The sequence below is a fragment of the Pseudomonas sp. TNT2022 ID642 genome, from assembly GCF_028656995.1.
Classification (GTDB): domain Bacteria; phylum Pseudomonadota; class Gammaproteobacteria; order Pseudomonadales; family Pseudomonadaceae; genus Aquipseudomonas.
In genome coordinates this window covers 57,551-115,221 of the sequence record NZ_JAMDGW010000004.1, presented here as the reverse complement: position 1 = coordinate 115,221, position 57,671 = coordinate 57,551, and the positions used below count along the sequence as shown (strand labels likewise).

At 60.2% G+C, this 57,671-nt stretch carries 49 protein-coding genes and 1 tRNA gene (2 of these 50 running past the window's edge); 39 read left to right on the top strand and 11 right to left on the bottom strand.

Translation table 11 applies throughout. From position 1 onward, the window contains the following. Both M5G26_RS04545 and M5G26_RS04540 read right to left on the bottom strand, forming a co-directional pair. Nucleotides 1-269, bottom strand: partial view of a DUF6916 family protein gene (locus tag M5G26_RS04545; protein WP_273914556.1) — the 5' portion only. The gene continues 43 nt to the left of window position 1, outside the view; 269 of the gene's 312 nt are visible here — the first part of the coding sequence; the start codon lies at nucleotides 267-269; its stop codon lies beyond the left edge, outside the window. 54 nt (nucleotides 270-323) lie between these two features. Next, nucleotides 324-911 carry a phage tail protein gene (locus M5G26_RS04540; protein ID WP_038367359.1) on the bottom strand — a complete coding sequence of 196 codons (588 nt, stop codon included), beginning with the start codon at nucleotides 909-911 and terminating at the stop codon, nucleotides 324-326. Nucleotides 912-1,149: 238 nt separating this feature from the next. Here M5G26_RS04540 and M5G26_RS04535 point away from each other — a divergent pair, with 238 nt between their 5' ends. From M5G26_RS04535 to M5G26_RS04505, 7 genes are all read left to right on the top strand, one after another. Further along, on the top strand, nucleotides 1,150-2,730 hold the full coding sequence (locus tag M5G26_RS04535) for a glycosyltransferase family 39 protein (protein WP_273914555.1): 1,581 nt from the start codon (nucleotides 1,150-1,152) through the stop codon (nucleotides 2,728-2,730). 150 nt (nucleotides 2,731-2,880) lie between these two features. Next, a complete protein-coding gene (locus tag M5G26_RS04530; protein WP_141126862.1) occupies nucleotides 2,881-3,726 on the top strand; it encodes a sulfotransferase family protein in 846 nt (281 codons plus the stop codon). Between the two features lie 56 nt (nucleotides 3,727-3,782). Next, nucleotides 3,783-11,114, top strand: a complete 7,332-nt coding sequence (locus tag M5G26_RS04525) for an Ig-like domain-containing protein (RefSeq protein WP_273914554.1) — start codon at nucleotides 3,783-3,785, stop codon at nucleotides 11,112-11,114. 46 nt (nucleotides 11,115-11,160) lie between these two features. Further along, nucleotides 11,161-12,678 (top strand): TolC family protein, encoded by a 1,518-nt coding sequence (locus M5G26_RS04520; RefSeq protein ID WP_273914553.1) that lies wholly within the window; start codon nucleotides 11,161-11,163, stop codon nucleotides 12,676-12,678. Further along, nucleotides 12,662-13,267 (top strand): adenylyl-sulfate kinase, encoded by a 606-nt coding sequence (cysC, locus tag M5G26_RS04515; RefSeq protein ID WP_273914552.1) that lies wholly within the window; start codon nucleotides 12,662-12,664, stop codon nucleotides 13,265-13,267. The genes M5G26_RS04520 and cysC overlap by 17 nt, the downstream gene beginning before the upstream one ends. Then, entirely contained in the window at nucleotides 13,264-14,049 is a 786-nt protein-coding gene (locus M5G26_RS04510; RefSeq protein ID WP_273914571.1) for an aspartyl/asparaginyl beta-hydroxylase domain-containing protein, read from the top strand. Before cysC ends, M5G26_RS04510 begins: the two co-directional genes overlap by 4 nt. After that, entirely contained in the window at nucleotides 14,037-15,020 is a 984-nt protein-coding gene (locus tag M5G26_RS04505) for a sulfotransferase family protein (RefSeq protein ID WP_273914551.1), read from the top strand. Before M5G26_RS04510 ends, M5G26_RS04505 begins: the two co-directional genes overlap by 13 nt. Before the next feature lie 40 nt (nucleotides 15,021-15,060). Here M5G26_RS04505 and M5G26_RS04500 read toward each other — a convergent pair whose 3' ends face one another. Continuing rightward, entirely contained in the window at nucleotides 15,061-15,819 is a 759-nt protein-coding gene (locus M5G26_RS04500; protein ID WP_007917711.1) for a slipin family protein, read from the bottom strand. Nucleotides 15,820-15,821: 2 nt separating this feature from the next. Beyond that, on the bottom strand, nucleotides 15,822-16,352 hold the full coding sequence (locus M5G26_RS04495) for an NfeD family protein (RefSeq protein ID WP_273914550.1): 531 nt from the start codon (nucleotides 16,350-16,352) through the stop codon (nucleotides 15,822-15,824). A 175-nt stretch (nucleotides 16,353-16,527) separates the two neighbouring features. Between M5G26_RS04495 and M5G26_RS04490 the strand changes: the two genes are divergently transcribed. The 15 genes from M5G26_RS04490 (at nucleotide 16,528) to pgaD (ending at nucleotide 34,085) form a co-directional block, all read left to right on the top strand. After that, a complete protein-coding gene (locus M5G26_RS04490) occupies nucleotides 16,528-16,989 on the top strand; it encodes an aminoacyl-tRNA deacylase (protein WP_093440296.1) in 462 nt (153 codons plus the stop codon). Nucleotides 16,990-17,103: 114 nt separating this feature from the next. Further along, nucleotides 17,104-17,349, top strand: a complete 246-nt coding sequence (locus tag M5G26_RS04485) for a DUF2789 domain-containing protein (RefSeq protein WP_273914549.1) — start codon at nucleotides 17,104-17,106, stop codon at nucleotides 17,347-17,349. 86 nt (nucleotides 17,350-17,435) lie between these two features. Next, nucleotides 17,436-18,926, top strand: a complete 1,491-nt coding sequence (locus M5G26_RS04480; RefSeq protein ID WP_273914548.1) for a Fic family protein — start codon at nucleotides 17,436-17,438, stop codon at nucleotides 18,924-18,926. 117 nt (nucleotides 18,927-19,043) lie between these two features. Further along, complete coding sequence (locus M5G26_RS04475) at nucleotides 19,044-19,472, top strand: MarR family winged helix-turn-helix transcriptional regulator (protein ID WP_038367319.1); 429 nt, start codon at nucleotides 19,044-19,046, stop codon at nucleotides 19,470-19,472. Next, a complete protein-coding gene (locus tag M5G26_RS04470) occupies nucleotides 19,469-21,532 on the top strand; it encodes an FUSC family protein (protein ID WP_273914547.1) in 2,064 nt (687 codons plus the stop codon). Before M5G26_RS04475 ends, M5G26_RS04470 begins: the two co-directional genes overlap by 4 nt. Next, nucleotides 21,529-21,738, top strand: a complete 210-nt coding sequence (locus M5G26_RS04465; protein WP_007917703.1) for a DUF1656 domain-containing protein — start codon at nucleotides 21,529-21,531, stop codon at nucleotides 21,736-21,738. The genes M5G26_RS04470 and M5G26_RS04465 overlap by 4 nt, the downstream gene beginning before the upstream one ends. Then, complete coding sequence (locus tag M5G26_RS04460; protein WP_273914545.1) at nucleotides 21,735-22,637, top strand: efflux RND transporter periplasmic adaptor subunit; 903 nt, start codon at nucleotides 21,735-21,737, stop codon at nucleotides 22,635-22,637. Before M5G26_RS04465 ends, M5G26_RS04460 begins: the two co-directional genes overlap by 4 nt. Next, the gene (locus tag M5G26_RS04455; RefSeq protein ID WP_273914544.1) at nucleotides 22,634-24,076 is read left to right on the top strand and encodes an efflux transporter outer membrane subunit; all 1,443 of its coding nucleotides are present in this window, start codon (nucleotides 22,634-22,636) and stop codon (nucleotides 24,074-24,076) included. The genes M5G26_RS04460 and M5G26_RS04455 overlap by 4 nt, the downstream gene beginning before the upstream one ends. A 93-nt stretch (nucleotides 24,077-24,169) precedes the next feature. Beyond that, nucleotides 24,170-24,805, top strand: coding sequence for an NADH:ubiquinone oxidoreductase subunit N (locus tag M5G26_RS04450; protein ID WP_273914542.1), 636 nt, complete (start codon nucleotides 24,170-24,172; stop codon nucleotides 24,803-24,805). 228 nt (nucleotides 24,806-25,033) lie between these two features. After that, on the top strand, nucleotides 25,034-25,717 hold the full coding sequence (locus M5G26_RS04445) for a hypothetical protein (protein ID WP_273914541.1): 684 nt from the start codon (nucleotides 25,034-25,036) through the stop codon (nucleotides 25,715-25,717). 235 nt (nucleotides 25,718-25,952) lie between these two features. Beyond that, entirely contained in the window at nucleotides 25,953-27,458 is a 1,506-nt protein-coding gene (locus tag M5G26_RS04440; protein ID WP_038367300.1) for a YdgA family protein, read from the top strand. Nucleotides 27,459-27,707: 249 nt separating this feature from the next. Next, complete coding sequence (pgaA, locus tag M5G26_RS04435) at nucleotides 27,708-30,188, top strand: poly-beta-1,6 N-acetyl-D-glucosamine export porin PgaA (RefSeq protein ID WP_273914540.1); 2,481 nt, start codon at nucleotides 27,708-27,710, stop codon at nucleotides 30,186-30,188. Nucleotides 30,189-30,200: 12 nt separating this feature from the next. After that, a complete protein-coding gene (gene pgaB, locus M5G26_RS04430; protein WP_273914539.1) occupies nucleotides 30,201-32,198 on the top strand; it encodes a poly-beta-1,6-N-acetyl-D-glucosamine N-deacetylase PgaB in 1,998 nt (665 codons plus the stop codon). 1 nt (nucleotide 32,199) lies between these two features. Further along, nucleotides 32,200-33,555 carry a poly-beta-1,6-N-acetyl-D-glucosamine synthase gene (pgaC, locus tag M5G26_RS04425; RefSeq protein ID WP_007917696.1) on the top strand — a complete coding sequence of 452 codons (1,356 nt, stop codon included), beginning with the start codon at nucleotides 32,200-32,202 and terminating at the stop codon, nucleotides 33,553-33,555. Then, a complete protein-coding gene (pgaD, locus tag M5G26_RS04420) occupies nucleotides 33,552-34,085 on the top strand; it encodes a poly-beta-1,6-N-acetyl-D-glucosamine biosynthesis protein PgaD (RefSeq protein ID WP_134176155.1) in 534 nt (177 codons plus the stop codon). The genes pgaC and pgaD overlap by 4 nt, the downstream gene beginning before the upstream one ends. 96 nt (nucleotides 34,086-34,181) lie before the next feature. Here the strand turns inward: pgaD and M5G26_RS04415 are convergent, their stop codons facing one another. Further along, nucleotides 34,182-35,705, bottom strand: a complete 1,524-nt coding sequence (locus M5G26_RS04415; protein WP_273914538.1) for an FAD-dependent oxidoreductase — start codon at nucleotides 35,703-35,705, stop codon at nucleotides 34,182-34,184. Nucleotides 35,706-35,844: 139 nt separating this feature from the next. Between M5G26_RS04415 and M5G26_RS04410 the strand changes: the two genes are divergently transcribed. The 5 genes from M5G26_RS04410 (at nucleotide 35,845) to M5G26_RS04390 (ending at nucleotide 39,664) form a co-directional block, all read left to right on the top strand. Further along, nucleotides 35,845-36,405, top strand: coding sequence for a YbhB/YbcL family Raf kinase inhibitor-like protein (locus M5G26_RS04410; RefSeq protein WP_102899649.1), 561 nt, complete (start codon nucleotides 35,845-35,847; stop codon nucleotides 36,403-36,405). 87 nt (nucleotides 36,406-36,492) lie between these two features. Next, nucleotides 36,493-38,172 (top strand): vWA domain-containing protein, encoded by a 1,680-nt coding sequence (locus tag M5G26_RS04405; RefSeq protein WP_273914537.1) that lies wholly within the window; start codon nucleotides 36,493-36,495, stop codon nucleotides 38,170-38,172. 30 nt (nucleotides 38,173-38,202) lie between these two features. Beyond that, complete coding sequence (locus M5G26_RS04400; RefSeq protein WP_273914570.1) at nucleotides 38,203-38,784, top strand: RNA polymerase sigma factor; 582 nt, start codon at nucleotides 38,203-38,205, stop codon at nucleotides 38,782-38,784. Next, a complete protein-coding gene (locus M5G26_RS04395; protein WP_273914536.1) occupies nucleotides 38,781-39,377 on the top strand; it encodes a hypothetical protein in 597 nt (198 codons plus the stop codon). Before M5G26_RS04400 ends, M5G26_RS04395 begins: the two co-directional genes overlap by 4 nt. Before the next feature lie 20 nt (nucleotides 39,378-39,397). Next, nucleotides 39,398-39,664: a hypothetical protein gene (locus tag M5G26_RS04390; protein WP_273914535.1), complete on the top strand. Its 267-nt coding sequence runs from the start codon at nucleotides 39,398-39,400 to the stop codon at nucleotides 39,662-39,664. A gap of 70 nt (nucleotides 39,665-39,734) precedes the next feature. Here the strand turns inward: M5G26_RS04390 and M5G26_RS04385 are convergent. Further along, nucleotides 39,735-39,811: transfer RNA gene (locus M5G26_RS04385), tRNA-Arg, on the bottom strand. 442 nt (nucleotides 39,812-40,253) lie between these two features. Here M5G26_RS04385 and gabD point away from each other — a divergent pair. From gabD to M5G26_RS04370, 3 genes are all read left to right on the top strand, one after another. Further along, on the top strand, nucleotides 40,254-41,696 hold the full coding sequence (gene gabD, locus M5G26_RS04380) for an NADP-dependent succinate-semialdehyde dehydrogenase (RefSeq protein ID WP_093440380.1): 1,443 nt from the start codon (nucleotides 40,254-40,256) through the stop codon (nucleotides 41,694-41,696). Nucleotides 41,697-41,881: 185 nt separating this feature from the next. Further along, nucleotides 41,882-43,159, top strand: coding sequence for a 4-aminobutyrate--2-oxoglutarate transaminase (gene gabT / locus M5G26_RS04375; RefSeq protein WP_007917687.1), 1,278 nt, complete (start codon nucleotides 41,882-41,884; stop codon nucleotides 43,157-43,159). Between the two features lie 134 nt (nucleotides 43,160-43,293). Further along, nucleotides 43,294-44,505, top strand: coding sequence for a response regulator (locus M5G26_RS04370; protein WP_273914534.1), 1,212 nt, complete (start codon nucleotides 43,294-43,296; stop codon nucleotides 44,503-44,505). 142 nt (nucleotides 44,506-44,647) lie between these two features. Here the strand turns inward: M5G26_RS04370 and M5G26_RS04365 are convergent, their stop codons facing one another. Then, nucleotides 44,648-45,637: a GGDEF domain-containing protein gene (locus M5G26_RS04365; RefSeq protein WP_134176161.1), complete on the bottom strand. Its 990-nt coding sequence runs from the start codon at nucleotides 45,635-45,637 to the stop codon at nucleotides 44,648-44,650. Nucleotides 45,638-45,855: 218 nt separating this feature from the next. After that, nucleotides 45,856-47,040, bottom strand: coding sequence for a delta-9 fatty acid desaturase DesA (desA, locus tag M5G26_RS04360; RefSeq protein WP_034151820.1), 1,185 nt, complete (start codon nucleotides 47,038-47,040; stop codon nucleotides 45,856-45,858). 146 nt (nucleotides 47,041-47,186) lie between these two features. Here desA and dibA point away from each other — a divergent pair, with 146 nt between their 5' ends. The 6 genes from dibA (at nucleotide 47,187) to M5G26_RS04330 (ending at nucleotide 53,456) form a co-directional block, all read left to right on the top strand. Further along, on the top strand, nucleotides 47,187-49,106 hold the full coding sequence (gene dibA, locus M5G26_RS04355; RefSeq protein WP_273914533.1) for a phosphodiesterase DibA: 1,920 nt from the start codon (nucleotides 47,187-47,189) through the stop codon (nucleotides 49,104-49,106). A gap of 239 nt (nucleotides 49,107-49,345) precedes the next feature. Then, a complete protein-coding gene (gene oscA, locus M5G26_RS04350; RefSeq protein WP_007917682.1) occupies nucleotides 49,346-49,528 on the top strand; it encodes a sulfur starvation response protein OscA in 183 nt (60 codons plus the stop codon). 146 nt (nucleotides 49,529-49,674) lie between these two features. Further along, on the top strand, nucleotides 49,675-50,688 hold the full coding sequence (locus tag M5G26_RS04345; RefSeq protein WP_038367242.1) for a sulfate ABC transporter substrate-binding protein: 1,014 nt from the start codon (nucleotides 49,675-49,677) through the stop codon (nucleotides 50,686-50,688). A 70-nt stretch (nucleotides 50,689-50,758) separates the two neighbouring features. Further along, nucleotides 50,759-51,577: a sulfate ABC transporter permease subunit CysT gene (gene cysT, locus M5G26_RS04340; protein WP_038367238.1), complete on the top strand. Its 819-nt coding sequence runs from the start codon at nucleotides 50,759-50,761 to the stop codon at nucleotides 51,575-51,577. A gap of 13 nt (nucleotides 51,578-51,590) precedes the next feature. After that, nucleotides 51,591-52,463, top strand: coding sequence for a sulfate ABC transporter permease subunit CysW (gene cysW / locus M5G26_RS04335; RefSeq protein ID WP_038367233.1), 873 nt, complete (start codon nucleotides 51,591-51,593; stop codon nucleotides 52,461-52,463). Nucleotides 52,464-52,466: 3 nt separating this feature from the next. Beyond that, on the top strand, nucleotides 52,467-53,456 hold the full coding sequence (locus tag M5G26_RS04330; RefSeq protein WP_007963490.1) for a sulfate/molybdate ABC transporter ATP-binding protein: 990 nt from the start codon (nucleotides 52,467-52,469) through the stop codon (nucleotides 53,454-53,456). A gap of 113 nt (nucleotides 53,457-53,569) precedes the next feature. Here the strand turns inward: M5G26_RS04330 and M5G26_RS04325 are convergent, their stop codons facing one another. Then, nucleotides 53,570-54,097: an Mpo1 family 2-hydroxy fatty acid dioxygenase gene (locus M5G26_RS04325; RefSeq protein WP_150692866.1), complete on the bottom strand. Its 528-nt coding sequence runs from the start codon at nucleotides 54,095-54,097 to the stop codon at nucleotides 53,570-53,572. Between the two features lie 84 nt (nucleotides 54,098-54,181). On the opposite strand from M5G26_RS04325, the gene M5G26_RS04320 reads away from it, so the two are divergent. After that, nucleotides 54,182-54,859: a Crp/Fnr family transcriptional regulator gene (locus M5G26_RS04320; protein WP_273914532.1), complete on the top strand. Its 678-nt coding sequence runs from the start codon at nucleotides 54,182-54,184 to the stop codon at nucleotides 54,857-54,859. Between the two features lie 256 nt (nucleotides 54,860-55,115). On the opposite strand, the gene uraH is transcribed toward M5G26_RS04320, so the two are convergent. Both uraH and M5G26_RS04310 read right to left on the bottom strand, forming a co-directional pair. After that, nucleotides 55,116-55,526, bottom strand: coding sequence for a hydroxyisourate hydrolase (gene uraH, locus M5G26_RS04315; protein WP_038367220.1), 411 nt, complete (start codon nucleotides 55,524-55,526; stop codon nucleotides 55,116-55,118). A 12-nt stretch (nucleotides 55,527-55,538) separates the two neighbouring features. Next, nucleotides 55,539-56,024 (bottom strand): GlcG/HbpS family heme-binding protein, encoded by a 486-nt coding sequence (locus M5G26_RS04310; RefSeq protein WP_273914531.1) that lies wholly within the window; start codon nucleotides 56,022-56,024, stop codon nucleotides 55,539-55,541. Between the two features lie 136 nt (nucleotides 56,025-56,160). Between M5G26_RS04310 and M5G26_RS04305 the strand changes: the two genes are divergently transcribed. Both M5G26_RS04305 and M5G26_RS04300 read left to right on the top strand, forming a co-directional pair. Beyond that, entirely contained in the window at nucleotides 56,161-56,841 is a 681-nt protein-coding gene (locus M5G26_RS04305; protein WP_038367211.1) for a heavy metal response regulator transcription factor, read from the top strand. Further along, nucleotides 56,831-57,671 carry the 5' portion of a heavy metal sensor histidine kinase gene (locus M5G26_RS04300; RefSeq protein ID WP_273914530.1) on the top strand. Its footprint extends 545 nt past the window's final position, so 841 of the gene's 1,386 nt are visible here — the first part of the coding sequence; its start codon is at nucleotides 56,831-56,833; its stop codon lies off the right edge, out of view. Before M5G26_RS04305 ends, M5G26_RS04300 begins: the two co-directional genes overlap by 11 nt.

Genomic DNA, 57,671 nt, shown 5'->3' with positions numbered 1-57,671 from the left:
CCCATCGGTGGTACCCGCGACACGAAGATGCCGTCCACTCGCCCCAGTTCAGGCAACTCCAGTGCACATAAACCATCGACGAATTCAGTCGCTTCCAGGCTGCTCAATTCGACGCTGAATGGCATGCGCTCGCTGTAACGCATTTGCGCCAGCGGTTTCTCTGCGAGTTCGCCGATATGGATTTGCAATGCGCTGCCATCGGGCAGATACAGGGTGCCGATCCGCCCGAGAAGGGCCTGGAAATGTTGGCTTTGAACCGATTGCAGCATGGTCTCGCTCCGGCAAAGTGGGGAGCCGGGGGAGGGGGATCCCCCGGTGGTCGATCAGTTACGCGAAGGGAAAATGCCGTTCAGCGCGATGCTGAAGTTGAGCACCAGATACGGGTTCATGATGGGCAGCGGCAAGCCGTTGCCGGTTGGCGAGATCGTGCCGCTGATAGTGGTGGCCGCGCCTTTGAGCGGAACGGGTGATGCGCCCTGAGCATCGGAAAAGATATTCGCCAGACCTGGTCCGGTCCCCGAAGCACCAATGTAGGCGTTGGTCGCGGTCGGCGCGCCCGCCGGATTGCTGGCCGGGTTGGCCAGTTGCACGGTGGTGGTGGCGGTGAGGCCGGCGAGGGTGTGGGTGTGATTCGGCAGGTTGTTGAGGGTGGCGGTGACTTGTTCGGCGCCGGAGATTTCTCCCATGACTCTCGGCGTCAGGCCCCCGCCATTGCCTTGGCAGATCGGCATGCGGCTCTGCAGGTTGGGCAGGCCGAAATTGACGGTGCCGTTGCCGCCGTAGGTGGTGCCCAGCAATGCAAACAGCGCCTGGTTCTGGTTGATGCCGATGATCTGACCGTTGCACAAGGCCCAGCCGCTGGGCGCGTAGTTGAAGGCAAACGTCAGAACAGTGCCCATGTAAACGTCCATAAAGTCCTTATCCTTCTGATTGGTTGTCGGCGGGCCGCTAGTGGGATCAGGCTGATGCTATTGCCTTGGCACTCCGTGGCCAGGTCACGCCACGCCAGAGCGTAGACCCGGATTGGCAAGGTTGCCGGATGTCGTGAAGTCGCAAATCGGCATCGACGGTTCTCCTGCGCCTGACCTAGAGTGACTGGCAGGTTCTGGCTCATACAGGCGTGGTGTCGTGGCACGGCAAGAGGAAGCGATGGCGGTCAACAGAGTGACACCGGTGGGCGACACACAGGATCCGCATGCGACACCGGGGTCGTGGTTTGCCCGCTTGCGCTTGATCCGCTGGGCCAGGGAACACTGGCTGCTGCCGATCCTGCTGTTGGCCGCCGCTGTGCGTTTTTACGATCTGACCGCTGCGGCGATTTGGGGTGATGAAGGTTCCAGCCTGTTGCTGGCGCGCTATTCGTTGGCCGATATCTGGCGCCACGCCGCATTCGATGTGCACCCGCCGCTGTACTTCATGCTGCTGCATGGCTGGATCGAACTGTTCGGCGACGGCATTTTTGCCATCCGCTGTCTCAGCGCTCTGACCGGTATTGCCGCGGTCGGAATGGGCATCTGGCTGGTGGATCGCCTGGCCACGCGCCGCGCGGCGATCCTCGCCGGGCTGCTGTTGGCGCTGTTGCCGACGGCGGTGCGCTACAGCCAGGAAGTGCGCATGTATTCGCTGCTCGGCCTGTTGTTGATCGCCGCGACGCTGGCGCTGGTCTACTGGATCCGCCGGCCGCAGCGTCATCGCTATCTGGTGATTTATGCGCTGTTGATGACGGCGGCGCTCTACACACATTACTTCGCGGTGCTGGCGGCGCTGTGTCACTGGATTTATCTGACGGTGATCCGGTTTCAGCGCGGCTATCGCTTGCGACATATCCAGCGCCCGGTCTGGTGGCTGGCGAATCTGGGCATCGCGGCGCTGTACTTGCCGTGGCTACCCAACTTGCTCGATCTGACGCAGCACATGGAGCAGCTCAAGGTCGGTGGCGATGTCGGCTGGGAGGACCCGGTGACGCTGGCGTCGTTGCCGTCGATGATCTGGACATGGTTGATCCAGGATGACGGCGAACACTTGCCGTTGCTGGTGTTCGGCGCATTGCCGCTGGCGTTGCTGCTGCTGGCGGCGGTGGCGGTCATTCGTGATCGCAGCGTGTCGCGCGGCAGCGTCCTGCTGGCGTTGTACACCGGCTTACCGCTGTTGCTGGTGTTTGCAGTGTCGTTCATCACACCGGTATTCATCGAGCGCTATCTGACCGCTTATGCCCTGGGTTTGCCGCTGCTGACAGCACTGGCCATCGACCGTTTGTACAGTCGCGTGCGGGTCTTCGCGTTAGCGGTGCTGGTGTCGTTGCTCGGGGTGGAAATGGTTGGCCTGAAAAACAATGCCACGGTCGACAGCAACGATCAGTTCGATCGCGTGGTGAACTACGTCAATCAGCATTTCCAGCCTGGTGATCGCATCATCACCAGCGACATGCTCTGGTACTTGAGTTACGTCTACTACGATCGCACCGGCGCACAGGTGCGGCTGTACACGCCGCCCGCTGCGGACGGCCGTTCGACGCGGCCGAATCAATATGGTTTCGGGACGCTGGTCAGTCCCGATGTCTACCTCGACAGCCTTGCCGACCTTTCCGGCAATGCCCGCATATGGCTGGTCGGTACTCAGGATGACCCGGCAGAGTTTGCACCGTTGCCCGCCACTTGGCAGATCAGTGCGCAAGTCCATGCGGGTGGGGCGCAAGCGCGGTTGATCACGCCGCAATCTGCAGCCAAATAGGTGCGGGTCAGACTAAAACGTTTCACCTTCTAATTCGCGATTAAAAATTAACTGATTAGTTCTTTTTGCTCTTGGTTGATATCAAAACACTACTAGTCGCAGGGTGGTTGTTGGACTACGCTCTGTCAGACAAAGGGACTTTAAATCAGGGTGAAGGGATTGCAGCAGTTCCACTTTATCTCCGGCTTGCCGCGCTCAGGCTCCACCCTGCTTTCTGCGATTCTTCTGCAGAACCCGCGCTTTCACGCCGGCATGACCAGCCCGGTCGGATCGCTGTTCTCAAGTGTCCTCGAGCAATGCAGCGCCGGCAGCGAGTACGGTGCGGTGATCGACACCGACATGCGCCGTCGCCTGTTGCGCGGTCTGTTCGACTCCTACTATGCCGACAAGGCCGACAAACCGGTGGTGTTCGATACCAACCGGCAGTGGAGCTCGCGTCTGCCGGCACTCAACGACCTGTTTCCTCACGCCAAAGTCATCGCCTGCGTGCGCAACGTCGCCTGGGTGATGGACAGTCTCGAACGGCTGTACCGCGCCAATCCCTTTGAAAACACCAAACTGTTTGGCGATGCCGTGGAGCGCAACACGGTGTACAGCCGTTGCGAAACCCTGGCTCAGCGCAATCGCTTGGTGGGTTTTGCCTGGGCGGCGCTCAAGGAAGCCTATTACGGCGAACACGCGGACTCACTGCTGATCATCGATTACGACTTGTTGACCCAGGCGCCGGAGCGCGTGTTGCGGCTGGTCTACGAGTTCATTGGCGAGCCCTGGTTCGAGCACGATTTCGAACATCTGGCCTATGACGCGCCGGAGTTCGACCAAGGCCTTGGCCTGGCTGGCCTGCACAAGGTCAAACCGAAAGTGGCCTTGCAGTCACGGCGCACCATTCTGCCGCCCGACCTGTTCAAGCAATACGCTGATTTGTCCTTTTGGCTCGATGGCTCAGCCAGCGCCGCCAATGTCATTCGTATGAAGTCCGACGCCGCGATCAGTTGATCGCGGCGTTTTTCATTGATGCCTTACGTACCTTCGTTCGAGTTCGGGTGAGCAACATGTGGTGGAGCATTTTTGGCGGTGCAAAAGTCAGGTCTCGGGCAACCGCAGGTCAGCGTTCGCTGGCCTCGCCGATGATCATGTCGCTGGAGCCGCGCATGCTGTTCGACGGCGCGGTGGCCGCCACCGTGGCCGATACCGCTGCGCAAGCCGACAGCCATGCACCCACCGCTGCCGATGCGGCCAAGGCGCCGGCAGCCGATCATCCCGTAGCGAGCAAAGACACCCACGGCCAGGCTGATGCCACGCCGGCGGCCAGCCCGGTCGCGGTGCCCGGACAGAGTGTGGTGTTCGTCGATTCGCGGGTGAAGGACGCCGACAGCCTGCTGCAAGGCATTGCTCCCGGCACGCAAGTGGTGAAACTCGACGCCAGCAAGGATGGTTTGCAACAGATCGCCGACTTCCTTGATCAGCATCACGGCGTCAGCTCGGTGCAGATCATTGCCCACGGCAATGCCGGTGATTTGTGGCTGGGCAACAGTTATCTCTCGGCAGACAACGTCGCCCAGCGCAGCGCGGTTCTCGCGGAAATCGGCAAGGACATGAACGCCGGTGGCGACATCCTGATTTACGGCTGCTACACCGCTGAAGGTGATCGTGGCTTGAGTTTTGTCGACTCGCTGGCGCAACTGACCGGACGTGATGTAGCGGCTTCGAACAACCGCACAGGCGTAGGTGGCGACTGGGATCTGGAGATCGCCACCGGCACCATCGAAAGCGCCAACGTGCTCTCGAGCAAAGCCATGAGCGAGTACCAGTGGGGCCTGGCCACCTGGACGGCGACCAACAACCTCAACTCGGGTGTCGGCTCGCTGCGCGCGGCGCTGGCTTCGGCGCAGAACGGCGACATTGTCACGTTCAGTTCGGGCATGACCGTTCAGCTCACTTCGGAGCTGCTGATCAACAAGAACATCACCGTCGATGGCGACCTGAACAACGACGGCGTGGCCGACGTGACCCTCGATGGCCAATACAAAACCCGCGTGGTGGAAGTCACCTCCGGCAGCACCGTGACCCTCGACGGCCTGGTAATCACCAAAGGCCTGGTCGCCGGCAACGGCGGTAACGGCGGCTCGGCGGCGGCGGGCGCCATGGGCGGCGGCATTTTCAACGCCGGCATTCTGACCCTGAACAACGTCACTGTGACCGCGAACGCCGCTTCCGGCGGTGGCGGTGGCGGGGGTGTGACCGGCGGTTATGTCGGTGGTGGCGGTGGCGGTGGCGCGGGCATCGGTGGCCAGACCGGTGGTCATGGCGGTTCTTCCGGCCCGGCCACCGGCACTTATGCCGGGGGCGCAGGCAGTGCCAATGCCGGCGGTTATGGTGGTGGTTACAGCCCGACCGACATGGGCGGCCGGGGCGGTACCAGTACCGGTGGTGTGGGCGGCAATGGTGGCAGCGCCGGTGCCGGTTATAGTCATGGTGGCAATGGTGGTTCGGCGAGCAACGGCAGCCTGTCGATTGGCGGCGGCGGTGGCGGTTCCGGTTGGGACAAAGTCGGCGGTGTTGGCGGCAATGCGGCGGGCGGTATCTACAACGCTTCGAGCGGCACCCTGAAAGTCATCGGCACCTCGGTCATCAGCAACAACATTGCTGCCGGTGGCGGCGGTGGTGGTGGCGGTGGGGTCGGCAGCAACGGTGCCGATGGCGGTGCCGGCGGTCGCGGCGTCGGGGCGATCTGGAACAACGGCGGCGTGGTGCTGATCACCGCGAGCAACTTTGCCGCGATCAGCGGCAACGGCGCCGCCAGCGGTGGCGGTGGGCTTTCCAACGGTGGTTCGACCGGCACGACGCCGAGCGCACTGGTGGGGATCTACAACAACGGCGGTACGCTCAACACCGCTTACGTGGAACCACCCACCGCCACCGTCGTGGTCGCCGATACCGCGCTGAGAATCGGCGAAACCTCGCTGGTGACCATCACCTTCAGTCGTGCGGTCAGCGGTTTCACCAACGCCGACCTGACCATTGCCAACGGCACGCTGACCAGTGTTTCCAGCGCCGACGGCGGCATTACCTGGACGGCGACCTTCACGCCGACCAACAACATCACCGACACCACTAACCTCATCATTCTCGACAACACCGGGGTGGCGGCAGTGTCCGACAGCGTGGCCGGTGTTGGCACCACCAACTCGAACAATTACGCGATCGATACTCAGCGCCCGACCGCGACCATCGTCATGGCCGACACCGCGCTGAAAATTGGCGATACATCTCTGGTGACCATCACCTTCAGCGAAGCGGTATCCGGTTTCACCAACGCCGACCTGACGATTGCCAATGGCACGCTGACCAACGTGTCCAGTGCTGACGGCGGCATCACCTGGACGGCGACCTTTACGCCGACCAGCAGCATCAACGATGCCACCAGCCTGATTACCCTGGACAACACAGGCGTGGCGGATCTGGCCGGCAACGCCGGCAGCGGCACCACCGATTCGGCCAATTATGTGGTCGACACCGTGCGACCGACAGCGACCATTGTCGTTGCCGACACCAATCTGGCGGCAGGCGAAACCTCTGTGGTGACCATCACCTTCAGCGAAGCGGTGAGCGGCTTCACCGCCGCCGACCTGACGGTGGCCAACGGCACCTTGACCGGACTGAGCAGCAGCGACGGCGGCATCACCTGGACCGCCACGCTGACGCCAACCACGAGCGTCACCGACACCACCAACCTGATCACTCTGGACAATACCGGGGTCAATGACCTGTCCGGCAACGCCGGCACTGGCAGCACCAACTCCAACAACTACGCGATCGACACCGTACGACCGACGGCAACCATCGTGGTCGCCGACACTGCGCTTAAAATCGGCGAAACCTCGCTGGTCACCATCACTTTCAACGAGGCCGTCAGCGGCTTCACCAACGCCGATCTGAGCATTGCCAACGGTACGCTGAGCGCAGTCAGCAGCGCTGATGGCGGCATCACCTGGACGGCGACTTTCACGCCGACCAGCAGCATCACCGACGCCACCAACCTGATCACCCTGAATAACAGCGGGGTCGCGGATCTGGCGGGCAACGCCGGCACTGGCACCACCGACTCGAACAATTACGCGATCGACACCGTGCGGCCGACCGCCACCGTAGTGTTCGCGCAAAACACCTTGAAGATCGGCGATACCTCGCTGGTGACCATCACCTTCAGCGAAGCGGTGAGCGGTTTCACCAACGCCGACCTGACCATCGCCAACGGCACCCTGACGGCGGTCAGCAGTGCGGACGGCGGGATTACCTGGACGGCGACGTTTACGCCGAGCGCGAACATCACCGATGCCACCAATCTGGTGACGCTGGACAACACCGGCGTGGCCGACCTGGCTGGCAACGCTGGCAGCGGCACCACCGATTCGAACAACTACAGCATCGACACCCAGCGTCCGACCGCGACCATCGTCATGGCCGATCCTGCCCTTAGCGCCGGTGAAACTTCGCTGGTGACCATCACCTTCAGCGAAGCGATCAGCGGTTTCACCAACGCCGACCTGACCGTCCCCAACGGCACGCTCACGGCAGTCAGCAGCGCGGATGGCGGCATCACCTGGACGGCGACGTTCACGCCGACCGTGGGGATCAACGACACCAGCAACATCATCACCCTTGCCAACACCGGTATCGCTGACCTGGCCGGGAACGCTGGCACGGGCACGACCAACTCGGGCAACTTCACCATCAACACTGTGGCACCGACCGCGACCATCGTCGTCGCTGACAACAGCCTGACGATTGGTGAAACGTCGCTGGTGACCATCACCTTCAGCGAAGCCGTTACCGGTTTCAACAATGCCGACCTGACGATTGCCAACGGTACGCTGACCAATGTCTCCAGTGCCGACGGCGGCATCACCTGGACGGCGACTTTCACCCCGACCAGCAACATCACTGACGCGAGCAACCTGGTCACCCTCGACAACAGTGGTGTGCAAAACGCTTCCGGCAACGCGGGCAATGGCACCACCAACTCCAACAACTACGCCATCGACACCCAACGCCCAACGGCAACCATTGCACTTGCCGATTCAGCGCTGGGCGTCGGCCAGACCACCACCGTGACCATCACTTTCAGCGAGGCGGTGAGCGGTTTGACTCTGGCCGATCTGACCGTGGCCAACGGCACGCTCTCCGGATTGAGCACATCGGACAACATCACCTATACGGCGACGTTTACGCCGTCGACGGGCATCACCGACACCAGCAACATCATCACCCTGGACAACACCGGCATCACTGACGTGGCGGGCAACTCCGGCAGCGGCACCAGCGACTCGGGCAACTACGTGATCGACAGCCAGCGCCCGACTGCAACCATCGTGATCGCCGACCCGACTCTGAGCGCCGGTGAAACCTCGTTGGTGACGATCACCTTCTCCGAGGCCGTGACGGGGTTCACCAACGCAGATCTGACCATTCCCAACGGCACAATGACCGCTGTCAGCAGCAGCGACGGCGGCATCACCTGGACAGCGACGTTCACGCCGACCGTGGGGGTCAACGACACCAGCAATATCATCACCCTGGCCAACACCGGGATCGCTGACCTGGCCGGCAACGCCGGCACGGGCACGACCAACTCGGGCAACTTCACCATCAACACCGTGGCACCGACCGCCACCATCGTCGTCGCGGACAACAGCCTGACCATCGGCGAAACGTCGCTGGTGACCATCACCTTCAGCGAAGCCGTGAGCGGTTTCAACAACGCCGACCTGACGATTGCCAACGGCACGCTCAGCGCAGTGAGCAGCAGCGATGGCGGTATCACCTGGACGGCGACCTTCACGCCAACCAGCAACATCACCGACGCCTCCAACCTGATCAGCCTCGACAACAGCGGCGTGCAAAACGCCTCCGGCAACGCGGGCAATGGCACCACCAATTCCAATAACTACGCCATCGATACCCAGCGCCCCACCGCAACCATTGCCCTTGCCGATTCGGCATTGGGCGTCGGCCAGACCACCACTGTGACTATCACTTTCAGCGAGGCGGTGAGCGGTTTGACTCTGGCCGATCTGACCGTGGCCAACGGCACGCTCTCCGGATTGAGCACGTCGGACAACATCACCTACACGGCGACGTTTACGCCGTCGGCGGGCATCACCGACACCAGCAACATCATCACCCTGGACAACACCGGCATCACTGACGTGGCGGGCAACTCCGGCAGCGGCACCACCGACTCGGGCAACTACGTGATCGATAGCCAGCGCCCGACCGCCACGATTGTCATCAGTGACACTGATCTGCGTCCCGGCGAAACCGCCCTCGTCACAATCACCTTCAGCGAGGCGGTCACGGGCTTCGACAATTCCGACCTGAGCGTTGCCAACGGCACGCTGAGCAACGTCTCGTCGAGCGACGGCGGCATCACCTGGACCGCCACGTTTACCCCGACCATTGGCCTCAGCGATGCCACCAACCTGATCGTGCTGAACAACGCAGGCCTCAGCGATCTGGCGGGCAATGCCGGCATTGGCATCACCAACTCGGCCAACTACGCGGTGCAGACCGAAGTGCCGACGGCGACCATCGTCGTTGCGGACACCTCGCTCAAGGCCGGCGAAAGCTCGACGGTGACCATCACCTTCAGTGAAGCGGTCAGCGGCTTCAGCAACGCTGACCTGAGCATCGCTAACGGCACCTTGAGCAATGTGGCCTCTAGTGACGGCGGCATTACCTGGACGGCGACGTTCACGCCGACCGCCAACATCACCGACACCAGCAACCTGATCACCCTCGACAACAGTGGCGTGACCAACGCTTCCGGCAACAGTGGCGTCGGCACCACCGATTCGAACAATTTCGCCATCGACACGGCGTTGCCGACCGCAACCATCGTGGTCGCCGACAATCGCCTGGGCATCGGTGAAACCACCACGGTCACCATCACTTTCAGTGAAGCAGTCAGCGGTTTTGACCTGTCGGACATCAGTGTCGCCAACGGCACATTGGCGAACCTGACCAGCAGCGATGGCGGCGTCACCTGGACCGCCACGCTGACGCCAACCGCCAACGTCAACGATGCGACCAACCTGATCATCGTCGACACCGCCGGCGTGCAGGATCTGGCCGGCAACCTTGGCGCCAGCATCGCCATCTCCAACAATTACGCGCTGGATGCGACCCGGCCAACCGTGGACATCGTGGTTGCCAATCCACATCTGGGCATCGGCCAGACCACCACGGTGACCTTCACTTTCAGCGAGGCGGTGAGCAATTTCGATTTGTCCGATCTGAGTGTGACCAACGGTGATCTGAGCAACCTGAGCAGCAGCGATGGCGGCAAGACCTGGACCGCGACGTTCACGCCGACGGCCAATGTCAGCGATCCGAGCAACTTCATCGCGCTGGACGCCAGCAACGTCACGGACCTGGCCGGTAACGTCGGCAGCACGGTGGCGGTGTCGAACAACTACGCACTCGACAGCGAACGGCCAACGGCGACGGTGGTGATTGCCAATCCGAATCTCGGTCTCGGACAGACCTCGCAGGTGACCATCACCTTCAATGAGGCGGTCAGCGGTTTTGATCTGGCGGACATCAATGTCGGCAACGGTACTTTGTCCAACTTGAGCAGCAGCGACGGCGGCAAAACCTGGACCGCGACCCTGACGCCGAATGCCAACGTCAACAGCGCCAGCAATGCCATCAGCGTCAACAGCGCCGGGGTCAGTGATCTGTCCGGCAACAGTGGCAGCGGCATCAGCAGCTCGAACAATTATGCGATCAACACTGTGCCGCCAGTCGTTCCACCAACGCCGCCCACTACGCCAACCAGTGTGGTTATTCCCGATCCACTGATTCGCAGCAGCGACCCGGTGGTACCTCCACCGCCACCAAGCTTGCCGCTGCAACCGATCATCTTCACCGCGCCGTCCGGCGACCTCGGCTCCCCGCTGACCTTCGCGCCGCTGTTCGAGCAACGGGTGATCGGCAATGGCATCCGTCCGCTGGGCGATATTTTCATCAATCACGGTGCCCTCAGCCGCAGTTACATCGCGCAAGTGTTCAGCAGCAGCGACAGCGGCGCTGATGGATCCGGTCACGGCTTCCTCGGTTTTGGCGGGGGTGACGGCGGCGTGTTCGGCAGCAGCACACTGGCGAGCCTGTTCAATCAGGACAGTGCCGCCGAGCGCGATTCATTGAATGCGTTCGGCAGTCAGTCACTCAAGGCGGGTGATGTTTCGCAAGGCCTGCGTGGCGTATTCGGCGCGCCGACGCTGGGCCAGCAACTGCAACAACTCAAAGACAACGAACAGCACCGGGTCGACAACCTGGCGGCAGCACTGCAACAGGTCGGCATCAGCGAAATATCGGCCTGAACCAACCATTACTCAACACTGTGCGGGACCTAGGGGCGATCCAGGGATGAAGAGAAGTCAGAAGTTGTTCGGCGCCAGCCTGCTGGCGCTGGCGATCAGCGGATGTGCAGTGACCAGTGAACCGATTGAGCGCAGCGTCAGTGAACAGCGTGCCAAAAGCGATCTGCAAGGCATGTACAAGGATCAGGAACCGCTGCGCGGTCCGTTGACCCTGCACCAGGCCATGGCCCGCGCCGTGAAGTACAACCTCGAAGGCCGCTTGAAGATAATGGAGGAGGCGCTGGCCAAGCGGCAGCTCGACCTAGCCAGTTTCGACATGCTGCCGCGCATGGCGCTGGACGCCGGCTATGTCGGGCGCAACAACGTCAACGCCTCCAGCAGCCAGAGCGTACGCACCGGCACCCAGTCTCTGGAACCGTCGACCTCGCAGGATCGTGACCGCGAAGTCGCCGACCTGACCATGGTCTGGAACGTCCTCGACTTCGGCGTCAGCTATATCAGCGCCAAGCAGCAGGGCGATCAGCGCCTGATCGTCCAGGAACGGCGCCGCAAGGTGATCAACACCATCGTTCAGGACGTACGCTCGGCCTATTGGCGAGCGATGGCCGCCGAACGTCTGCTCAAGCAGATCGACAGCCTGATGGCGCGGGTACAGACCGCCCGCGACAACAGCCAGACCCTGAGCGATCAACGCATTGGCGATCCGGTGCAATCGCTCGGTTACCAGCGCTCGTTGATCGAAGCGACCCGCCAACTGGAAGAGCAGCGTCGCGCCTTGTCACTGGCGAAAACCGAACTGGCGACGTTGATCAACTTGCCGCTGGGCACCCCTTTAACCTTGGCCACCGATGACGGTTATCAGATTCCCCAACTCAAGGTCGATCTGGCCAAACTCGAACAGGAAGCCCTGACCAGCCGCCCGGAACTGCGCGAGCAGGATTACCAGACGCGCATCAGCGCCGCCGAAACCCGCAAGGCCATGTTGCGCTTGCTGCCAGGCCTTGAGTTTTCTGCTGGCGGCCACTACGACAGCAACTCCTTCCTCGTCGAACAGGGCTGGGCCGACTATGGCGTGAAAGTCACCTGGAACCTGTTCAACGTGATCTCCGCTCCGGCGGCGATCAACGTCGCCAAGGCCGGCGAAGAAGTGGCCACTGCACGCCGTCAGGCGATGTCGATCGCAGTGCTCGCGCAGTTGTATGTGGCGAATGCCAACTATCAAGAAGCCATGCGTCAGTTCAAGACCAACCAACAACTGTCGGACATCGACGGGCAAATCGTCGGTCAATTGCGCAACCGCCATCAGGCAGCCGGGATTGGTGAGCTGGAGCTTATTCAAGGCGAGCTGAACAACCTGCAAGCAGACTTGCGCCGCGATCTGTCGTACGCCGATCTGCGCAATGCCTACGGCCAGATCTTCGCCAGCGCCGGCCTCGATCCGTTGCCGGATCAGGTGCAGTCGACCGAAGTGCAGTCGATCGCCACCGCGCTGGCCAACCGTGAATCGGCATGGGCGGCGGGGGACATTTCGGTGCCGGTGGTGGCGCATGCCCCAGCGCAGTGATGTGCTGGCGCCCAGCGCCAGCATCAGCCGCACGCAACGCGAGGCCCGCAATGGTCATCGGGGTGCGGCGATCCTCCTGACCGGTTTGCCGGCGGCAGGCAAGTCGACATTGGCGCAAGCGCTGCAGGCCACGCTGTTCGGGGATGGTTGGCAAAGTGTGGTGCTCGATGGCGACAGTTTGCGTACCGGACTCAACCGGGATTTGGGCTTTAGCGATGCCGATCGCCAGGAAAACATTCGCCGCGCCAGCGAACTCGCGGCGCTGCTGGTGGACAACGGGCAAATCGTGATTCTGGCGATGATTGCGCCGTTGGCCGAGCTGCGTGAGGTGTTTGCGCAACGCTTGGGGGACGACTATCGCGAAGTCTGGTGCAACGCGTCACTGGCGGTGTGCGAGCAGCGTGATCCGAAAGGGCATTACGCCCGCGCCCGACGCGGCGACCTGCCCGGGTTTACCGGCGTTTCCGCGCCCTACGAGCCGCCGGCGCAACCGTCGCTGGTGCTCGACACCGGTGCGCAAACGGTCGAAGCCTGCCTTGATCGATTGCTGACCTGGCTCGGCGAGTGCGCGGTGTTGCCCAGGACATGAGCCGGCCGGCGTTCTCGCGTTTACCGGTAACGGTGGATTTGCCGCGGTTGCTGCAAGCGCTGGCGGCGATTGCCGACGACGTCTGGCGCAGTCACTTCAACACCGAGTATTTCTCGGGTGACTGGAGTGGCGTCGCGCTGATTTCGGCAGCCGATGCGTTGACCGAACTGTCGCCCGGTCGCGGTGAGCCGTTGCTACGCGAACCGTGGTTGCGTGATGAGCGCTGGCGCCACGGCTTGCGCAATCTGTCGCTGAATATCGTCAGCGCTCGACTGCTGCGCCTGGGCCCTGGCGCGCGCGTTCACGAACATCGCGATTACGATCTGAATGGCCCGGACGCCGATCGCCGTTTGCACATTCCGTTGCTCAGTCCGCCCAATGTCGACTTCTGGCTCGACGGCCAACGCGTGCCGATGGCCGCAGGGGAATGCTGGTTTCTCGATCTCGCCCGTCCGCACCGAGTGGATAACCGCGATACCTCTGCGCGTATTCATCTGGTTATCGATTGCAAACCCGATGCCTGGCTTGAGCAGATGATCGTCGAAGGATTGCCCGACACACCAGCGCCGGGTTTGGCCGATACCGACTTGCAGCGCTTTCAAAGGCTGGTGACTGAGGATGACTCGCTGTCATTGGCCTTGCGCACGCTGCATGACCCTGAGGTGTTTATCGCCCGAACGCTGGAACTCGCGGCGGAACGCGGCTTGGTATTTTCTCGCGAAGAACTGCGTACCGCGATGCGCAATGGTCGGCGGCAATGGAACGAACAATGGAGCGGTTGAGTTTCGACGGTTGGCTGCCCATTCGTGTCTGGCCGGTCGACGGGCAGTGGCGGGTGGATTGGTGCTGGTTCGGTGAGACACCGCTGCATCAGCCGTTTTTCCGTGAGGCGGTGGACGATGCACTGCGGCTGCCCTTCAATCAGGCGTTTCGACGGCAGACGCCGCTGTCGGCGCTGACCGAATGGCAAGCGCAAAGCCCCGGCCTCGCACCAAGCGCTTTTATTCTGCACGCCTCGCGCTGTGGCTCGACGTTGATCAGTCAGATGCTCGCGCAGCTTGACGATCACATCGTGGTGTCCGAACCGCCACCGCTGGACGCACTGTTGCGCAACGAGTTGCCTGCCATCGAACGCCGGGCGGTGATCACTGGATTGCTCTCGGCTTATGGTCAGCGCCGGCGCGGTATTGAACAGCGTTTAGTGGTCAAACTCGATGCCTGGAACATCGGTGAGTGGCCGCTGTTGCAGACGTGTTTCCCGGACACGCCGTGGCTGTTTCTCTATCGTGATCCGCTAGAAATTGCCGTGTCTCACTTGCGTCGGCCGGGTATGCACATGGTGCCGGGAATGCTCGGTGATTGCGTGTTGGAGGATGGTTTGCCGTTTGAAGGACGTGAAGATTTTATCGCGCGGCGTTTGGGGCGCTTGCTTGAGGCGGGGTGGCTGCATTGCCGTGGTTCCGGCGGTTTGGCGGTGAATTACAGCGAGTTGCCCGATGCGATGGCTGGGCGCTTGGCGCGGTTCTTTCGATTGAATGATGTGCAGACTCAGCAGGTGTTTGCCGCTGCCGCGCAGCATGCGAAACAGCCTTCGCAAGTGTTTTTTGCCGATGGTGAAGACAAACGCCGCGAGGCTTCGGCGCTGTTGCAGGAACGTGTGCGCACTTTTGCGCTAGCACCATTTGAAGCCCTGGAAGAATTGCGCGGCATTCAAAAGATCGCAGCCTTCGGCAGCTCCTACATTGAAATGTGATCCCCTGTAGGAGCTGCCGCAGGCTGCGATCTTTTGCTCTTCAGGACTTGCCGGACAAATCCGCCATGCCCTTGAGCAATTCAATCGGCAACGGAAAGACAATCGTCGAACTCTTGTCCCCGGCAATCGAACTCAAGGTCTGCATATAGCGCAACTGCATTGCCCCGGGCTGGCGACCGAGCATTTCCGCTGCTTGCATGAGTTTTTCCGAGGCCTGCAATTCGCCTTCGGCGTGAATCACTTTGGCGCGCCGCTCGCGTTCGGCTTCTGCCTGTTTGGCGATGGCGCGCACCATCGACTCGTTGAGGTCGACGTGCTTGATCTCGACGTTGGCGACCTTGATGCCCCAGGCATCGGTTTGAGCATCGAGCACCTGCTGAATGTCGATGTTCAACTGCTCGCGCTCGGCCAGCAGCTCATCCAGTTCATGCTTGCCGAGCACCGCGCGCAGGGTGGTTTGCGCCAGTTGGCTGGTGGCAGAAAGATAATCCTCAACCTGAATAATCGCTTTCTGTGGGTCGAGCACGCGGAAATACAGCACGGCGTTGACCTTGACCGAGACGTTGTCGCGGGTGATCACGTCCTGCGGCGGCACGTCGAGCACCACCGTGCGCAGATCGACCCGGACCATTTGCTGGACCACCGGAATCAGCAGGATCAGACCGGGGCCTTTGACCTGCCAAAAGCGTCCGAGCTGGAACACCACGCCGCGTTCGTACTCGCGCAGGATGCGAAACGTCGAGCCGGCCAAGGCAATGACCAGTAACAGCAGCGCAACAAAACCGATTTGCAGACCCATGATCACTCTCCGAGCGGTGCCGCGTCAGTCGCGGCCACTTGCAGCAACAATCCCTTGCGCCCCACCACGCGCACCGATTGCCCGGTTTGCAGCGGGGTGGCGCTGAGCACTTGCCAGCGCTCACCTTGCAGTTGCACCCAACCATTGCGGGCATCGCCCGGTTGCACTGTGGTGATCGCGGTCACGCTGCCGAGCAGGCCAGCGTCGCCACTGACGTCGTGGCGCGGGCGGGTTTTCAGGGCGCGGATCAGCAGTCCGATCAACAGCAGGGCGCTGATCAGACCGAGGCCGATCATCATCGGCACCGGCAGTTCGGCGTTGCCGAGGATCAGCGCGCCGATGACGAACATGATGATGCCGCCCAGCCCGATCACTCCGTAATTGGGCAGCGCCGCTTCGGCGATCAGAAAGACGATGCCCAAGGTAATCAGCCACAAACCGGCCGGACTCATCGGCGGCAACGGGGTGTCGGCAGCCAGGGCTGAACCGCTGATCAGCAGGAGCAAGGCAAGCGCACAACATCGGCTGTTCACGTGACCCTCCGCGAGCGTCATGGGCTGGTTCTTTCAGTCTAGTTGAGGGTTGTCCTGTATGAATTTTGATCAATGTGCAGATATGTCCGGTGAGCGGATTTCCCTGCGCCAGACACCCGCCGAACTAGACTCAAAGACACGGCAACCACCGTTCAGCGCAACACCGAGGTGCATCATGCGTATGGCAAGAAAGGTGCAGAGCAGCCTGAACCGGGCGCACTGCGAATACGACATCGTCGCCCATCGACACTCGTCCAGCAGCCTGGAAACCGCACGGGTCGCCGGGGTGCCCGCCGAGCGCGTGGCCAAATCGATCATCCTCGACGACCACCACGGGCATTACCTGATGGCCGTGCTGCCGGCCAGTCGTCATCTGGACCTGAGCAAGGTACGCACCAGCGGCGAATGGCAACTGACCCGCGAAAGCAATCTGGCGCACATCTTCGATGACTGTGAGCGCGGCGCGGTGCCGCCGCTGGGTGATTCCTACGGGCTGGACATGGTCATCGACCCGTTGCTGACGCGGCAGAAGGATATTTATCTGGAGGCGGGCAACCACAACTATCTGCTGCACATGAGCATGCCGGAGTTTCTGAAAATGGTGCCGCATGCCGAGGTGCGGGAGTTGAGTGATTAGGTTTTGTGGTGCCGGCACTGACGCCTTCGCGAGCAGGTTGATCGCATTCCCCTGTGGGAGCGAGCCTGCTCGCGAATAATCTTCCACACACCCCGTTTTTGAAGGAACTCAGTAATGGAGCAACCAACCCACACTCTCCCATCCCTGTTCAAACAACTCGGCCTGGACAACGACCCGACCAGCATCGACAAATTCATCGCCACCCATTCCCCGCTCAAACCCGACCTGCGTTTGGCTGATGCGTTTTTCTGGACGAAGAGCCAAGCGGAGTTTTTACGGGACGAGATTCTGGATGACGCCGACTGGGCGGAGGTGGTGGATCAGTTGGATGTGTTGTTGCGAAAGGGCAGAAGTGTGTAAAAAAAATTGTAGGAAAAGGCTGAAATGTAAAAAAAACATGCGCGATGTAAAAAAAACTGGTCTTTAATCGTCGCAGTGAATTTTTTATGTGGACGATGACGATGCCAACTGTTGGATATGCCCACCTGCGTGATGCGCTGAAGCTTAATGCATTTGCCCCCAAGCGCATTGCGATGATCAAACCGGTTACCCGGATTACCTTGATCGGTGAGTGTCTAGCGGTTCCAAACGGCGTCGCGCCGGCACAGGGTTCGACACTTGAGCACATCTTGTTTGCTCTGAAGCATGAGGGAATAAACCTGTGCATTCTTGCTCAGGCGCTTGAAACCGTTGAAGCGGACGAGTTGCTAGGTGAGTTGAGCCGATCACCTAACGGGGTATTTATCCGCAAGGCCTGTTTTCTTTGGGAAAGTTTCACGGGCAAACAGCTGGAATATTCTGTACCGGTTCGGGGCAACGTTGTCGCTTTGTTTGATCCCAAGCGTTATGTCACCGGGCCTGCAATTCGAAATAGTCGTTGGCGGGTAGATTTTAACGGGTTGGGGTCAATGCGTTATTGCGCCACAGTCGAGCGTACGACGGAGCTGCAGGCGCTGCTTGATCTGGACATCCTTGGTCGAGCCCAGGCTTTTATGGCGACGTTGCCGCCGGAAATGATGGATCGGGCAATCAATTGGGCCTATCTGCATGAGACCCGCGATTCTTTCGCCATTGAGAAAGAAGAGCCCAACGAAGAAAAGTCGCGCCGTTTTGTTCGGCTTCTCCGCCAAGCCCATGAGCGAACAGAGTTGAGCGAAGACTATTTGGTCGAGTTGCAGAACAGTACGGTTTCCAATCCTTTCGATAAAGCTGTGCTTTTCCGTCATGAACAGAACCATTTACACAACGGCTTGAGAGGCGCAGCTGGCGTCAGCTATGTCCCGCCTCCACCGCAATTGTGCAGGGAGTTGATGGACGAGTTGATGAGTTTTGCCAATCACTCAGCCAAGCAGGTTGATCCGTTGATAGCTGCAGCGGTTGTGGCTTTCGGGTTTGTCTTTCTTCACCCGTTCATGGATGGCAATGGTCGACTTTCACGTTTCCTGATTCACCAGACGCTTTGCCACTCTGGCGCTCTAAAAAATGGTTTGTTGTTACCGGTTTCCGTAGCGATGAAACACGAAGAGTCTGGCTATCTCGAAGCGTTAAAGGAGTTCTCGAAACCAGCAAGAGAGTTCTGGAATGTCACTTGGCTGGACGCTGATCAGATGGCTTTCGATTTTATTGGGCACGACTCAATCTATCGATTCTGGGACGGTACTCAATGTGCAGAATTTACCTTGCAGATGGCCTTGCGAGCATTGGAAGTGGAGCTGCGCGAGGAGACCGAGTTTCTTGAAAAATACGACTACGTCATCAAAGAGGTGAATGAGCGTTTTGACGTACGGGGGAGCGACCTCTCGAAACTGGTAATGATGTGTCTGGACAACGGTGACAAAGTTTCAAAGCATCGACGTAAGCAGTTCCAGTTCAGCGTGCCGGAGGAGGTTTTCGATTTCATTGAGCAGATAGCGGGTGATTTCGATTCGGTAGGCTAACCCTGAACAGGCAATTTGTTTCAAAACTTGACTGAAATTCCCCTCCAATGCGATATTGATAGTTAGCAAACTAACAGTGTGCATTTCCCCTTGCCGAACGATCTCGACGCTCTCCAGATGAACATCAGCAGTGCCATGGTGGTGGCCGCCAGGCATTGGCGGAAGATCTGCCAGACCACGCTGGTCAACTATGGAATCTCCGAAGCCTGCGCCGTGCCGCTGTTGATGATCGGCCGTTTGGGCGAGGGCGTGCGCCAGGTGCAGGTGGCGCAGGCGGCCGGGATGGAGAGTCCGTCGCTGGTGCGTCTGCTCGATCAGTTGTGTCATTCCGGCTACGTCTGCCGCACCGAAGATGCCCAGGATCGCCGCGCCAAATGCCTGAGCCTGACCGACACCGGTCGTGAACTGGTGCAAGCGGTGGAGATCGAACTGGTGCGCTTGCGTCACGAGGTGCTCGAAGGCATCGAGCAAAGCGATCTGGAAGCTACGCTTCGGGTACTCAGAGCTTTTGAGGCGGCCAACCCGCCATGGGTGGTTAATTCTTGAACGGTTTTTTCTCCGGCATTCCGCCGGCCCGCGACTGGTTCTATGGGGTCCGTACGTTTGCAGCGTCGATGATCGCGCTGTACATCGCCTTGCTCATGCAAATGCCGCGTCCGTATTGGGCAATGGCCACGGTGTATATCGTCTCAAGCCCGTTTCTCGGGCCGACCAGTTCCAAGGCCTTATACCGCGCCATCGGGACTTTTCTCGGAGCCGCTGCGGCGGTTTTTTTCGTGCCGATGTTCGTGCAGAGCCCTTACGTGCTGGTGGTAGTCATCGCGCTGTGGACGGGCATTTTGTTGTTCCTGTCCCTGCAACTGCGCACGGCCAACAACTATGCATTGATGCTCGCCGGTTACACCCTGCCGCTGATTGCCTTGCCGGTGGTGGATAACCCGCTGGCGGTGTGGGACGTGGCGGAGGCGCGCACCGAAGAGATTTTCCTCGGCATCGCCGTTGCCGCCGTGGTCGGCGCGATGTTCTGGCCGCGCCGTCTGGCGCCCGTATTCAACGACGCGGTGAGCAAGTGGTTCGCCGATGCAACGACCTATAGCCTGAAATTCCTCAGCCGCGACGTACAGCCCGAAGAAGTCACCGCCCTGCGCATGGCCATGGTTGCCAACTTCAACAGTCTCGAATTGATGATCGGCCAGTTGCCCCACGAAGGCGCACTACCGCAAACCGTGCGCAACACCAAAGAACTGCGCGGGCGAATGATTCATCTATTACCGGTGATCGATGCGCTGGAAGATTCGCTCTATGCCCTCGAACGGCGCACGCCGGAACTGGTGGAAAAGTTCGCACCGCTGCTGGCCGCAACCCGCGAATGGCTCGCTCATCAGGACGCCGATCTCGAGCGCTGGCAAGCGCTGAAAGATCAGCTCGAAGCCCTGCAACCGAGTGCCGAAGCACTGCAAGACCGCAAACAACTGCTGTTCTCCAACTCGATTTATCGCCTCGGCGAATTCATCGATTTATGGCAGGACTGCCGCAGTCTGCAGGACGCGATTCTCTGCGAGCGCCAGGACAGCTGGCGCGCGGTCTACCGTCACTGGCGCCTCGGTCGTCTGACGCCGTTCATTGATCGTGGGCTGATGCTCTACTCGGCGGCCTCGACCGTTCTGGCGATCATTACCGCCTCGGTGCTGTGGATTCTGCTCGGCTGGCCGGACGGCGGCAGCGCGGTGATTCTCGCCGCGGTGGCCTGTAGCTTTTTCGCCTCGATGGACGATCCGGCACCGCAGATTTACCGGTTCTTTTTCTGGACCGGCATGTCGGTATTGTTCGCCAGCCTTTATCTGTTTCTGATTCTGCCCAACCTGCATGACTTCCCGATGCTGGTGCTGGCGTTTTCCATCCCGTTCATCTGCGTCGGCACCCTGACGGTACAGCCGCGGTTCTTCCTCGGCATGCTGCTGACGCTGGTTAACACTTCCTCATTCATCAGTATTCAGGGGGCTTACGACGCGGACTTTTTTGCCTTCGTGAACTCCAACCTGGCGGGTCCGTTAGGGCTGTTGTTCGCGTTTATCTGGACGCTGGTCGCACGCCCGTTCGGCGCCGAACTGGCGGCCAAACGCCTGACCCGCTTCAGTTGGAAAGACATCGTCCACATGACCGAACCGGCCAACCTTGCCGAACACCGCAAATTGGGCGTGCAGTTGCTCGATCGACTGATGCAGCACTTGCCGCGTCTGGCCCTCACCGGCCAGGACACCGGCATTGCCATGCGCGAAGTGCGGGTGGGCCTGAACCTGCTCGATTTGCTCGCCTACACCCCACGGGTGACCGGCGCGCCGAACGCGCTGTTGCAGCAAGTGGTCAGCGAGGTCGGCGAGTATTTCCGCGCCTGCCTCAAGGCCGGCGAACGCTTGCCGGCGCCAGCGCCGTTGTTGATGACCCTCGATCGCACTCGTCGCGCACTCAATGGCCACGGCGACGATGAAACCCGTCTGAACCTGTTGCACGCCTTGAGCGGTTTGCGTCTGGCTTTGTTGCCCGGCGTCGAATTCGTCTCCAGTGCCGACTCCGAAGAACCGCTGCCCGATGGAGCGCCCCTATGATCGGTGATCTGGACATCAGCGGCATTTTCCTGCCGACCCTGCTGGTGTTGATGGGCATCACTTATGTGCTGTTTTTGCTGGTGCATGCCGTGCTTACGCGCGTGCACTTTTACCGTCTGGTCTGGCACCGGGCATTGTTCAACGTGGCCCTCTACGCGGTACTGCTGTACGGCGTGGACTCACTCAGTCGATACCTGATGACATGAAAAAACCGTTTTTGACCATCGGTCGCGTGGTACTGACCCTGCTGATCGTGACTTTTGCCGTTGTCCTCGTCTGGCGCATGGTGATGTATTACATGTTTGCGCCATGGACCCGTGACGGCCACATTCGCGCTGACATCATCCAGATTGCTCCGGACGTGTCCGGACTGATTCAACAGGTTGAAGTGAAAGACAACCAGTTGATCAAGCGCGGCCAGGTGCTGTTCAGCATCGACCAGGACCGTTTCAAACTGGCCCTGCGTCAGGCCAAAGCCACTGTCGCTGATCGCGAAGAAACCCTCGCTCAGGCCCAGCGTGAAGCCAAGCGTAACCGTGGCCTCGGCAATCTGGTACCTGCCGAGCAACTGGAAGAAAGCCAGTCGAAGGTCGCTCGTGCGCAATCGGCACTTGCCGAAGCCACGGTTGCGGTGGACAGTGCCCAGCTCAACCTCGACCGTTCGGTGATCCGCAGTCCGGTCGACGGCTACGTCAACGACCGCGCGCCGCGTCCGCAGGAGTTCGTCACGGCCGGGCGTCCGGTGTTGTCGGTGGTCGACAGCAACTCGTTCCACATCGACGGCTATTTCGAAGAGACCAAACTCGACGGCATTCATGTCGGCCAGTCGGTGGACATCCGTGTGATCGGCGACCGCGCCAAACTGCGTGGGCATGTTGAAAGCATCGTCGCCGGTATCGAAGACCGCGACCGCAGCAGCGGCAGCAACTTGCTGCCGAACGTTAACCCGGCATTCAGCTGGGTGCGGCTGGCGCAGCGGATTCCGGTGCGGATTGCCTTTGATGATGTGCCGGCAGATTTCCGCATGATCGCCGGGCGCACTGCCACCGTTTCGATCATCGACGATCAGAAAGCCGACGACCGCAAGCAGGAGCCCGTGCAATGAACCGGGCGCTGATGATCGCCGGGCTGGGCGTGATGCTCTCGGCCTGTCAGATGGTCGGGCCGGATTATCAGGTGCCTGAGGATGCGGCGGTGCAGCGCAAGGATTTTCAGGGCGAACTGGCGGTTGCCGGAAAACCGGTGGTCTCGGCGCCGGTGCCGGTGGATTGGTGGCGTCTTTATAAGGATGCGCGGCTGGATCAACTGGTGCAGCAGGCCATGGCCTCCAACACCGATTTGCGCGTCGCGGCGGCGAACCTGCAACGGGCTCGAGCTCAGGTCGATGAGGCCGAAGCAGCGGGCGGCTGGAGCGCAGGTGTGAAGATGGGCGCGCAGCGTTTGCAAGAGTCTGGTCAGGCATTCTTGCTGCCGGAAAAAGTCCCGGTCGATAACGTCGGCGACATCGGCATCAGCGCTTCTTATCAGTTCGATCTGTGGGGCACCTTACAGCGAGGCATCGAGGGCGCGAAGGCCAATGCCGACGCGACCCAGGCTGCGGCAGACACGGCGCGGATCACCTTGGTGGCAGACGTCGTGCGTGCTTACACCCAAGTCTGCGCGGCCAATGAAGAACGGGAAATCGCCGAGCATTCCCTGGACCTGCAATCGCAAAGCACCACGCTGATCCAGCGACTGCGTGACGCCGGTCGTGGTGACGAAACCCAGGTCACCCGTTCGCAAACCCAGTTCAAATCCCTGCGCGCCGACTTGCCGCGTTATGAAGCCGCGCGTCAGGCCGGGCTGTTCCGTTTGTCGATGTTGCTGGCGAAACCGGTTGATCAGTTGCCCGCCGGCACCGCGACCTGCGCCGAGTTGCCGAAAATCGCCCAATTGGTGCCGGTCGGCGATGGCGCTGCGCTGCTCAAACGTCGCCCGGACATTCGCCAGGCCGAACGTCGTCTGGCCGCTTCGACCGCCGGGATCGGCGTCGCCACGGGCGAGTTGTATCCGGACATCAGTATCGGCGCGACCATCGGCACTGTTGGTCTCATCGATGACTTGGGTGATCCGTCGACCAACCGCTGGGGCTTTGGCCCGTCGCTGAGCTGGAAGGTGCCGACCAACGGCGCCCGTGCGCGAATTCGCGAGGCAGAAGCGGCGACCCAAGGCGCACTGGCGCACTTCGACGGCGTGGTGCTCAACGCCATTCGCGAAACCCAGACCGGTCTGGCTCAATACAGCGCACTGCTGCAACGTCGCGATGCGCTGGCCGATGCCGAGCAATCGGCGAAACTCGCAGCGGACCAGACCCACCGCTTCTTCCAGGCCGGCCGCGAGTCGTTCCTCGCTGATCTGCAAGCAACGCGCACCTACACCGATGTCACCGCGCAACTGGCCGCCGCCAACACCCAGGTTGCGATGAGCCAGATCGATTTGTTCCTCGCCTTGGGCGGCGGCTGGGAAAGCGGACGAACGCACGCTCCAACCGCCAGCAAACCCTGAGGCCGTTGCTATGCTTTGAAGTGTTGAAGGGGCGCCCCGTGCAAAGCGCTCCTTCAGCGCACATTGCTAGCGCTGGTCTAGGGGAAACCAATAATGAAAAACCCTTACGCTCTCGGCTTCTGGTGCGCCCTCGCAGCGCTGGTGCTGCTCTCGGCCACCTATTTCTACGGCATCATGCTGGCCCACCAGATCGACAAGGCCATGGTCTTCCTCGACAGCGCCGTCGCGCTGATTGCGGTCATGGCAATCGTCGTGGTCGCCTGGGCGTCGCTCCAGGTGCAGCGGGTCAAGAAACGGCAGCTTGAACAGGGCAAGACCCTGGTGCTGATCTGGGATACCAAAGTCGCCCTGCGCCGGGTCGAAACCGTGTTCGACCGGTATTTCTGGGGCAGTTACTGGCAACCGGGGCGCACCTTCGCCGAAGTCATGGGCGAACTCACCGGCACGCCGCTGGAAAAAAGTCTCGAAGCGCTGAAAAAGCAGTGTCTGGAACTCGACAAGCAGATTGCCGACGAGGGCTGGCATTGGTTGAACAACGCCCGGGAGTTGTCTGATGTCGCCACGGCCATGGCCCGCGAGCGTTATCAACTGGATTTCTGCGATCCGCGCGCGGACGGGCCGGGCGGGGCGGTGATCGATCGGGATTTTGAAGTGCTGGTGTACACCTGGACCGCCCGGCTGAAAAGCTTTGATCATCAACTGGATGAGATCGAAGTTCAGTACTCGTGAATGGCAGAAAGTATTTTGTAGTCATGATGATTGCGAAGTCTCAGACGTAAAAATACGTAGGTTGATACTGTCATTCGTGCGCTGGCGCAGGGAATGGGAGGTGCTGAATATTTTTCAATAGGCCTAAAGCTTTCGCGAAATTTGCCGTTTAGTAGGTCAAGGGAAATTGTTCTCTGCCATTTCAAGAGGGCTGGATTTCTTGGGTGGACTTAAATGGAGTGGTACGGCATGGCCAGTAATAAAACGTTGGAAGTGATTGGGTTTTCGAGTATTCGTGAAAGTTTTTTGTTGTTTTTATTGATTGGTTTTTTGTTTATGTTCTTTGGGGGGTTTGTTATAGATTTTGAGAAAGATTTACCCAAGGCGTATGAAACATTTTTAACTGAACCTGTCGCCATGAATATTTTCTTTTGGATGAGTCTCTGCGGGCTTGGTCTCACCGCTTTAATTGCTGCAGTCAAGGGGCGGGCTTTTCTTCAAAGAAAGGTAGTCACGCATTATTCGTTGGCACTTTCGCGCACGGGTCTGGTAGCGGGCGCAATTATCGTGGGTTTGTTTTTCGGATTGGCATTCGCCTTCCTTTTTCTTTCCTTTTTTCCAGGACATGAAAACGTAAGGCAATACTCCGAACAGTTCTTTCCTTTGGCATTGCAGATGTTTATGTTTTTGAGCCTGTTGGTAATTGCGCATTTGTACTTGCTGATGCCTAGCGGGGTAGCAGGTGCGAAATTTAATCTGTTGGTGCTCGTGTTATCGTCCATTTTCATTTTGCTGTCGCTAGCCGGTTTGGTTTGGGGCCTTGATCGTCAGTTGTTTGAAATTGGCCTGCTGTGTGGCGTTATGCAATTAGTTGCGCAGGTGATGCATCGTGTCAGTGCTACAAACAAGCAAAGAGGATCGACCTGCCCCTAGGACTGACTGAACGTCGAATATGAATGTTCTCTCCGCAGCTTCATTGAGTGGCGGAGAGTTTTCCTCGCAGAGTGTTTGTGGCGCGACTGTTTATCCGGTGCTCGCAAAAACTGGGACCTCCCTACACCTCAGTGCTAATCTCCACCGCTGAATTCAGCGCAGTCGAGCCGCGACCCGGTCACGGGTTCAGGGAAGACGACCACACTCACAGCCACGGAAATCGATCAGGTCATTCATGAATAAATCAGCAGGCGTGCTCCTCGGAATTGTTGTTGCCATCGGCGCGATCAGCGCAGGCGGGGCCTGGTACACCGGGACCAAGATCGAAGGCGTGCTGAACAACGCCGTCACCAACGCCAACCAAGAGCTGCAAACCGCCATGGCCGGCTCCAATGGCACTGCATCGCTGGAGCTGGTGTCGCTGGAACGCCACACCTTCACCAGCACCGCGCACTACCGCCTCAAAGGCGAAGGCGAGATGTTTGGTGATGCGCCGGTCGAACTGCTGTTCGTAGACCACATCGAACATGGCCCGCTGCCGTTCTCGCGTCTGGTTTCGCTGAAATGGCTGCCGGTCATGGCCACCAGCAACTATGAGCTGGAAAAGAACCCGGCCACCGAGAAGTGGTTCGCCGCCACCAAGGGCGCCGCGCCGCTCAAAGGCGTGACCAGCATCGGCTATGACGAGTCCACCACCAGCACCCTCGATCTGCTGCCGTTCGAAACCGCGCTGGATGAGCAATCGAGTCTGAAATTTTCCGGCCTGACCATGAACATCTCCGCTAATGCCAAAGCGCAGAAGGTCAAGGCGGACGGCTACATGGACAACCTGAAACTGGTCACCGTGGCTGAAGACCAAGCGCCGGTGCAGGTCGAACTCAACGGTCTGACTCTGGCCAGCAACCTCGCCAAGAGCAGCTACGGCTACTACACCGGGGAAAACACCCTGGTGCTGACCAATAGCAAAACCACCTTCGGCACCAAGCAATCGGTGCTCGGCGTGAAGAACTTCGAAATGAAGAACCTCACCGAAGAAAACGGCAGCAATGCCTCGGGTCGCGCCGATTACAAGATTGGTGAAGTCAGCCTCAACGACAAGAAAGTCGGCTCGGCGAACATGGCCATGAGCCTGAAAAACCTCGACATCCCGTCGACCATGTCGCTGATGCAGATCTACCAGACCAAACTGCAGCCTTATGAAAAAGCTGCGGCCGAAGCAGCGGCCCAAGGCTTGCCAGCGCCAGAGCTGAACCTGACCGAAGCGGAAAACGCGCAAGTCAAAGCCGATCTGCAAAAACTGCTGGCCGCCGGCCCACAGTTTGCGCTGGAAAACCTCTCGTTCAATACCGCCAACGGTGAGAGCAAGGCCAATCTGGTGATCGACCTGACCAAACCGCAATCGATGGATCTGCCACCGGACCAACTGGGCAAACAACTGATCGCATTGCTGGACCTGAATATTCAGGTATCGAAGCCGATGCTGGTCGATCTGCTCAGCGTGCAGGCGCAACTCGACGGTCAGACCGATGCCAAAGCCATCGTCGATCAGTCCAAGGAAGCGGCCGACATGTTCGCCGGCATGGCGGTCGGTTCACAGCTAGCGGTCGTCGACGGCACCAACGTCGTGACCAAGCTGCATTACGCCGCCAATCAGGTCGAATTCAACGGCCAGAAGATGACCGTTGAGCAGTTCGTCGGCTTCCTGATGAGCAAGTTCGCAGGCGTCACGCAAGTGCAGTAATTCTGCGTTCTTAATAGCAACGCCCGGCCTCTGTATCGCACAGACGCCGGGCGTTTTGCTGTCTGGCGTTCGGGTTTTCGGCGTTTCCGGAGCACGATTCTGAACAATTATTGTGTTCTGGATTCTGGTCAACGCTTGCGTGCAAGACTGCCTGACTAAGCTTGGCCGTTGAATGTGCATTGGCGGCCACCGTTACGAATGGGCAAGGAGGGCATTGCGACCCGGCTGGCCATGTAAGGATGCTGACGAATGCCGCGTATTGATGTTCCTGTATTACATCGTGGTTTACGCCCTTTGTTCCGAGTCGCGCTGTGCAGTCAGTTGCTCTGGCCGGCGCTGGCGTTTGCCGACACACCCTACGATCAGATGGTGCGCGACGCCCGTGCCGGGCAGTACACGCCTGCACTGACGGTGTTGCGTCAGGTGCCACCCGGTCAGTCGACGACCGGGCAGATCAGCGATCACCTGCAAATCGCCAGTTGGGCCGGACTCGACGCTGAAGTGGTGCAGGTCTATGAAAGCCAGGGCCGCGACCGCGTCCTGCCGGTGCAGGCGCTGACCGCCACCGCCCGCGCCTATCGCAATCTCAAACGCTGGGATCAAGCCACTCAGGTCTACAACAAGGCCTTGGCGCTGGAGCCGGATAACGCCGACCTGCAATTGGGCCTTGCCCTGACTCAGGCTGACGCCGGCAAACCCGACGAAGCGGTGACCCGCGCCAAAGCGCTGGTGGCGGCCAAACCTGATGATCCGTCGCGCCGTCTGGCGCTGGGCTACGCGTTGACCCGTGCCGGCAAACAGTACGACGCCCTGTTCGAATACGATCAAGCCTTCAAACGCGCCGGCAGCAAACCGGAAGTCGCCCGCGAATACGTGGTCGCTTTGCAAAAAGCGCGACTCCCGGAGCCAGCACTGCGCCTGGCCAATCAACGCCCGGGGCTGATTGATCCGGTCACGCTGCGTCGCCTCGAAGGCGATCTCGCCGCCGAGCGTGTGCGTCTCGCCGAACTCGCCACCCGCAGTGAAAAAGAACGCTACGTCATCGCCGATCGCGCGCTGGCCGATTACGACAAACTGCTCGCCACCTGGACGCCGGACGCCAGCGCTCAGGATGACGTGACCCGCTGGCGCATCGACCGCATGGGCGCACTCAAGGCCCGGGCGCGTACCGCCGACGTCATCACCGAATACCAGAAGCTGCAAGCCGAGGGCGTGCAGATTCCGACCTACGCCCTGCGCTGGGTGGCGGCGTCTTATCTGGATCAGCGTGAACCGGAAATCGCCACCGACCTGTATCGCCAAGTGCTGGCGGCGCCGGACGCCGATGTCGGTGATCGCCTCGAAGACACCACTGCGCTGTACTACGCGTTGCTGGAAAGCGACCGCGCTGATGAGGCACGCAAAGTCGCCGAGGACGCCGCCAAGTCTCAGCGTCCGCGTGTCGAACTCAAAGGGCTGCCCATCGGCAACCCCAACGATGAATGGATGGACGCCCAGCAACTCGCGGCGCAGGCCGGCACCTACGGTTCCGACCTGCCGCACGGCGAGGAACGCTTGCAGACTCTGGTCGATCAGGCCCCCGGCAACATTGGTCTGCGTCTGGCTCAGGCTGATCTGTACCTGGCCCGGCAATGGCCGCGCCGCGCGGAAAACCAGCTCAAGGAAACCGAGAGCATGGTCCCGCGCGACATGGGCCTGGAAATTGGCCAGGCCCACACCGCCATGGAACTGCAGGAATGGCGGCAAATGGATGCGCTGACCGACGACGTCGTCGCACGTTATCCGGATAACCGCCAGGTGCAGCGTCTGGCCCGCGAACGCGAAGTGCATGACATGTCCGAGCTGCGCGTCGAAGCCTACGGCGGCAAGGCTAACGGTGGCGGCAGTGGCGATGCCGGAGCCGTCAGCGGCAGCCGCGATTTCGGCATCCAGACCACCCTGTACAGCCCGCCGATCGATGAAGACTGGCGCGTGTTCGCCGGGGCCGGGTATGCCACCGGCGACTTTGCCGAAGGCACCGGGCACCACCGCTTCCAGCGCGTTGGCCTGGAGCGGCGCAGCCGCGACATGACCCTCGAAGCGGAAGTGTCCAATCACGATTACGGTTTCGGCGACAAACAAGGCGCGCGTCTGGCGATCGCCCGCGACATCAACGACAACTGGCAGTACGGCGGCAGCCTCGAATACCTCTCGGCCGAGACACCATTGCGCGCGCTCAACAGCGACATCAAGGCCAACGGCGGCAGCGGTTTCATCCGCTGGCGCGCCAATGAGAGCCGTGAATGGCGCCTGTCGGTCAGCCCGTCGCACTTCAGTGACGGCAACAACCGCGTTGAAGCCTTGCTCACCGGTCGCGAGGGCGTCTACAGCGCGCCGAACGTGCAGGTCGATGCGGGACTGGAAGTCGGCACCAGCCACAACTCCAAGTCCGATGACGTGCCGTACTTCAACCCCAAATCCGACTTCAGCGTGATGCCGCTGGTCAACGTCAATCACGTGCTCTACCACCGCTACGAAACTTCGTGGAGCCAGCAATTCCAAGCCGGCGCAGGTACGTACAGCCAGCGAGATCACGGCACCGGCGGCATGGCGTTGCTCGGTTACGGTCAGCGCTATGCCTGGAACGACGTGTTCGAGGTGGGCGGTTTGTTCAGTGTGATCAACCGGCCCTACGACGGTGATCGGGAGACCGATTTGCGTCTGCTCGTCGACCTCACTTTCCGCTTCTAGAAGAGTTTGAAGATGCCTTTGATTTCGCGTTTCATCCTTCTGCTGGGAGCGCTGCTGATCAGCGCTTGCGCCCAGCAAGCTCCGGCCTTCGCGCCGCCGTCCGAGCGTCCGCTGGCGGCCAGCGAAAAACCGTGGCCGAAAAACCACGTGCTCGGCATCGCCTATCACGATGTCGAAGACCGTGACCCCGATCAGGCGGTGGTGGCGGTGCGCACCGAGCGCATGATCGAGCAGCTCGCCTGGCTGCGCGAAAACGGCTACAAACCGGTGACGGTCGACCAGATCATGGCCGCGCGCAAGGGCGGCCCGGAGCTGCCGGCGAAAGCGATTTTGCTCAGTTTCGACGACGGTTATTCGAGCTTCTACACCCGTGTGCTGCCGGTACTGCGCGCCTATAGCTGGCACGCGCTGCTGGCGCCGGTCGGCAGCTGGATCGATACGCCGCTCAATCAACCGGTGGACTTCGCCGGTGCCCCGCGCGCACGTTCCGATTTCCTGACCTGGGATCAGGTGCGCGAAATCTCGCAATCCGGTCTGGTGGAAATCGCCGCGCACACCGACGCCAACCACAAAGGCATTCTGGCCAACCCGCAGGGCAACCTGCAGCCTGCTGCCGCGACCCGGCGCTACGATCCGCTGACCAAGCGCTATGAATCCGAGGCCGAATTCCAGGCACGGATCCGCACCGACGTGAACAACATCTCGGAAAAAATCCGCAAGGTCACCGGCAAGAAACCCCGCGTCTGGGTCTGGCCGTATGGCACGGCGGACGGCACATCGCTGACCGTGGTCGGCGAGCAGGGCTATGAAATGGCCCTGACCCTGGACGACGGTCTCGACGCCCTCGACAACCTGATGAGCAGCCCACGTTTCCTCGTCGCCTCCGACCCTGACGGCGAGCACTTCGCCAACAGCGTCGTCGGCGTGCAGTCGGATCTGCCCATGCGCGTGGTGCATGTCGATCTGGACAACGTCTACGACCCGGACCCGGCGCAACAGGACATCAACCTCGGCAAGCTGGTGCAGCGTATGGCCGACATGGGCGCCAACACGGTGTTCCTACAAGCCTTCGCCGACCCGAAGGGCGATGGTCTGGTGCACTCGCTGTACTTCCCCAACCGTCACTTGCCGGTACGTGCGGACATCTTCGACCGGGTTGCCTGGCAACTGCGCACCCGCGCTCATGTAAAGGTGTATGCATGGATGCCGGTGCTGAGTTTCGGCCTCGATTCGAAACTGCCTCGCGTTACCCGCTGGGACCCGAAAACCGGCACTACTGCGGTGGACCCGAATCAGTACCAGCGCCTGTCGCCCTTCGATCCCGAGGTGCGGCGGATCATCGGTGAAATCTACGAGGATGTGGCGCGCCTGACCTCGGTCGACGGCATCCTCTATCACGACGATGCGCTGCTGTCGGACTTTGAAGATGCCAGCCCTGAAGCCTTGAAAGCCTACGCCGCCCAGGGTTTGCCGGGTTCGATTGCCGCGCTGCGCGATGACCCGGCCGCGATGCAGCGCTGGACGCGCTTCAAGAGCAAATACCTCATCGACTTCACCAACGAGCTGACCGCCAAAGTCCGCGCCATTCGTGGCCCGCAGGTGCAGACCGCACGCAATATTTTCGCCGAGCCGATGCTCAATCCACACAGCGAAGAGTGGTACGCACAGAACCTCGATGACTTCCTCGCGACCTACGACTGGACGGCGCCGATGGCCATGCCGCTGATGGAAAAACAGACCCAGGCTGAGTCTGGCCCGTGGCTGGAAGCGTTGGTGGCCACGGTCAAGAAACGCCCCGGCGCGCTGGATCGCACGGTATTCGAATTGCAGGCCCGCGACTGGACGAAAAAGGATCAGGCCGACATCGACGGTGCGCATCTGGCGGACTGGATGGGCCGTCTCAAGCGTCAGGGCGCGACCAGTTTCGGCTACTACCCGGACAACTTCCTCGACAACCTGCCGGACCTGAAAACCGTAAGGCCTGCGCTCTCCAACAAATGGAATCCATAACATGCTGGATAGACTGTTAGCCCTGCTTGTTCTGGCGCTCGTCCTCGGCGTGCCGCTGGGGCTGATCTTCCTGGTCACCGGGCAGTTCCTGATGGACTTCGTGTTCTTCTACCCGCTGTTCATGTCCGGGTTGTGGATTGCCGGCGGCCTGTATTTCTGGCTGCACTGGGAGCGCCACTGGCCGTGGCAGGACGACACGCTACCGCCGCCACTGGAAGGCGAGCCGCTGATCTCGATCCTGATCCCTTGCTACAACGAAGGCGACAACGCCGCCGACACCATCCACGCGGCGCTGGCCCAGCATTACCCGAACATCGAAGTCATCGCGATCAACGACGGCTCAAAGGACAACACTGCTGAAGTGCTCGATGCGCTGGCCAAGGAAGATCCGCGTCTGCGCGTGCTGCATCTGGCGGAAAACCAGGGCAAGGCTGTCGCGCTGCGCATGGGGGCGATCGCTGCGCGCAGTGAGTATCTGGTGTGCATTGATGGTGATGCGCTGCTGGCGCCCAATACCGCGGCGTATCTGGTCGCGCCGATGCTGGATAACGCGCGTCTTGGCGCGGTGACCGGCAACCCACGGATACGCACACGCTCGACGTTGGTCGGGCGGGTTCAGGTCGGCGAGTTCTCGTCGATCATCGGTCTGATCAAACGCACGCAACGGGTGTTCGGGCGGATTTTCACCGTCTCCGGGGTGATCGTCGCGTTCCGCCGTTCGGCGCTTAACCGGGTCGGTTACTGGAGCCCGGACATGATCACCGAAGACATCGACATCAGCTGGAAACTGCAACTGGATCACTGGAGCATCTTCTACGAGCCGCGCGCGCTGTGCTGGATTCTGATGCCGGAAACCCTCGGCGGTTTGTGGAAGCAGCGTTTGCGCTGGGCTCAGGGCGGCGCCGAAGTGCTGTTCAAGAACATTCGTGGCATCTGGCAGTACCGCCATCGTTACCTGTGGCCGTTGCTGTTCGAATACTGCCTGTCGACCGGTTGGGCGTTCACCTTCCTGTTGTCAGTGATCTTCTGGGGCGTGGGCAAGTTCGTGGTCATGCCGGAAGCCATCGCGGTGGATCACTTGATGCCGCCGGCGTTCACCGGGCTGCTGCTGGCATTTGTCTGCCTGGTGCAGTTCGCGGTCAGCATCATCATCGATCGCCGTTACGAGCCGGGGTTGGGCAAGACCATGTTCTGGGTGGTCTGGTACCCGATTGCATTCTGGTTTGTCAGTTTGCTGACCACGCTGGTCAGCTTCCCGAAAGTCTTGTTCGGCCAACATCAGAAGCGTGCGCGGTGGGTCAGCCCCGACCGCGGCATCAAACCGATCGGCGACGACGAAGAGGAGGTCATCAAATGAAAATCATCCGGACCCGTCAGCGGCCGTTCCTGGTCGTGGTCGATGTGATTCTTACCGTGGTGGCGTGGGTCGGCCTGCTGTTTCTGTTGATCCGTGGGCTATGGCCATTGATTGAAACCCACGCCGGTGGGCCGCGCATCGACAACTCGGCGTTTGATGCGTTGGGCACGCTGCAGATTTATCTGTGGGTGGCGTTGGTCAACGCGGTGATTCTGATTTCCTGGGCGCGTTATCAGCAGCGCAAAAGTCGTAGTTTCGCTCAGCGGCGGTTGCCTTCGCCGGTGATCGACGATGAAGGGTTGAGCAAGAGTTTCAAGCTTTGCGATGACCGCTTTCAGAAACTGCGCACGCCCGGGGTGATGACCATTCACAACGATCAGGAAGGCGATATCAGTCACGTGGTGACGCATTTCTGGCCGGTTCAGCAGCAGGAGTTGCCACCGCCGCTGGCACCTCTGGAGCATCCACGGGTGATCTTTCTGCATGCCGAGGATGACGATAATCGCGAACCGGTGAATCGTATTACCTGAATGGTGAACCCTGTGTAGGAGCTGCCGAAGGCTGCGATCTGTTGATCTTTAAAGTCAAAAGATCGCAGCCTTCGGCAGCTCCTGCACGGGTTTGTTTCAGTCGCGGATCAATGTCCAGGCCTCTTCCATCGGCAGCGGTTGCTTCATCCGTTCGGCCAGCAGCGCCATGGCGCGTTCTTTTTCGCAGGCAACCGCAGCGACCAGCACACCGTTTCTACCGAACAGACCGATAAAGGGCGGATTTTCGGGTTCGCCGAGAAACTCCACTTCATCCCAGTGTTCGGCATGGCCGAGGTAGTCGTAGTTCTTGCCAAAATGCCAGGTCCAGAAGAACGGCACGTCGAGGTAATGTTCGTCGCCACCGAGCATGTTGGCAGCGGCGATGCGTGCGTGTTGCTGAGCCAGGCGCCAATGCTCGATGCGTTGCGGCTGGCCGTGGAGCGGAAACGTAGCGATATCGCCGATGGCCCATAGGCTTTCGCTCAGGCGCATGCCGTCGTCGACGCGCAATGACTGATCCTTTTCCCTCGGCAGTGACGCGAACGCTTCGGTCGCCGGATGCACGCCGATCCCCGCCAGTATCAGGTCGGCTGAAAGACGCAGGCCATTGTCCAGCAATACGGCCTCGACTTTGCCATCGCCGATGATCTCGGTGGCGGCGTGCTCGGTGATGAATTTCACCCCGTTCTGTTCGTGCAGCGCGCGGATCGCCTTGCCCACAGCCTCACCGAACTGGGCAGCGAAAGGAACTGCGTGCCGAGCCAGCACCGTGACGTCGAGACCGTATTGGCGCAGGGCCGAGGCGCATTCGAGGGCGATGAAGCTGTCGCCGATGATCACTGCACGTTGTTCCGGTCTGGCAGTGTTCATGATCCGTTCTGCCTGAGCTTTTGAGCGCAGCACGAATACCTGCGGAAGATCTGCGCCGGGTAAATCCAGCGGATTGGGCTCGCCGCCAGTGGCGAGTACCGCTGCGTCGTAACGCAGCGACTGGCCGTCTTCGAGGTGAAGGGTTTTCGCCGAGGCATTGATTGAGCTGATTTCACCTCGTTGGCGTTCAATGCGCTGCTCTTTATAGAAGTCATCTTCACGCAGCGGCGGTATTTCTTGCGGGGGCATGTCCCCGGCGAGAACAAATTTGCTCATCACCGTACGGTCGTAACCCGCCTCCGGCTCGCGATCGATCATCACGATACGGCCACCGAAACCCTTTTCCCGCAACGCCGCCGCGCATGCCGTACCTGCTGCGCCGGCGCCGACAATCACGAACGTACGCGAATCATCCGCCGGCGGCGTATGCGGGTCGGGCAACGGTTGATCGTCGACCCAAACCTCTTCGCCGCGCACCTCCAGTGGATATCGCTTGAGGCTGTCGAGGGCCGGTGGCTCGCATAACGCGCCATCCTCCGCCCGAAACGCAGCCTTGTGCCACGGGCAGATCAGCCGTCCGTGACACAACGCACCGTCAGCCAACGGCGCGCCGGCATGTGGGCATTCGCCCTGAAACGCACGTAACTGGCCGTTCGTGCGCAACAGCACAATCTTGCAGTCGCCGATTTCAACCTGCAGGCCACGGTCTTCAGGGACATCGGCGATACGGGCGACGCGGTGCAGGGACATGTTCGACTTCCTCGCAGGCATTTCTCTTGTGAGTTTGCGTCGTAGTGCGAGGTTCAGCCATTTGCCACTGCCACGGCACGAACGGTACAGCTATAGTTTGCAAGCCGACGACGGCCCCACTGCACAAGGTGCTCCCGGAATGACCCGATTGACCTCTCTCAACCCCTGGCTGGCGGCCCTCGCCGTCACCCTTTGCGTGCAGTTTCCGGCGCAGGCCCAGGAGCGTTTCACCCTGAGCATCCCGGGTGTTTCCGATAACCGCCTGTTCACCTCGGCCGCGGCCAGCGATGCGCCCGGTTGCGGTGGCAAGAATCAGTCGCCGGCCCTGAGCTGGAACGCTGGGCCTGCCGGCACCCAGAGTTATGCGATCGTGATGCACGACCCGGACGGCCAGAAAGGCCTGGGCGTCGATCACTGGATTCATTACGGCATCAAAGCCACCACGCACCAGATCGCGGCGGGCGTCGGCGCCAAATCCGCGTTCGAGGGTGTCGGCGGCACCAACAGCAAGGGCAACACCCATTACATGGGGCCGTGCCCGCCAGTGGGCGACAGTGCGCACCACTACATCATTCAGATCTACGCACTGGATCTGGCCCCGGATGCCTTGCCGGCCGGTTTGACCCGCGCCGAGCTGATGGAAAAAATCAAAGGCCATGTCCTGCGTAACAGCAGTGCGGTGCGGCGTTATCACCGCTGAAAATATTTTTAGCGGCGTTTAACCCGAACTGAAAGGGCTGCCCGTCTCAGGGGATGAATGATCAAATTCATCCCGAGGTCAGCCCCCATGTCTCTTGCTCTTTTGCGTCCTGTTGCGGTTGCTGTGCTGCTGGCGCTCGCCGGTTGCGGTGCTTCGTCCACGCCCGATTCCGCTGCTGTGCCAGCGCCTGCGCAGTCCGAAGTTCTGGTTCAGCAGGAAGCGGTCATGACCGGTGGGGCGATGGCCAAGCGCATGGCTTATCCTGCGCCCGTCGCCAGTTTCGCGGCGATACCGGCTGCAGAGAGTTATCCACAGGGCTACCGTGACGAACCACGTGAGCAGTATCAAAAACTGGCCGACAATCCGATCCATAGCGTTGCCGAAACCCCGGTTTCGACTTTCAGTGCCGACGTCGATACGGGCGCTTATGCCAACGTCCGCCGCTTGCTCAATCAAGGTCGACTGCCACCGGAAGGCGCGGTGCGGCTGGAGGAAATGGTCAATTACTTCCCCTACGACTACGCGCTGCCCAGCGACGGCTCGCCGTTTGGCGTGACCACAGAATTGGCTGCGTCACCGTGGAACCCGCACACACGCCTGCTGCGCATCGGCATCAAGGCATCCGACCGGGCGGTGGCGGAACTCGCCCCGGCCAACCTGGTATTTCTGGTTGACGTGTCCGGCTCGATGGATCGTCGCGAAGGCCTGCCGATGGTCAAAAGCACGCTGAAATTGCTGGTCGATCAATTGCGCGATCAGGATCGCGTGTCACTGGTGGTGTATGCCGGCGAATCCAGAGTGGTGCTTGAACCGACTTCCGGGCGCGAGAAAGCGAAAATTCGTACAGCCATTGAGCAATTGACTGCGGGCGGTTCGACCGCAGGTGCCTCCGGTATCGAACTGGCTTACCAAATGGCGCAGCAGGCCTTCATTCCCAAAGGCATCAACCGCATCCTCTTGGCCACCGATGGCGACTTCAATGTCGGCGTCAGCGACTTCGACAGCCTCAAACAAATGGCTGTGGATAAACGCCAAAGCGGGATTTCGCTGACGACCCTGGGTTTTGGTGTGGATAACTACAATGAACACTTGATGGAACAATTGGCCGACGCTGGCGACGGTAACTACGCCTACATCGACAACCTGCGCGAGGCACGCAAAGTGTTGGTGGATCAGTTGAGTTCGACGCTTGCCGTGGTGGCGAAAAACGTCAAATTGCAGGTGGAGTTCAACCCGGCGCAGGTCAGCGAATATCGCCTGCTTGGCTATGAGAACCGCGCGTTGAAGCGTGAGGATTTCAGCAATGACAAGGTCGATGCCGGTGAAATCGGTGCAGGACACACGGTGACCGCGCTGTACGAAATTGTTCCGGCGGGCGAGAAGGGCTGGCTGGAACCGCTGCGCTACGGCAAGTCGGAGCCGGTTGTTTCCGGGAAGAACGGAGAATTGGCAATGCTGCGTGTGCGTTATCAACGTCCTGACGGTGGGAAAAGTCTGCTGATCGAGCGGCCGATTACCAATCAGGTTGCACCGGCCAGCGAAGACTTGCGCTTTGCCGCTGCCGTTGCTGCGTTTTCCCAGCAACTCAAGGACGGTCGCTATACCGGCGACTTCAGCCTCAAAGACACCGAAGCACTGGCCCGTGGCGCTCGTGGCGATGATCGCTTCGGTCTGCGCAACGAGTTCGTGCAACTGGTCGAATTGGCGCAAAGTCTGCGCACCTCGAGCGCTTCGAACGCGCTGGCCACTGAACGACGGATTGAATAAGTGAGTCGTCTGAAAGGCTTTATCAGCCAGCTGTTTGCCTCGGCAGACAGCTCAACCGCCAGCAGCGATGAATCGCTGCTGGCGCGTTATCGCGAGGGCGACGGCGCTGCGTTCGAGATCTTGTACGCGCGCCATCGCCAAGGCTTGTACCGGTTTCTGCTTGGATTGAGCGGCAAACCGGAATTGGCCGACGAGGTGTTTCAGGAGACTTGGCTGAGCTTGATCCGTAGCGCCAGTCAGCCACAAGGCCGGGCGACTTTTCGTACATGGCTATTCCAGATCGCCCGCAATCGCCTGATCGATCACTGGCGTAAACACGGCGCCCGACAACCGCTGCATGACAGCTATGACGAGCAAAATCACGCGGTCGGTGATGACGCGAATGATCCCGAACAACTGCTCACCCTCAGCCGTGACAGTCAACGCCTGGAAAGTGCCCTGCAAACCCTGCCCGCCGACCAGCGCGAAGTGTTCCTGCTGCGAGCCCACGGCGACCTCGACCTGGCACAAATCGCCAGCCTCACCGAAGCTCCGCTGGAAACCGTCAAAAGCCGCTTGCGCTACGCCCAGCAAAAACTGCGTCGGCTGCTGGCCGAGGAGGTACTGACATGACTGACGCCCGCCAGACACCCGAAGATCCGCTGATCAAGCATGTACGCGAACAGCACAATGCCGAACCGCCAGCGCACATGGATGCGTTGATCCTCAACGCTGCACATCGTCAAACCCCGACGCCGAAACCAAGCCTGTTGCAACGCTGGCTGGAGATCTGCCGCAAACCACGCTGGCAAGTCGCGTTTGCCAGCCTCGTCGGCGTGGCACTGATGTTGTCGCTGGTACAGCGCACCCCTGAACCGCTGCGCCAGTACGACTACGCCCCAGCCCCGGAACTTGCCGTACCTATGACCGAAACGGACTCAGCGCAACTGCACCGATTGTCCGCCCCGGCCGGCGCCATGCCGGCACCTGTGCCGATGATGGAAATGGCCGCGCCGATGCAAGATCAAGCGATCAGCGCCGATGAAACCAAACTCAGCAAACGCGCCACCGCCCCGGCCAATGGCCTCGACGCACAACTGCGCGAAGTCCTGCGCCTGCGCGAATCCGGCCAATCGCAAGCCGCCGACAGCCTGTTCAACAACTTGCACAAACGCTACCCGAACGCTGATCTTGACGCCCGACTCGAACAGTTGCAGAAAAAATGACCGCCTGATCCCCCAGCCATTTGGCATTACCCCGCAAAAACGCGCACTATCGGGCTATTGCCAATGCGCTGGAGGACAACGTGGCAGCAAAAATTGACCGCATCGCCCAGTTACTCAACTGCCCGGAAAAGGGCGAAGAGATGCGGCGAGCGATTACTGAAGCGCGTAAGGAGTTTCTGCTGAATCAGTCGGAAGAGGATGTCGTTGATGAAGACGAGGTTTTTGAGGACGTTGAGGAGGAAGAAGACGACGATGATTACGACGAGTTTGACTGGACGACGGAGTGACGTCGCTCCAGTCACCGCCTACAAAAAAGCCCCGGACCATCACAGTCCGGGGCTTTCTCGTTTAAATCAATGGCGCACCAGGCGGGATTCGAACCCACGACCCCTGCCTTCGGAGGGCAGTACTCTATCCAGCTGAGCTACTGGTGCAGCGGGCGACATCATACCTAGGTCGGCTCGGGGCGTCCATGCTGGGTTTCGGCGCGGATTGTCAGTATGCGTGTCGGCGCAAATCGCTGCATTCCATAAAGCGGTAACGTCCTGCAAAACCCTCGCTTGGCGCTTTCTCGGGACTGTTCTATGGTTTTGTTGCGGCTGAGGCTTTTGGCTCGTTGATCTGAAAAATTCCACAAACACGCCGTTTTTGTTCTTTTTTTCGAACGACCTATTGTCCTTTAACCCCTTTGATCCTACGATCCGTTTGAGATTTCAAACGCTCGTTGACCGGGCGTTGAAGCGCCGGTGTTTCGAATCGTGCACTGTCGATGCGCCACACCCGGTCACTGATTTCCCTGACGGCAGCCTTGCGAGGCGCCTTTCTACAATCATAATTTGCTCCGCGCAGGCCGCGGTGCTGTTAAGGAAAGCCGACATGCAGCTTAAAGACACCCTGTTGTTCCGCCAGCAAGCCTTCATTGATGGCGCTTGGGTCGATGCGGACAACGGTCAGACGATCAAGGTCAACAACCCGGCCACCGGTGAAATCCTCGGTACCGTGCCAAAAATGGGCGCCGCCGAAACTCGCCGTGCCATCGAAGCCGCTGACAAGGCGCTGCCAGCCTGGCGTGCACTGACCGCCAAAGAGCGTGCCGGCAAGCTGCGTCGCTGGTTCGAGCTGATGATCGAGAACCAGGACGACCTCGCGCGCCTGATGACCCTCGAACAGGGCAAGCCGCTGGCCGAAGCCAAGGGCGAAATCGTTTACGCCGCCTCGTTCATCGAGTGGTTCGCCGAAGAAGCCAAGCGCATCTACGGTGACGTGATTCCGGGCCATCAGCCAGACAAGCGCCTGATCGTGATCAAGCAGCCAATCGGCGTGACCGCTGCGATCACCCCGTGGAACTTCCCGGCCGCGATGATCACCCGCAAGGCCGGTCCAGCGCTGGCTGCCGGTTGCACCATGGTGCTCAAGCCTGCTTCGCAAACTCCATTCTCCGCTTTCGCCTTGGCCGAACTGGCCCAGCGCGCGGGCATTCCTGCGGGCGTGTTCAGCGTGGTGTCAGGCAGCGCCGGCGACATCGGCAGCGAGCTGACCAGCAACCCGATCGTGCGCAAACTGTCCTTCACTGGTTCGACCGAAATCGGTCGTCAACTGATGTCGGAATGCGCCAAGGACATCAAGAAAGTCTCGCTGGAACTGGGCGGCAACGCGCCGTTCATCGTGTTCGACGACGCGGACCTGGATAAGGCCGTCGAAGGCGCGATCATTTCCAAGTACCGCAACAACGGCCAGACCTGCGTCTGCGCCAACCGTCTGTACATTCAGGATTCGGTTTACGACGCGTTCGCCGAGAAGCTGAAAGTGGCTGTGGCCAAATTGAAGATCGGCAATGGTCTGGAAGACGGCACCACCACTGGCCCGCTGATCGACGAAAAAGCCGTAGCCAAGGTGCAAGAGCACATCGCTGACGCCGTAGCCAAAGGTGCAACCGTGCTGGCTGGCGGCAAGCCAATGGAAGGCAACTTCTTCGAGCCGACCATCCTCACCAACGTGCCGAAGAACGCCGCTGTGGCCAAGGAAGAAACCTTCGGTCCACTGGCGCCACTGTTCCGTTTCAAAGACGAAGCCGAAGTGATCGCGATGTCCAACGACACCGAGTTCGGTCTGGCCTCTTATTTCTACGCTCGCGACCTCGGCCGTGTGTTCCGTGTCGCGGAAGCGCTGGAATACGGCATGGTTGGCGTCAACACCGGGCTGATCTCCAACGAAGTCGCGCCATTCGGCGGTATCAAGGCTTCGGGCCTGGGTCGTGAAGGCTCCAAGTACGGCATCGAAGATTACCTGGAAATCAAATACCTCTGCCTGGGCATCTAAGCCCTGTAAGAGATCGCTGTAAACGCAAAGGGCACGAGAGCGCTGTCCCTTTGCGTGGTTTCAAACCGGAATTTTCTCTGCGGCCAGGAACGCCGTGGCAGTCGATCATCGCATGCTGCCACCGTCGATTTCTCCCGCTTAATCCTTGAACCACGCCGCCCGATGAGCGGCGAATGAGGACTGTAATGAGCAAGACTAACGCTGAACTGATGGCCCGTCGTACCGCAGCTGTTCCACGTGGTGTTGGCCAGATTCACCCGATCTTCGCTGAGTCGGCAAAAAACGCTACCGTGACTGACGTTGAAGGTCGTGAGTTCATCGACTTCGCTGGCGGTATCGCGGTACTGAACACTGGTCACGTGCACCCGAAAATCATCGCAGCCGTGACCGAACAGTTGAACAAGCTGACCCACACCTGCTTCCAGGTGCTGGCTTACGAGCCGTACGTTGAGCTGTGCGAAAAAATCAACGCCAAGGTGCCAGGTGATTTCGCCAAGAAAACCCTGCTGGTCACCACCGGTTCCGAAGCCGTCGAAAACGCCGTGAAAATCGCCCGTGCCGCCACTGGCCGCGCTGGCGTGATCGCCTTCACCGGCGCTTACCACGGTCGCACCATGATGACCCTGGGCCTGACCGGTAAAGTCGTGCCGTACTCGGCCGGCATGGGCCTGATGCCAGGCGGCATCTTCCGCGCGCTGTACCCGAACGAACTGCACGGTGTGAGCATCGACGACTCGATCGCCTCCATCGAACGCATCTTCAAGAACGACGCCGAGCCGAAAGACATCGCCGCGATCATCATCGAGCCGGTTCAGGGCGAAGGTGGTTTCTACGTCGCGCCGAAAGAGTTCATGAAGCGTCTGCGCGCCCTGTGCGACCAGCACGGCATTCTGCTGATCGCTGACGAAGTACAGACCGGCGCTGGCCGTACCGGCACTTTCTTCGCCATGGAACAGATGGGCGTTGCTGCCGACCTGACCACCTTCGCCAAATCCATCGCTGGCGGCTTCCCGCTGGCCGGTGTTTGCGGCAAGGCCGAATACATGGACGCTATCGCTCCAGGCGGCCTGGGCGGCACCTACGCCGGTAGCCCGATCGCTTGCGCCGCTGCACTGGCGGTGATGGAAGTGTTCGAAGAAGAGCAACTGCTGGATCGCTGCAAGGCTGTCGGCGAGCGTTTGGTCACTGGCCTGAAAGCTATCCAGGCCAAGTACCCGGTGATCGGCGAAGTCCGTGCCCTGGGCGCGATGATCGCGGTCGAGCTGTTCGAAAATGGCGACAGCCACAAGCCGAACGCTGCCGCTGTAGCGTCGGTTGTGGCCAAGGCGCGCGACAAGGGTCTGATCCTGCTGTCCTGCGGCACCTACGGCAACGTTCTGCGCGTGCTGGTACCGCTGACTTCGCCGGACGAGCAACTGGACAAAGGTCTGGCGATCATCGAAGAGTGCTTCTCGGAGCTCTGATCTGCCTGTGATCTGATCGACAAAAAACCCGCTTCGGCGGGTTTTTTTACGCCCTTTGAAACACATCGACGCATTAGCGCTGTATCGAATGGCCAGCATTGGCTAAGGTTCAGGCATTGCAAGGGAGCGCGCGCATGACTGCCGTTGAATTACCCGCTGTACCGCGAGTGCTGATTGCCGAGGCCGATCCGTGGTCTCGCGACCTGCTCAAACAAGTGTTGCTGAACGTGCGTTGCGATGCACGGCTGGATCTGTGTGCCGATGGCCAGCAAGCCATGTCGATGCTCAGCGAAATTCCGTATGACCTCGCCATCGTCGATTGGGAACTGCCCGGCGTCGATGGTTTGAATGTGCTGCGCAGCGTGCGTCAGCGCAAACGCAATCCGCCGCTGCCGTTCATTCTGATGAGCAGCCGTAACGACAGCGCCAGCGTGCACGAAGCGATTCCGCTGGCACCAACTGCCTATCTGACCAAGCCGCTGAATATGGAAAGCCTCACCGAGCGTTTGCAGGGTTTGCTGCTCAATGCCGGTGAAGAGGTGTTCTGTGAGGTGCCGACGTTGGCGCCGGGCATGACCTTGTCAGTGTTTCTTGAGCGTCGACGTGAGCAGGCCGACGGCGCGCCGTTGATGACGGATGTGCAGGTGGCGGTGAAGCGCAGCCTCAATCCCAATGGCCTCGATCTGAAGCTGCTGGAAGATGAGATCAAAACCGATCCACAGATCACGGCGGTGTTGATCGCTGCGGCCAACAGCGCGGCACAGCACCACGGCGCGCCGGTTCAGACATTGGCGCAAGCCCTGCATCGCTTGGGCACCGGACAGAGCATGAACCTGATCCTGGGGCTGGCACTCAAGCGCAGCGCCAAGCTCAGCGATCCTTGTCTGGCGGACTACGCCGAGCGTTACTGGGGCTTGTCGCTGCACACCGCCGAATACGCACGCACCCTGGCGCGCTTGCTCGATCTCGATCAGGAGCGCTGTTACTGCGCGGGTATGCTCCACCGGTTGGGTGATCTGGCGCTGCTGCGCTGCTTGCAGGAATGGCAGCAGGCCGGCGGTGCGCTGGATGAACTGGAGGAGGTCGGCGAGGCGCTGGCTGAGTTTGGCGCCGCTTACGGTTCGGCTCTGCGTACTCGCTGGCGCCTGCCGCTGGAATTGCGGGAGCTTATTGCCTCGGTCTACCAGCTCGGCGGTGGCGTGTATTCCCGTGAGGCGCTGGTGATGAACATGGCGGCGCAGATGGCCCGCTTGACCGAGCATGAGGGCGTTGAGGAGTTGGCGAAGAGCCGCACGGCGCGGTTGCTCAAGATCGGGCTGCCGGAGTTGATGCGGATGCGCAAATAACCCGGCTCACCAATATTCCAAATGTGGGAGCGAGCCTGCTCGCGAAGACGGAGTGTCATTCAGCACATCATTGTCTGATACGACGCTTTCGCGAGCAGGCTCGCTCCCACAGTGGGTTTGTGTTGAGGCGGGAGGACGGGGGTCAGGCAGAGATAATCCGGTTCTTGCCCTGCCGTTTGGCCTCATACATCGCCACATCCGCCCGGGCGAACAGGCTGTCGAGGCTTTCGTCTTCTCCGGTAAGGCTGGTCAGCCCCTGGCTCACGGTGATGCCGAACGTCTGGCCGTCATGGCTGAAGCTCAGACGCTGAATCTCCTGCTGCAGCCGCTCAGCCACCTGCATGGCCATGTCCGGCGCACAGCCCGGAAACACTGCCGCAAATTCTTCCCCGCCAATTCGCCCGAACAGATCGCCCCGGCGTAACGACCCGCGTCCGCACTCGGCAATCCGCTGCAGCACGTTATCGCCCTCCGGGTGGCCGTAGGTATCGTTGATCATTTTGAAGTCATCGATATCCAGCAGCAGAAAGGCCATTTGCGCGCCCTGTACACGCGCTTCTTCGAACTCGCGGTTGGCGCATTCGAAGAAGTGCCGGCGATTGCTGCTTTGCGTCAGTACGTCGGTGGTCGCCAAACGATGCAGTTCGGTTTCCATCTGCTTCTTGTCAGTGATGTCTTCGGCAATGCCGACGATGATTACCGGTTGACCGGGTTCGTCCTGACGGTTGATGAAGCACTTGTCGCTGAGCCAGCGCACCTGACCGTCGGCGGCAATGATGCGGTATTCGCGATCTTCCACCGCACCTTTGTGCAGCACTTCGGCAAGGCTGCGTTCGGCGTATTCCAGGTCGTCGGGGTAGATGCTGTCGCGCCATTGGTTGTAGTCGGCGAGCAGGAGGCCGGCGGAGCGACCGAAAATCCGTTCGTAGGCGGGGCTGACGTACAGCACCTGCCGGGTTTCCCAGTTGAAAGCCCAAAGCACGGCGTTGACGCTGACCAGCAAGGAGCTGAACAGCTGTTCGCGTTCGCTTAGCCGAGCGACTTCGCCTTGGGCGTGCATCAACGCCATGAGGGTTTGCGCGGCCTCGGGCCACTGCGGGAGGGATGAGTCTTTTTGATTGTTGTTGACCATCGGCACAGATCTCAAAGGACGTGCCGCAATTCGACAACGGCCACAGTACAGCCCGCCGGGATGGCGAAGTGTCTTTGAGATAGGCGATTTTTAGCGAAGTTCCCAGCGATGGCGGGGTTCCGCTGGGCGGTTAATGACGCCGCGTTTTGTTTGTCAAAACGCGGCGTCAGTTTCCGCGACTGCTGCGCAGCGGGCGGGAGCAAGCTCCCTCGCCACGATCAGACTGCTGCAGGACGCAGCGAGTAGGTTTTCAACTGATCCGCAAATTCGCGCAGGGACTGGATACCGCTGGCTTCTGCCTCGTGAATCCACTCTTTGATGGCGGCGAGCATGTCGTGGCCATTTGCGCTGGTCTTGACCCAGATCTGCTGCAGGGCGAGGCGTTTTTCGTAGATTACCTTCAGCGCCTGGCTGTGCTCGAGCATGGTCTGGATGCGCAAGTGATGACGGTCTTCCAGCAGGCTGGTTTCCCGCGATAGCAGACGTTTGGCGCGGTGGAATTGGTGACGCACCGAATGATCGACCTTGGCCAGCTCTTGCTTGACCAGCGGGCCGATCACCAATTTGCGGTACTGGGCCATGATCTGGAAGCGGTTGTTGAGGATGGCCATGGCGGTGTCCATGTCCAGATTGCCCTTGCCTTCGACGCGGTGGGCGATCGGCGCGACGCGCTGAACCTTGGCCAGACGCAGGAAGCAGAAGACTTTGATCCACGCCCAACCGAGGTCGAACTCCCACTTTTTCACCGACAGCTTGGCCGAGTTAGGGTAGGTGTGATGGTTGTTGTGCAGTTCTTCGCCGCCGATCAGGATGCCCCACGGCACCAGATTGGTCGCCGCGTCGCGGCATTCGAAGTTGCGGTAGCCGACGGCATGGCCCAGACCGTTGATCACGCCAGCGGCCCACACCGGGATCCACATCATCTGGATCGCCCAGATGGTGATGCCGATGGTACCGAACAGCAGCAGGTCGATAACGCCCATGATCGCCACGCCCAGCAGCGGGTAGCGGCTGTAGACGTTGCGTTCGATCCAGTCTTCGGGGCAGTTCTTGCCGTAGATGCGCAGGGTTTCCGGGTTCTGCGCTTCGGCGCGATACAGCTCGGCGCCGGTACGCAGCACGGTGGAAAGGCCTTTGATGACCGGGCTGTGCGGGTCGTCTTCGGTTTCGCATTTGGCGTGGTGTTTACGGTGGATGGCGGTCCACTCGCGGGTGTTCTGCGCCGTGGTCAGCCACAGCCAGAAACGGAAAAAGTGCTTCAGGCCAGCATTCAGCTCCAGCGAGCGATGGGCCGAGTAACGGTGCAGATAGACCGTGACGGCAACAATCGTCACGTGGGTCATCAGCAGGGTGACTGCGACCAGAGACCAGGCCGACAAGCCAAGAAAACCTTCGTACCACATAGGCTATAGGGCCCTCGATAAAGATAAAAACAGCCGTTGCATTATCACCAAGCACACAGATAAAACCAGTCGCCCTTTCAGATAAGAGTCGCTGAATGTTTCTTGACCTATAATTCCAACCTTTTTGTAGGGACATGGACAGCCGAATGCCTGCCACTTACCGCGATGCATTGCGTGCAGCGCTGCTCTATCTCGTGCTTGCCGCTGTCTGGCTGCAAGGTACTGATCATTTATTAAACAATTTCTTCGATAACGCCGTCGATCTTGCCCGATGGCAACTGATCAACGGTTACGTCTTTGCGGCGCTCAGCGCCGGACTGATTTTCCTGGCGCGGGCGCGATTGTGCGAGTTCCTCGGGATTGGCGCGCGTTTGCGCGAGCGCCACGCTGATCGCGAACGCCTGCGTCAGGCCGCGGCGGTATTCGATTGCACCCGCGAAGGCGTGTTGGTGACCAACCATCATGGCCTGATCGTGCACGTCAATCGCGCGTTCATGGAGATCACCGGTTATCAGCGTGAAGAAGTCATTGGGCAGCAACCGAGCCTGTTCAAATCCGGCCATCATCCGCCAGGTTTCTATCAGGCAATGTTTGCCACCCTTGAGTCGCAGGGCGAATGGAGCGGTGAAATCTGGAACCGCCGAAAAAGCGGCGAGATTTATCCACAGTGGCAGACCATTCGGGTCATTCACGATGACCAGGGAGGGCTCAGCCATTACGTCGCGGTGTTTTCCGACATCAGCGCGATCAAGGATTCCGAGCATGAACTCAAGCACCTCGCGCACCACGATCCGCTGACCGACCTGCCCAATCGTCTGCTGTTCAGCGACCGCGCCGAACAGGCGTTGGCCTCGGCGCAAAATCACAAGCGCGGCTGTGCATTGCTGATGCTGGATCTCGATCACTTCAAAATGATCAACGATAGCCTCGGGCATAACATCGGCGATCGCTTGCTCAAGGCAGTAGCGGCGCGCCTGCAAGAACTGTTTGGTCCCGGCATTACTCTGGCGCGCCTGGGCGGCGACGAGTTCGCGGTGTTGGCAGAGAGTTGTCCACAGCCGGTGCAGGCAGCAGCGCTGGCGCAACGGATTCTCGATGCACTGAAGGAGCCGTTCAGCATTGATGGCAATCAGTTGTTCATCAACGCCAGCCTCGGCATCAGCCTGTTCCCCAGTGACGCGTTGAGCGCCGAGCAACTGTTGCGTAATGCCGACGCGGCGTTGTTCAAGGCCAAGAGCAGCGGGCGCAACGGGTACGCCTTGTACACCGAAGAACTCACCGCCCACGCCCAGCAACGGGTGGAAATCGCTTTCGAACTGCGCCGGGCGTTGGAGCAACGGGAACTGCGGGTGTTCTACCAGCCTGTACATGACTTGAAGACCAGTCGCTTGATCGGTGTTGAAGCCTTGGTGCGTTGGCAGCATCCGCAGCGCGGTCTGGTGTCGCCGGCGGAATTCATCCCGATTGCCGAGCGCACCGGGCTGATTGCCGAAATCGACGCGTGGGTGATGCAGCAGGCGTGTCGGCAGATGTGTGAGTGGCAACAGGCCGGGGTGGTACTGTCGTTTGTCGCGGTCAATGTTTCGTCGCGGTTGTTCGCCCGGCGCGAGTTGTACCAGCAGGTGGCGCAGGTGCTGCACGACACCGGGCTGGATCCGGCTTATCTGGAGCTGGAAGTGACGGAAAGCGCGGTGATGGATGATCCGGAGGTGGCACTGGAGCAGATGCACCGTTTGCGGGAGTTGGGGATTCGTCTGGCCATCGATGATTTCGGTACCGGCTATTCGTCGCTGTTGCGGCTCAAGCGCTTGCCGGTGCAAAAGCTGAAGATCGATCAGGGCTTTGTCGCCGGGTTGCCGTGGGATGAGGATGACGCAGCGATTGTCCGGGTGATCATCGCGCTGGCCCGGAGCATGGGCATGCAGGTGCATGCCGAAGGTATCGAGCAGGTTGAGCAGGCGGCGTTTTTGCTGGAGCAGGAATGTGATCTGGGGCAGGGGTACTGGTTTGGGCGGCCGAGTCCGGCGCAGGAGATAGATTGGGTGAGGGCACCGGTGATTGGCTGAATTTGTTCCTTCATTTCGCGTGGGAATACCGCCCGGGGCGCTCCGCGTCCACAGCAAAATCGCGGCGCAGAGCGCCGCCGGCTGCATTCCCACGCGGAGCGTGGGAACGATCAGTTTTTCAGTTATATAAACATTCTTAAATAGTCTTTTTAAGAATATCCGCGCCTCTCTTATATTGCTCCCACGCCGAACGCAGTGCCGCCCACTGCCAGGCAAATCCCATTCAAAGGAGCAGCACCATGAGCGCATCCCTTCGCAGCGTTGACGGTCAGGACGAAAGCACCATCTTGCGTGAAATCCAGAGCGCCTTGCGCGATCTGCGTTTCGGCGCGGTGGAGATCACTGTGCACAACGCACAAGTCGTGCAGATCGAACGCAAAGAGAAATTCCGTTTGCAGCAACCGGGTAAACAACCGGGCTGAGTTGAAGATCAAAAGATCGCAGCCTGCGGCAGCTCCTACAGGGGGCTGTGCGTAGGAGCTGCCGAAGGCTGCGATCTTTAGCCGGCACACCGATTCCAGATATTCATAAGAAAAAGCCACCACCCAGAATTCCAGGAGCTTTCACCATGTCGTCGATTCGCCGTTACGCTTTGGCCGCCCTGGCCAGCGCTGTGTTTGCCGGTTCCGCGGTTGCCAAGGATTACGAACTGCTCAATGTGTCGTATGACCCGACGCGCGAGCTGTATCAGGACTACAACGCTGAATTCATCAAGTTCTGGCAGAAAGACCACGCTGGCGACACTGTGAAAATCCAGCAATCCCACGGCGGTTCGGGCAAGCAGGGCCGTGCGGTGATCGACGGTCTGCGCGCTGACGTCGTGACTCTGGCGCTGGCTGGCGACATCGACGAAATCGCCAAACTCGGCAAGACCCTGCCCGCCGACTGGCAGAAGCGTCTGCCGGAAGCGAGCACGCCGTACACCTCGACCATTGTGTTCCTGGTGCGCAAGGGCAACCCGAAAGGCATCAAGGACTGGGGCGATCTGGTCAAGAACGACGTCTCGGTGATCACCCCGAACCCGAAAACCTCCGGCGGCGCACGCTGGAACTTCCTCGCCGCATGGGCCTACGGCCTGAAAGCCAACGGCGGTGACGAGGCCAAAGCCAAAGAATATGTGCAGACCCTGTTCAAGCACGTGCCGATCCTCGACACCGGTGCACGCGGTTCGACCATTACCTTCGTCAACAACGGTCAGGGTGACGTGTTGCTGGCCTGGGAAAATGAAGCGTTCCTGGCGCTGAAAGAAGATGGCGGCGCTGACAAGTTCGACATCGTCGTGCCTTCGCTGTCGATCCTCGCCGAGCCGCCAGTAGCCGTGGTCGACAAGAACGCTGAGAAGAAGGGTAACGAGCAGATCGCCGAAGCCTACCTGAAGCACCTGTACAGCCCGGCCGGTCAGGAAATCGCCGCGAAGAACTTCTACCGTCCGCGTGACAAGGACGTAGCTGCCAAGTACGCCCAGCAGTTCCCGAAACTGGACCTGGTGACCATCGACAAGGACTTCGGCGGCTGGAAAACCGCGCAACCGAAGTTCTTCAACGACGGTGGCGTGTTCGACCAGATTTATCAGGCGCAGTAAGTTTTCATAGCCATAAACAAGCCCCGGATTTACCTTCGGGGCTTCGCGCGTTTTTTAACCAAGGACTTTTATGTCGCGTCGTATCTCCCCCGTCATACCCGGCTTCGGGCTGACGCTGGGCTACACCTTGGTGTACCTCAGCCTGATTGTGCTTATCCCGCTGGCGGCGATGTTCGTCCACGCCGCGCAACTCACCTGGGATCAGTTCTGGACGATCATTTCCGCACCACGGGTGCTGGCCGCGCTGAAGCTGAGCTTCGGCACCGCGCTGTGTGCGGCGATCATCAACGGCATCATCGGCACGCTGCTGGCCTGGGTGCTGGTGCGCTACACGTTCCCGGGGCGCAAGGTGATCGACGCGATGATCGATCTGCCGTTCGCCCTGCCGACCGCCGTGGCCGGTATCGCGTTGACTGCGCTTTACGCGCCGGCCGGTCTGGTCGGCCAATTCGCCGCTGACCTCGGTTTCAAAATCGCCTACACCCCGCTCGGTATCACTCTGGCGCTGACCTTCGTCACCCTGCCGTTCGTGGTGCGCACGGTGCAGCCGGTGCTGGCCGACATTCCCCGTGAAGTCGAGGAAGCCGCCGCGTGCCTCGGGGCGAAACCCTTGCAGGTGTTCCGCCACATCCTCGTACCTGCGCTGCTGCCAGCCTGGCTGACCGGTTTTGCCTTGGCCTTTGCCCGTGGTGTCGGCGAGTACGGTTCGGTGATTTTCATCGCCGGCAACATGCCGATGAAAACCGAGATTCTGCCGCTGCTGATCATGGTCAAACTCGACCAATACGATTACACCGGCGCTACCGCCATCGGCGTGCTGATGCTGGTGGTTTCCTTCGTCCTGTTGCTGCTGATCAACTTGCTGCAGCGGCGTATCGAAACCCCATAAGGAGGCGCGAACAATGTCCCAATCGTCTATTGCGGCCGCCTCTTCGGCCAACGCTGCACGCCGTGGCAGCGCCACTTCGCGCAGAATCCTGATCGGCCTTGGCTGGCTGGTCTTTTTCCTGTTTCTGCTGCTGCCGTTGTTCATCGTCGTATCGCAGGGCTTGAAGAATGGTCTCGGTGCTTTCTTCACCGCGATCTTTGAGCCGGATGCGCTTTCGGCGCTGAAACTCACCGTATTCGCCGTGCTGATTTCGGTGCCGTTGAACCTGGTGTTCGGCGTCAGCGCCGCGTGGTGCGTGAGCAAATACTCGTTCCGTGGCAAGAGCATGCTGGTGACCCTGATTGACTTGCCGTTCTCGGTATCGCCGGTAATCGCCGGTCTGGTCTACGTGCTGATGTTCGGTGCGCAGGGCCTGTTCGGGCCGTGGCTGCAGGATCACGACATCCAGATCGTCTTCGCCCTGCCGGGCATCGTGCTGGCGACGATTTTCGTCACCGTGCCGTTCGTGGCTCGTGAACTGATCCCGCTGATGCAGGAACAAGGCACGCAGGAAGAGGAAGCCGCGCGCCTGCTCGGCGCCAATGGCTGGCAGATGTTCTGGCATGTCACCGTGCCGAACATCAAGTGGGGCCTGATCTATGGCGTGGTGCTGTGTACCGCGCGGGCCATGGGTGAGTTCGGTGCGGTGTCGGTGGTTTCCGGGCACATTCGCGGGGTGACCAACACCTTGCCGCTGCACGTCGAGATCCTCTACAACGAATACAACCACGTGGCCGCGTTCGCCGTGGCGAGCCTGTTGCTGATCCTGGCGCTCTTCATCCTGCTGCTCAAGCAGTGGAGCGAAAACCGTATCAACCGCCTGCGCGCCAGCGCCGCGGAGGAATAATTCATGTCGATCGAAGTGCGTAACGTCAGCAAGAATTTCAATGCCTTCAAGGCGCTGGACAACATCAGCCTGGACATCCACAGCGGTGAGCTGGTCGCGCTGCTCGGCCCGTCGGGCTGCGGCAAGACTACCCTGCTGCGGATTATCGCCGGCCTGGAAACCCCGGATAACGGCAACATTGTGTTCCACGGCGAAGACGTCTCCGGCCACGACGTGCGTGATCGCAACGTCGGTTTCGTGTTCCAGCACTACGCCTTATTCCGCCACATGACCGTGTTCGACAACGTCGCGTTCGGTCTGCGCATGAAACCGAAAAACCAGCGCCCGAGCGAAAGCCAGATCGCGACCAAGGTTCACGAACTGCTGAACATGGTGCAGCTGGACTGGCTGTCGGATCGTTACCCGGAGCAGCTGTCCGGTGGTCAGCGTCAGCGTATCGCTTTGGCCCGTGCCTTGGCGGTGGAGCCGAAAGTGCTGTTGCTGGATGAGCCGTTCGGTGCGCTCGATGCCAAGGTGCGTAAAGAACTGCGCCGCTGGTTGGCGCGTCTGCACGAAGACATCAACCTGACCTCGGTATTCGTGACCCACGACCAGGAAGAGGCGATGGAGGTTGCTGACCGGATCGTAGTGATGAACAAAGGTGTGATCGAGCAGATCGGCTCACCGGGCGACGTCTACGAAAACCCGGCCAGCGATTTTGTTTATCACTTCCTTGGGGATTCGAACCGCTTGCTGTTGAGCGACGACAATCACGTGCTGTTCCGCCCGCATGAGGTGTCGTTGTCCAAGCATGAGCTGGAAGATCATCACGCGGCTGAAGTGCGCGATATCCGGCCATTGGGTGCGACCACGCGGGTGACGTTGAAGGTGGAAGGGCAGACGGATCTGATCGAGGCCGAAGTGGTGAAAGACCATGACAGCCTGATCGGGCTGGCCAAGGGCGAAACGCTGTTCTTCAAACCCAAGGTCTGGCAGAAAGTCGCCAGCCTTTAAGATTAAAAGATCGCAGCCTGCGGCAGCTCCTACAGGGGTTTCGGTTGGTCACACATTTGTGATCGACCAAACCCACTGTAGGAGCTGCCGCAGGCTGCGATCTTTCAAGCGGCCTAAGCCGCCGCTTTGCCGTTCGGATTGACCCGCACTACCCCCGCCCGCGCCTCAATCTGCTCTTTCAATTCATGCCGCATCCCCAGCATGAACGCCAACTCGGCCACGACAAACAACGGCCCGACGATCAGCCCCGACACATCATCGACAAACGCCGGTTTGCGCCCTTCATAGTGATGCCCGACAAACTGGATCACCCAGCCGACAACAAACATCGCCAGGCCGCTGCTCAGCCAGACCATGGTGCTCTGCTGCGCCAATACATGCCCGGCCCAGACCGACAGGCCCATCAGCACCGTCATTAATACCCCGAGCTTCACTTCCAGGCGCAGATAAAACCAAGCCGAGGCCAGCGCCACGACAACGGCTGGAGATATCCACAAGCCGCCCAGCGACCATTCCGGGCGTGACAACAAAACTGCCACGGCCACCACAATCAGCGGAATGCCGATAAAGTGGCTGGCGATATTGCGCGGATCACGGTGGTAGGCGGCGTATTGACTGAGATGGTCGACGAGGCTTTTCATTGTTGTTCCTCCGGTAGGGTTGATCGCATCATCCCTCGGGATCAGGGTTCGCTCTGTCAGGCAGGCGACAATCCAGGAGTGTTTATGCAAATACGTTCACGGCTGATGAGCGGCCAGTGGTTCAGTCATCTGCCGGCGTCCTTTCAGGATAGCCTGCTGGCGGCGGCCCGGGAGCGGCGGCTGACGGCAGGGCAGCGCTTGTTTCAGCGTGGTGATGCGCCGTGCGGCTTGTACGCGGTGCTCGATGGCGCCGTGCGCATCGGCGCGGTAAGCGAGCAGGGCAAGGAGGCGTTGTTGAGTCTGGTCGAGGCGCCGCACTGGTTCGGCGAAATCTGTCTGTTCGACGGCCAGCCGCGTACCCATGACGCTTATGCCGTTGGGCCGTGCACGTTGCTGAATATTCCGCAGGCGACGTTGCTGAAACTGCTCGACGAACATCCGGTGTATTGGCGACATCTGGCGTTGCTGATGAGCCACAAACTGCGCCTGGCCTTCATCAACCTCGAACAACTGAGCCTGCTGCCAGCGCCGGCACGTCTGGCTCATCGCTTGCTGATGATCGCCGAAGGCTACGGCGAACTCGACGCGCCACGCCGGGTGCTGCAACTGCCGCAGGAGCAATTGGCGTCGATGTTGTCGCTGTCGCGGCAGACCACCAACCAGATTCTCAAGGATTTGCAGGGGCAGCGGATTATCGGGCTCGGGTATGGCGAGATCGAAATCCTCGACCCCGCGCGATTGCGCGCCCTGGCCACGATCTGACAGTGCACCCCGGCCCCTGTGGGAGCTGGCTTGCCAGCGATAGCGGTGCATCAGCCGACATCGATGTCTGCTGCACGGACGCCATCGCTGGCAAGCCAGGCTCCCACAGGTTTTTTTGGTGTTCGTGATATCTGGAGCAAAGCACAGACCTGTAGGAGTGAGCGTGCTCGCGATAGCCATCTATCAGTTAGCCAATGGGTGACTGACATACCGCTATCGCGAGCATGCTCACTCCTACAGGGGATCTGTGTTGATTTTACGAACCGCGATAGGTCGAGAAACCATACGGGCTGAGCAGCAGCGGGATGTGGTAATGCTGATCGGTCTGCTTGACCTCGAAGATCACCGGGATTTCCGGGAAGAACGTGTCGTGCTTGACCTTCTTGAAGTACTCACCGGTCTTGAACACCACGCGGTATTCACCCGCTTCAAAAGGCTGTTTGGCCGGGAATAGTTCGGCGATGCGCCCTTGTTCATTGGTCGTGCCTTGAGCAAGAGGCTGCCAGTTCTCGCCGACGTGTTTTTCCAGGGTCACGTTAATGCCCGGCGACGGCAGGCCGTTTTCCAGGTTAAGTACATGCACGCTCAACGGGTTGCCAGCGGCGAGGGCCAGGCTTGAAAAAGCGCTCAGGCCGAGCGCGGCGAAGGTCATGCGCAAAGTGCTCATGGATGCATCTCCTTATTGGGAACGGGTAGTGGCCAGACCGGTTTTTTCGGCAGCCTTGATCGCACAGCTTTCGTCTTGCTCGCCGCCGCCGGAACCGGCCACGCCCATCGCCCCCACCAGTTCAGTGCCGAGGAACAGCGGGATCCCGCCGCCGAGCAACAGCAACTCATCGAGGGTGTTGAGGTTGGCGGTTTCCGGATTGCTGCGAGCACGTTCGGCGAACAACCGGGTGGCGGTTTTGGTCGACAGCGCGGTATATGCCTTGCGTTGGCTGGCGGCGGTGTTGTGCGGACCGACACCGTCGCCGCGCAGGGTCACCAACAGATTGCCGCCACGGTCGAGCACCGACACCGTGCCGGTGCAGTTGGCCATTGCCGTGTCGGCGAGCAGCCGTGCAGTTTTCAGGTCGAGATCAGCGTGACGCGGCAGTTCAGGACTGGCGGCAGCGACGCCACTGAGGCCGATCATCAGGCTGGCTACAAGGTATTTGACGGTCATGGACAGGCTCCAAAAGCGAAGGTCGACACCTTAATCGCCGGTCTTCGTCAGAACCTCGTCAGTCTGATTACAAGTTTGTAATGGGCAACGCCGCCGAAGGCGCCTAGCCTGTGTGTCTGAATAATCGAGGTGTGCCATGCGTTTGCTGGTCGTAGAAGATGAAGCCAAAACCGCGAATTTCCTCGCCAAGGGCTTGGGCGAGTCGGGTTTTGCCGTGGACGTGGCGCTCAATGGCCTCGATGGGCGCTACTTTATCGAGCAACAGGAATATGACCTGATCATCCTCGACGTGATGCTCCCCGGCCTCAATGGCTGGCAATTGCTGCAGCTGATCCGCCAGCGCGGCGCCACGCCGGTGTTGTTCCTGACCGCCAAGGACGCCATTGAAGATCGCGTGCGCGGCCTCGAGCTGGGCGCCGATGATTACCTGCTCAAGCCCTTCGCCTTCGCCGAACTGCTCGCGCGGGTGCGCACGTTGTTGCGGCGCGGGCCGATGCGCGAAGCCGAGTCGTACACCATCGCCGATCTGGAAATCGATGTGTTGCGCCGCCGGGTCAGTCGCGGCGGCCAGCGCATCGCCCTGACCAACAAGGAGTTCGCCTTGTTGCAATTGCTCGCCAGTCGTCAGGGCGAAGTGCTGTCGCGCACGCTGATCGCCTCGCAGGTGTGGAACCTGAATTTCGACAGCGACACCAACATGGTCGAGGTTGCAGTGCGCCGTTTGCGCTCCAAAGTCGATGATCCCTACATGCCGAAACTGATCCACACCGTGCGCGGTGTCGGTTATCAATTGGAAGCGCCTGACGATGCGCTCTAGGTCGATCGCCTGGCGCCTGGCGCTGGCGTTCGCATTGGTCTGCGCGTTGGTGCTGAGCGCGATTGGCGTGTTTCTCTACCGCTCGCTGGCCACGGAAATCGCCTGGCGTGATGACCTCGCGTTGCTTGGACGGCTGGAACAGGTGCGCGCCTTGCTCGCTGACAGCGACAGCCTGGGCGCCTTGCAGGCACGGCCGCGGTTGTATCAAAACATGCTCGGTAATCTCGACAGCCTGTTGCTGGTGCGCCGCGCCGACGGATCGAGCGTGATCGCGATCAATCCACGGCAACGAGAGTTGCCCGCGCTGAATGCGATCCCCCGCGAGCAAACGCCGCAGCGCCGCGACGTGCTGACGTGGCAAGCGCCGGATGGTGCCGAGCTGGCGCTGTTGTCCGGTGAAGCGCAAGGGCCGAACGGTGAGCCGCTGACCGTCATCGCCGGCAAGGTGCTGAGCGAACGCGAACAGATGCTCGCCAGTTACCGTTTACGCCTTTATCTGGCCGTCGGCGTCGGTGCGTTGCTCGCCTTTGCCTTGGGCTTGCTGTTGCTGCGCCGGGGTCTGCAACCGTTACGGCAGTTGAGCGCAGCGGTACGCGGCATCGATCTGCGCAGCCTCGACCAACGCTTGCCCGCCAACGGCACGCCCGCCGAACTGCTTGAACCGGTGCAGGCGCTCAACGGCATGCTCGCGCGGCTGGACGACAGCGTGCAGCGCCTGTCGCAGTTCTCCGCTGACCTCGCCCACGAGATTCGTACGCCGCTGCACACCTTGTTGGCGAGCAACGGGCAGGCGCTGAATCATCCGCGCAGCACCGAGGAGTATCAGGAAG

What these genes read in the sequence shown, in the direction of transcription:
- M5G26_RS04540 (WP_038367359.1), bottom strand. Translation starts at nt 911, where the DNA reads ATGGACGTTTACATGGGCACTGTTCTGACGTTTGCCTTCAACTACGCG.
- M5G26_RS04535 (WP_273914555.1), top strand. Translation starts at nt 1,150, where the DNA reads ATGGCGGTCAACAGAGTGACACCGGTGGGCGACACACAGGATCCGCAT.
- M5G26_RS04525 (WP_273914554.1), top strand. Translation starts at nt 3,783, where the DNA reads ATGTGGTGGAGCATTTTTGGCGGTGCAAAAGTCAGGTCTCGGGCAACC.
- M5G26_RS04520 (WP_273914553.1), top strand. Translation starts at nt 11,161, where the DNA reads ATGAAGAGAAGTCAGAAGTTGTTCGGCGCCAGCCTGCTGGCGCTGGCG.
- cysC (WP_273914552.1), top strand. Translation starts at nt 12,662, where the DNA reads ATGCCCCAGCGCAGTGATGTGCTGGCGCCCAGCGCCAGCATCAGCCGC.
- M5G26_RS04510 (WP_273914571.1), top strand. Translation starts at nt 13,264, where the DNA reads ATGAGCCGGCCGGCGTTCTCGCGTTTACCGGTAACGGTGGATTTGCCG.
- M5G26_RS04505 (WP_273914551.1), top strand. Translation starts at nt 14,037, where the DNA reads ATGGAGCGGTTGAGTTTCGACGGTTGGCTGCCCATTCGTGTCTGGCCG.
- M5G26_RS04500 (WP_007917711.1), bottom strand. Translation starts at nt 15,819, where the DNA reads ATGGGTCTGCAAATCGGTTTTGTTGCGCTGCTGTTACTGGTCATTGCC.
- M5G26_RS04490 (WP_093440296.1), top strand. Translation starts at nt 16,528, where the DNA reads ATGCGTATGGCAAGAAAGGTGCAGAGCAGCCTGAACCGGGCGCACTGC.
- M5G26_RS04485 (WP_273914549.1), top strand. Translation starts at nt 17,104, where the DNA reads ATGGAGCAACCAACCCACACTCTCCCATCCCTGTTCAAACAACTCGGC.
- M5G26_RS04480 (WP_273914548.1), top strand. Translation starts at nt 17,436, where the DNA reads ATGTGGACGATGACGATGCCAACTGTTGGATATGCCCACCTGCGTGAT.
- M5G26_RS04475 (WP_038367319.1), top strand. Translation starts at nt 19,044, where the DNA reads ATGAACATCAGCAGTGCCATGGTGGTGGCCGCCAGGCATTGGCGGAAG.
- M5G26_RS04465 (WP_007917703.1), top strand. Translation starts at nt 21,529, where the DNA reads ATGATCGGTGATCTGGACATCAGCGGCATTTTCCTGCCGACCCTGCTG.
- M5G26_RS04460 (WP_273914545.1), top strand. Translation starts at nt 21,735, where the DNA reads ATGAAAAAACCGTTTTTGACCATCGGTCGCGTGGTACTGACCCTGCTG.
- M5G26_RS04455 (WP_273914544.1), top strand. Translation starts at nt 22,634, where the DNA reads ATGAACCGGGCGCTGATGATCGCCGGGCTGGGCGTGATGCTCTCGGCC.
- M5G26_RS04450 (WP_273914542.1), top strand. Translation starts at nt 24,170, where the DNA reads ATGAAAAACCCTTACGCTCTCGGCTTCTGGTGCGCCCTCGCAGCGCTG.
- M5G26_RS04445 (WP_273914541.1), top strand. Translation starts at nt 25,034, where the DNA reads ATGGCCAGTAATAAAACGTTGGAAGTGATTGGGTTTTCGAGTATTCGT.
- M5G26_RS04440 (WP_038367300.1), top strand. Translation starts at nt 25,953, where the DNA reads ATGAATAAATCAGCAGGCGTGCTCCTCGGAATTGTTGTTGCCATCGGC.
- pgaA (WP_273914540.1), top strand. Translation starts at nt 27,708, where the DNA reads ATGCCGCGTATTGATGTTCCTGTATTACATCGTGGTTTACGCCCTTTG.
- pgaB (WP_273914539.1), top strand. Translation starts at nt 30,201, where the DNA reads ATGCCTTTGATTTCGCGTTTCATCCTTCTGCTGGGAGCGCTGCTGATC.
- pgaC (WP_007917696.1), top strand. Translation starts at nt 32,200, where the DNA reads ATGCTGGATAGACTGTTAGCCCTGCTTGTTCTGGCGCTCGTCCTCGGC.
- pgaD (WP_134176155.1), top strand. Translation starts at nt 33,552, where the DNA reads ATGAAAATCATCCGGACCCGTCAGCGGCCGTTCCTGGTCGTGGTCGAT.
- M5G26_RS04415 (WP_273914538.1), bottom strand. Translation starts at nt 35,705, where the DNA reads ATGTCCCTGCACCGCGTCGCCCGTATCGCCGATGTCCCTGAAGACCGT.
- M5G26_RS04410 (WP_102899649.1), top strand. Translation starts at nt 35,845, where the DNA reads ATGACCCGATTGACCTCTCTCAACCCCTGGCTGGCGGCCCTCGCCGTC.
- M5G26_RS04405 (WP_273914537.1), top strand. Translation starts at nt 36,493, where the DNA reads ATGTCTCTTGCTCTTTTGCGTCCTGTTGCGGTTGCTGTGCTGCTGGCG.
- M5G26_RS04395 (WP_273914536.1), top strand. Translation starts at nt 38,781, where the DNA reads ATGACTGACGCCCGCCAGACACCCGAAGATCCGCTGATCAAGCATGTA.
- gabD (WP_093440380.1), top strand. Translation starts at nt 40,254, where the DNA reads ATGCAGCTTAAAGACACCCTGTTGTTCCGCCAGCAAGCCTTCATTGAT.
- gabT (WP_007917687.1), top strand. Translation starts at nt 41,882, where the DNA reads ATGAGCAAGACTAACGCTGAACTGATGGCCCGTCGTACCGCAGCTGTT.
- M5G26_RS04370 (WP_273914534.1), top strand. Translation starts at nt 43,294, where the DNA reads ATGACTGCCGTTGAATTACCCGCTGTACCGCGAGTGCTGATTGCCGAG.
- M5G26_RS04365 (WP_134176161.1), bottom strand. Translation starts at nt 45,637, where the DNA reads ATGGTCAACAACAATCAAAAAGACTCATCCCTCCCGCAGTGGCCCGAG.
- desA (WP_034151820.1), bottom strand. Translation starts at nt 47,040, where the DNA reads ATGTGGTACGAAGGTTTTCTTGGCTTGTCGGCCTGGTCTCTGGTCGCA.
- dibA (WP_273914533.1), top strand. Translation starts at nt 47,187, where the DNA reads ATGCCTGCCACTTACCGCGATGCATTGCGTGCAGCGCTGCTCTATCTC.
- oscA (WP_007917682.1), top strand. Translation starts at nt 49,346, where the DNA reads ATGAGCGCATCCCTTCGCAGCGTTGACGGTCAGGACGAAAGCACCATC.
- M5G26_RS04345 (WP_038367242.1), top strand. Translation starts at nt 49,675, where the DNA reads ATGTCGTCGATTCGCCGTTACGCTTTGGCCGCCCTGGCCAGCGCTGTG.
- cysT (WP_038367238.1), top strand. Translation starts at nt 50,759, where the DNA reads ATGTCGCGTCGTATCTCCCCCGTCATACCCGGCTTCGGGCTGACGCTG.
- cysW (WP_038367233.1), top strand. Translation starts at nt 51,591, where the DNA reads ATGTCCCAATCGTCTATTGCGGCCGCCTCTTCGGCCAACGCTGCACGC.
- M5G26_RS04330 (WP_007963490.1), top strand. Translation starts at nt 52,467, where the DNA reads ATGTCGATCGAAGTGCGTAACGTCAGCAAGAATTTCAATGCCTTCAAG.
- M5G26_RS04325 (WP_150692866.1), bottom strand. Translation starts at nt 54,097, where the DNA reads ATGAAAAGCCTCGTCGACCATCTCAGTCAATACGCCGCCTACCACCGT.
- M5G26_RS04320 (WP_273914532.1), top strand. Translation starts at nt 54,182, where the DNA reads ATGCAAATACGTTCACGGCTGATGAGCGGCCAGTGGTTCAGTCATCTG.
- uraH (WP_038367220.1), bottom strand. Translation starts at nt 55,526, where the DNA reads ATGAGCACTTTGCGCATGACCTTCGCCGCGCTCGGCCTGAGCGCTTTT.
- M5G26_RS04310 (WP_273914531.1), bottom strand. Translation starts at nt 56,024, where the DNA reads ATGACCGTCAAATACCTTGTAGCCAGCCTGATGATCGGCCTCAGTGGC.
- M5G26_RS04305 (WP_038367211.1), top strand. Translation starts at nt 56,161, where the DNA reads ATGCGTTTGCTGGTCGTAGAAGATGAAGCCAAAACCGCGAATTTCCTC.